The organism is Paenibacillus sp. SN-8-1, assembly GCF_050995535.1.
GTDB lineage: Bacteria > Bacillota > Bacilli > Paenibacillales > Paenibacillaceae > Fontibacillus.
On sequence record NZ_CP194782.1, the window covers coordinates 765,001 to 822,671 of the forward strand.

General features: G+C 47.9%; 53 protein-coding genes, 2 rRNA genes and 1 riboswitch (2 of these 56 only partly in view). Of the genes, 48 read left to right on the forward strand and 7 right to left on the reverse strand.

What is annotated here, in order from left to right; genetic code table 11:
- Together ACRRNK_RS03630 and rrf are read left to right on the forward strand one after the other, a co-directional pair.
- Positions 1–2,108: ribosomal RNA gene (locus ACRRNK_RS03630) — 23S ribosomal RNA — on the forward strand (it extends 824 nt beyond the left edge of the window).
- 159 nt (positions 2,109–2,267) lie between these two features.
- Positions 2,268–2,384 (forward strand): 5S ribosomal RNA (rrf, locus tag ACRRNK_RS03635).
- Between the two features lie 249 nt (positions 2,385–2,633).
- Here rrf and ACRRNK_RS03640 read toward each other — a convergent pair.
- Entirely contained in the window at positions 2,634–2,891 is a 258-nt protein-coding gene (locus ACRRNK_RS03640) for a GlsB/YeaQ/YmgE family stress response membrane protein (protein ID WP_433945453.1), read from the reverse strand.
- 390 nt (positions 2,892–3,281) lie between these two features.
- A complete protein-coding gene (locus tag ACRRNK_RS03645; protein ID WP_433945454.1) occupies positions 3,282–4,271 on the reverse strand; it encodes a ketoacyl-ACP synthase III in 990 nt (329 codons plus the stop codon).
- 217 nt (positions 4,272–4,488) lie between these two features.
- On the opposite strand from ACRRNK_RS03645, the gene ACRRNK_RS03650 reads away from it, so the two are divergent.
- From ACRRNK_RS03650 to ACRRNK_RS03745, 20 genes are all read left to right on the forward strand, one after another.
- Positions 4,489–6,621 (forward strand): DNA topoisomerase III, encoded by a 2,133-nt coding sequence (locus ACRRNK_RS03650; RefSeq protein WP_433945455.1) that lies wholly within the window; start codon positions 4,489–4,491, stop codon positions 6,619–6,621.
- An 82-nt stretch (positions 6,622–6,703) separates the two neighbouring features.
- Positions 6,704–6,835: a hypothetical protein gene (locus ACRRNK_RS03655; protein ID WP_433945456.1), complete on the forward strand. Its 132-nt coding sequence runs from the start codon at positions 6,704–6,706 to the stop codon at positions 6,833–6,835.
- A 260-nt stretch (positions 6,836–7,095) separates the two neighbouring features.
- The gene (locus tag ACRRNK_RS03660; protein WP_433945457.1) at positions 7,096–7,359 is read left to right on the forward strand and encodes a DUF1294 domain-containing protein; all 264 of its coding nucleotides are present in this window, start codon (positions 7,096–7,098) and stop codon (positions 7,357–7,359) included.
- Between the two features lie 104 nt (positions 7,360–7,463).
- The gene (locus tag ACRRNK_RS03665) at positions 7,464–7,901 is read left to right on the forward strand and encodes a universal stress protein (protein ID WP_433945458.1); all 438 of its coding nucleotides are present in this window, start codon (positions 7,464–7,466) and stop codon (positions 7,899–7,901) included.
- A gap of 180 nt (positions 7,902–8,081) precedes the next feature.
- A riboswitch (purine riboswitch) is annotated at positions 8,082–8,183 on the forward strand.
- Positions 8,184–8,380: 197 nt separating this feature from the next.
- The gene (purE, locus tag ACRRNK_RS03670) at positions 8,381–8,878 is read left to right on the forward strand and encodes a 5-(carboxyamino)imidazole ribonucleotide mutase (protein ID WP_433945459.1); all 498 of its coding nucleotides are present in this window, start codon (positions 8,381–8,383) and stop codon (positions 8,876–8,878) included.
- Positions 8,878–10,059 carry a 5-(carboxyamino)imidazole ribonucleotide synthase gene (gene purK, locus ACRRNK_RS03675; protein ID WP_433945460.1) on the forward strand — a complete coding sequence of 394 codons (1,182 nt, stop codon included), beginning with the start codon at positions 8,878–8,880 and terminating at the stop codon, positions 10,057–10,059. Before purE ends, purK begins: the two co-directional genes overlap by 1 nt.
- Complete coding sequence (gene purB / locus ACRRNK_RS03680) at positions 10,056–11,354, forward strand: adenylosuccinate lyase (protein ID WP_433945461.1); 1,299 nt, start codon at positions 10,056–10,058, stop codon at positions 11,352–11,354. The genes purK and purB overlap by 4 nt, the downstream gene beginning before the upstream one ends.
- A gap of 31 nt (positions 11,355–11,385) precedes the next feature.
- Positions 11,386–12,267, forward strand: coding sequence for a phosphoribosylaminoimidazolesuccinocarboxamide synthase (locus tag ACRRNK_RS03685; protein WP_433945462.1), 882 nt, complete (start codon positions 11,386–11,388; stop codon positions 12,265–12,267).
- 779 nt (positions 12,268–13,046) lie between these two features.
- Positions 13,047–13,289, forward strand: a complete 243-nt coding sequence (gene purS / locus ACRRNK_RS03690; protein WP_127199388.1) for a phosphoribosylformylglycinamidine synthase subunit PurS — start codon at positions 13,047–13,049, stop codon at positions 13,287–13,289.
- A gap of 5 nt (positions 13,290–13,294) precedes the next feature.
- The gene (gene purQ / locus ACRRNK_RS03695) at positions 13,295–13,984 is read left to right on the forward strand and encodes a phosphoribosylformylglycinamidine synthase subunit PurQ (protein WP_433945463.1); all 690 of its coding nucleotides are present in this window, start codon (positions 13,295–13,297) and stop codon (positions 13,982–13,984) included.
- Complete coding sequence (gene purL, locus ACRRNK_RS03700; RefSeq protein ID WP_433945464.1) at positions 13,962–16,205, forward strand: phosphoribosylformylglycinamidine synthase subunit PurL; 2,244 nt, start codon at positions 13,962–13,964, stop codon at positions 16,203–16,205. Before purQ ends, purL begins: the two co-directional genes overlap by 23 nt.
- The gene (gene purF, locus ACRRNK_RS03705; protein WP_433945465.1) at positions 16,190–17,668 is read left to right on the forward strand and encodes an amidophosphoribosyltransferase; all 1,479 of its coding nucleotides are present in this window, start codon (positions 16,190–16,192) and stop codon (positions 17,666–17,668) included. Before purL ends, purF begins: the two co-directional genes overlap by 16 nt.
- A gap of 258 nt (positions 17,669–17,926) precedes the next feature.
- Positions 17,927–18,097 carry a hypothetical protein gene (locus ACRRNK_RS03710; RefSeq protein ID WP_433945466.1) on the forward strand — a complete coding sequence of 57 codons (171 nt, stop codon included), beginning with the start codon at positions 17,927–17,929 and terminating at the stop codon, positions 18,095–18,097.
- A gap of 225 nt (positions 18,098–18,322) precedes the next feature.
- Positions 18,323–19,366: a phosphoribosylformylglycinamidine cyclo-ligase gene (gene purM, locus ACRRNK_RS03715; protein WP_433945467.1), complete on the forward strand. Its 1,044-nt coding sequence runs from the start codon at positions 18,323–18,325 to the stop codon at positions 19,364–19,366.
- Complete coding sequence (gene purN / locus ACRRNK_RS03720) at positions 19,366–19,977, forward strand: phosphoribosylglycinamide formyltransferase (protein WP_433945468.1); 612 nt, start codon at positions 19,366–19,368, stop codon at positions 19,975–19,977. The genes purM and purN overlap by 1 nt, the downstream gene beginning before the upstream one ends.
- A gap of 336 nt (positions 19,978–20,313) precedes the next feature.
- Positions 20,314–21,861, forward strand: coding sequence for a bifunctional phosphoribosylaminoimidazolecarboxamide formyltransferase/IMP cyclohydrolase (purH, locus tag ACRRNK_RS03725; protein WP_433945469.1), 1,548 nt, complete (start codon positions 20,314–20,316; stop codon positions 21,859–21,861).
- A gap of 255 nt (positions 21,862–22,116) precedes the next feature.
- Positions 22,117–23,382 (forward strand): phosphoribosylamine--glycine ligase, encoded by a 1,266-nt coding sequence (gene purD / locus ACRRNK_RS03730; protein ID WP_433945470.1) that lies wholly within the window; start codon positions 22,117–22,119, stop codon positions 23,380–23,382.
- 302 nt (positions 23,383–23,684) lie between these two features.
- Positions 23,685–24,611: a ring-cleaving dioxygenase gene (locus ACRRNK_RS03735; protein ID WP_433946794.1), complete on the forward strand. Its 927-nt coding sequence runs from the start codon at positions 23,685–23,687 to the stop codon at positions 24,609–24,611.
- Positions 24,612–24,930: 319 nt separating this feature from the next.
- Positions 24,931–26,193, forward strand: coding sequence for a threonine ammonia-lyase IlvA (gene ilvA / locus ACRRNK_RS03740; RefSeq protein WP_433945471.1), 1,263 nt, complete (start codon positions 24,931–24,933; stop codon positions 26,191–26,193).
- Between the two features lie 129 nt (positions 26,194–26,322).
- A complete protein-coding gene (locus ACRRNK_RS03745) occupies positions 26,323–26,490 on the forward strand; it encodes a hypothetical protein (RefSeq protein ID WP_433945472.1) in 168 nt (55 codons plus the stop codon).
- A gap of 217 nt (positions 26,491–26,707) precedes the next feature.
- On the opposite strand, the gene ACRRNK_RS03750 is transcribed toward ACRRNK_RS03745, so the two are convergent.
- Positions 26,708–27,409 carry a DUF1129 family protein gene (locus ACRRNK_RS03750; protein ID WP_433945473.1) on the reverse strand — a complete coding sequence of 234 codons (702 nt, stop codon included), beginning with the start codon at positions 27,407–27,409 and terminating at the stop codon, positions 26,708–26,710.
- Between the two features lie 294 nt (positions 27,410–27,703).
- Positions 27,704–28,195, reverse strand: coding sequence for a DinB family protein (locus tag ACRRNK_RS03755; protein ID WP_433945474.1), 492 nt, complete (start codon positions 28,193–28,195; stop codon positions 27,704–27,706).
- A gap of 325 nt (positions 28,196–28,520) precedes the next feature.
- On the opposite strand from ACRRNK_RS03755, the gene ACRRNK_RS03760 reads away from it, so the two are divergent.
- From ACRRNK_RS03760 to corA, 8 genes are all read left to right on the forward strand, one after another.
- On the forward strand, positions 28,521–28,844 hold the full coding sequence (locus tag ACRRNK_RS03760; protein ID WP_433945475.1) for a hypothetical protein: 324 nt from the start codon (positions 28,521–28,523) through the stop codon (positions 28,842–28,844).
- 112 nt (positions 28,845–28,956) lie between these two features.
- Positions 28,957–29,787 carry an alpha/beta hydrolase gene (locus ACRRNK_RS03765; protein ID WP_433945476.1) on the forward strand — a complete coding sequence of 277 codons (831 nt, stop codon included), beginning with the start codon at positions 28,957–28,959 and terminating at the stop codon, positions 29,785–29,787.
- A gap of 428 nt (positions 29,788–30,215) precedes the next feature.
- Entirely contained in the window at positions 30,216–30,881 is a 666-nt protein-coding gene (locus ACRRNK_RS03770; RefSeq protein WP_433945477.1) for a hypothetical protein, read from the forward strand.
- Between the two features lie 366 nt (positions 30,882–31,247).
- On the forward strand, positions 31,248–32,039 hold the full coding sequence (locus ACRRNK_RS03775) for a DODA-type extradiol aromatic ring-opening family dioxygenase (RefSeq protein WP_433945478.1): 792 nt from the start codon (positions 31,248–31,250) through the stop codon (positions 32,037–32,039).
- A gap of 177 nt (positions 32,040–32,216) precedes the next feature.
- The gene (locus ACRRNK_RS03780) at positions 32,217–33,314 is read left to right on the forward strand and encodes a DUF3048 domain-containing protein (RefSeq protein WP_433945479.1); all 1,098 of its coding nucleotides are present in this window, start codon (positions 32,217–32,219) and stop codon (positions 33,312–33,314) included.
- Positions 33,315–33,563: 249 nt separating this feature from the next.
- The gene (locus ACRRNK_RS03785; protein ID WP_433945480.1) at positions 33,564–34,178 is read left to right on the forward strand and encodes a DUF47 domain-containing protein; all 615 of its coding nucleotides are present in this window, start codon (positions 33,564–33,566) and stop codon (positions 34,176–34,178) included.
- A 121-nt stretch (positions 34,179–34,299) separates the two neighbouring features.
- A complete protein-coding gene (locus ACRRNK_RS03790) occupies positions 34,300–35,295 on the forward strand; it encodes an anion permease (protein ID WP_433945481.1) in 996 nt (331 codons plus the stop codon).
- Positions 35,296–35,447: 152 nt separating this feature from the next.
- Positions 35,448–36,407 carry a magnesium/cobalt transporter CorA gene (gene corA / locus ACRRNK_RS03795; RefSeq protein WP_433945482.1) on the forward strand — a complete coding sequence of 320 codons (960 nt, stop codon included), beginning with the start codon at positions 35,448–35,450 and terminating at the stop codon, positions 36,405–36,407.
- Between the two features lie 74 nt (positions 36,408–36,481).
- Here corA and ACRRNK_RS03800 read toward each other — a convergent pair whose 3' ends face one another.
- Positions 36,482–36,997 (reverse strand): hypothetical protein, encoded by a 516-nt coding sequence (locus tag ACRRNK_RS03800; RefSeq protein WP_433945483.1) that lies wholly within the window; start codon positions 36,995–36,997, stop codon positions 36,482–36,484.
- Between the two features lie 209 nt (positions 36,998–37,206).
- On the opposite strand from ACRRNK_RS03800, the gene ACRRNK_RS03805 reads away from it, so the two are divergent.
- The 14 genes from ACRRNK_RS03805 (at position 37,207) to ACRRNK_RS03870 (ending at position 51,697) form a co-directional block, all read left to right on the forward strand.
- Positions 37,207–37,497 carry a YerC/YecD family TrpR-related protein gene (locus ACRRNK_RS03805; RefSeq protein WP_127199410.1) on the forward strand — a complete coding sequence of 97 codons (291 nt, stop codon included), beginning with the start codon at positions 37,207–37,209 and terminating at the stop codon, positions 37,495–37,497.
- Between the two features lie 2 nt (positions 37,498–37,499).
- Positions 37,500–38,273: a sirohydrochlorin chelatase gene (locus ACRRNK_RS03810; RefSeq protein ID WP_433946795.1), complete on the forward strand. Its 774-nt coding sequence runs from the start codon at positions 37,500–37,502 to the stop codon at positions 38,271–38,273.
- A 19-nt stretch (positions 38,274–38,292) separates the two neighbouring features.
- Positions 38,293–39,177, forward strand: coding sequence for a diacylglycerol kinase (locus tag ACRRNK_RS03815; RefSeq protein WP_433945484.1), 885 nt, complete (start codon positions 38,293–38,295; stop codon positions 39,175–39,177).
- 118 nt (positions 39,178–39,295) lie between these two features.
- Positions 39,296–39,421 carry a hypothetical protein gene (locus ACRRNK_RS03820; RefSeq protein ID WP_433945485.1) on the forward strand — a complete coding sequence of 42 codons (126 nt, stop codon included), beginning with the start codon at positions 39,296–39,298 and terminating at the stop codon, positions 39,419–39,421.
- 143 nt (positions 39,422–39,564) lie between these two features.
- A complete protein-coding gene (locus tag ACRRNK_RS03825) occupies positions 39,565–39,702 on the forward strand; it encodes a hypothetical protein (RefSeq protein WP_433945486.1) in 138 nt (45 codons plus the stop codon).
- Positions 39,674–41,437 carry a 23S rRNA (uracil(1939)-C(5))-methyltransferase RlmD gene (rlmD, locus tag ACRRNK_RS03830; protein WP_433945487.1) on the forward strand — a complete coding sequence of 588 codons (1,764 nt, stop codon included), beginning with the start codon at positions 39,674–39,676 and terminating at the stop codon, positions 41,435–41,437. Before ACRRNK_RS03825 ends, rlmD begins: the two co-directional genes overlap by 29 nt.
- 90 nt (positions 41,438–41,527) lie before the next feature.
- Positions 41,528–42,793, forward strand: coding sequence for an AAA family ATPase (locus tag ACRRNK_RS03835; protein WP_433945488.1), 1,266 nt, complete (start codon positions 41,528–41,530; stop codon positions 42,791–42,793).
- Positions 42,794–42,795: 2 nt separating this feature from the next.
- The gene (locus ACRRNK_RS03840; RefSeq protein WP_433945489.1) at positions 42,796–43,284 is read left to right on the forward strand and encodes a hypothetical protein; all 489 of its coding nucleotides are present in this window, start codon (positions 42,796–42,798) and stop codon (positions 43,282–43,284) included.
- A 469-nt stretch (positions 43,285–43,753) separates the two neighbouring features.
- Positions 43,754–44,326 carry a restriction endonuclease subunit M gene (locus ACRRNK_RS03845; protein WP_433945490.1) on the forward strand — a complete coding sequence of 191 codons (573 nt, stop codon included), beginning with the start codon at positions 43,754–43,756 and terminating at the stop codon, positions 44,324–44,326.
- Positions 44,323–47,532, forward strand: a complete 3,210-nt coding sequence (locus ACRRNK_RS03850; RefSeq protein ID WP_433945491.1) for a type I restriction endonuclease subunit R — start codon at positions 44,323–44,325, stop codon at positions 47,530–47,532. Before ACRRNK_RS03845 ends, ACRRNK_RS03850 begins: the two co-directional genes overlap by 4 nt.
- Before the next feature lie 110 nt (positions 47,533–47,642).
- Entirely contained in the window at positions 47,643–48,884 is a 1,242-nt protein-coding gene (locus tag ACRRNK_RS03855; RefSeq protein ID WP_433945492.1) for a restriction endonuclease subunit S, read from the forward strand.
- Positions 48,885–48,899: 15 nt separating this feature from the next.
- Positions 48,900–49,517 (forward strand): protein adenylyltransferase Fic, encoded by a 618-nt coding sequence (fic, locus tag ACRRNK_RS03860; protein ID WP_433945493.1) that lies wholly within the window; start codon positions 48,900–48,902, stop codon positions 49,515–49,517.
- 37 nt (positions 49,518–49,554) lie between these two features.
- Entirely contained in the window at positions 49,555–51,153 is a 1,599-nt protein-coding gene (locus tag ACRRNK_RS03865) for a type I restriction-modification system subunit M (RefSeq protein WP_433945494.1), read from the forward strand.
- The gene (locus ACRRNK_RS03870) at positions 51,146–51,697 is read left to right on the forward strand and encodes a restriction endonuclease subunit S (protein ID WP_433945495.1); all 552 of its coding nucleotides are present in this window, start codon (positions 51,146–51,148) and stop codon (positions 51,695–51,697) included. Before ACRRNK_RS03865 ends, ACRRNK_RS03870 begins: the two co-directional genes overlap by 8 nt.
- 14 nt (positions 51,698–51,711) lie before the next feature.
- Here ACRRNK_RS03870 and ACRRNK_RS03875 read toward each other — a convergent pair whose 3' ends face one another.
- On the reverse strand, positions 51,712–52,644 hold the full coding sequence (locus ACRRNK_RS03875) for a site-specific integrase (protein WP_433945496.1): 933 nt from the start codon (positions 52,642–52,644) through the stop codon (positions 51,712–51,714).
- 416 nt (positions 52,645–53,060) lie between these two features.
- Between ACRRNK_RS03875 and ACRRNK_RS03880 the strand changes: the two genes are divergently transcribed.
- From ACRRNK_RS03880 to ACRRNK_RS03895, 4 genes are all read left to right on the forward strand, one after another.
- Positions 53,061–54,071, forward strand: a complete 1,011-nt coding sequence (locus tag ACRRNK_RS03880; RefSeq protein WP_433945497.1) for a macro domain-containing protein — start codon at positions 53,061–53,063, stop codon at positions 54,069–54,071.
- Between the two features lie 4 nt (positions 54,072–54,075).
- The gene (locus ACRRNK_RS03885; protein WP_433945498.1) at positions 54,076–54,354 is read left to right on the forward strand and encodes a hypothetical protein; all 279 of its coding nucleotides are present in this window, start codon (positions 54,076–54,078) and stop codon (positions 54,352–54,354) included.
- Between the two features lie 80 nt (positions 54,355–54,434).
- Positions 54,435–55,088 carry a vWA domain-containing protein gene (locus ACRRNK_RS03890; RefSeq protein ID WP_433945499.1) on the forward strand — a complete coding sequence of 218 codons (654 nt, stop codon included), beginning with the start codon at positions 54,435–54,437 and terminating at the stop codon, positions 55,086–55,088.
- A 432-nt stretch (positions 55,089–55,520) separates the two neighbouring features.
- Positions 55,521–55,880 carry a DUF6463 family protein gene (locus ACRRNK_RS03895; RefSeq protein WP_433945500.1) on the forward strand — a complete coding sequence of 120 codons (360 nt, stop codon included), beginning with the start codon at positions 55,521–55,523 and terminating at the stop codon, positions 55,878–55,880.
- A gap of 223 nt (positions 55,881–56,103) precedes the next feature.
- Here ACRRNK_RS03895 and hcp read toward each other — a convergent pair whose 3' ends face one another.
- Positions 56,104–57,671: the 3' portion of a hydroxylamine reductase gene (gene hcp / locus ACRRNK_RS03900; protein WP_433945501.1), read on the reverse strand. 121 nt of this gene lie beyond the right edge of the window; the window shows 1,568 of its 1,689 coding nt (coding positions 122–1,689); its start codon lies off the right edge, out of view; its stop codon occupies positions 56,104–56,106.

Below are 57,671 nucleotides of genomic sequence, written 5' to 3' on the forward strand. Positions count from 1 at the left end.
AGCGGAGAAATTCCAATCGAACTCGGAGATAGCTGGTTCTCCCCGAAATAGCTTTAGGGCTAGCCTCGGAATAACGAGTTGTGGAGGTAGAGCACTGATTGGGTGCGGGGCCCGCCAAGGGTTACCAAGCTCAGTCAAACTCCGAATGCCATAAACTTAGATCCGGGAGTCAGACAGTGAGTGCTAAGATCCATTGTCAAAAGGGAAACAGCCCAGACCATCAGCTAAGGTCCCCAAGTGTGTGTTAAGTGGGAAAGGATGTGGAGTTGCACAGACAACCAGGATGTTGGCTTAGAAGCAGCCACCATTTAAAGAGTGCGTAATAGCTCACTGGTCGAGTGACTCTGCGCCGAAAATGTAACGGGGCTAAACACACCACCGAAGCTATGGCTTGATGCTTTGCATCAGGGGTAGGGGAGCGTTGTGTATACATTGAAGGTGTACCGTAAGGAGCGCTGGAGCGTACACAAGTGAGAATGCCGGTATGAGTAACGAAAAGATCAGTGAGAATCTGATCCGCCGAAAGCCTAAGGGTTCCTGAGGAAGGTTCGTCCGCTCAGGGTAAGTCGGGACCTAAGGCGAGGCCGAAAGGCGTAGTCGAAGGACAACAGGCCCTAATTCCTGTACCACCGTAATCCGTTATGAGCGATGGGGTGACGCAGCAGGGTAGTGACGCAGACTGATGGATGTCTGTCCAAGCAGTGAGGCTGGTGTGTAGGCAAATCCGCACACCGTTAAGGCTGGGCTGTGATGGGGAGTGAAAATTACAGTAGCGAAGGTCATGATCTCACACTGCCAAGAAAAGCCTCTAGTCAGGAGAAGGTGCCCGTACCGCAAACCGACACAGGTAGGCGAGAAGAGAATTCTAAGGCGCGCGGAAGAACTCTCGTTAAGGAACTCGGCAAAATGACCCCGTAACTTCGGGAGAAGGGGTGCCCCGGTAGTGTGAATAGCACGAGGGGGCCGCAGTGAAAAGGCCCAAGCGACTGTTTAGCAAAAACACAGGTCTGTGCGAAGCCGCAAGGCGAAGTATACGGGCTGACGCCTGCCCGGTGCTGGAAGGTTAAGGGGAGTGGTTAGGGAGTAATCCCGAAGCTATGAACCGAAGCCCCAGTAAACGGCGGCCGTAACTATAACGGTCCTAAGGTAGCGAAATTCCTTGTCAGGTAAATTCTGACCCGCACGAATGGCGTAACGACTTGGGCGCTGTCTCAACGAGAGATCCGGTGAAATTTTAATACCTGTGAAGATGCAGGTTACCCGCGACAAGACGGAAAGACCCCATGGAGCTTTACTGCAGCTTGATATTGGACTTTGATACGATTTGTACAGGATAGGTGGGAGCCTAAGAAGCAGGAGCGCCAGCTTCTGTGGAGGCAACGTTGGGATACCACCCTGATCGTATCGGAGTTCTAACCTGGTACCGTGAACCGGTATGGGGACAGTGTCAGGTGGGCAGTTTGACTGGGGCGGTCGCCTCCTAAAGAGTAACGGAGGCGCCCCAAGGTTCCCTCAGAATGGTTGGAAATCATTCGAAGAGTGCAAAGGCATAAGGGAGCTTGACTGCGAGACTGACAAGTCGAGCAGGGACGAAAGTCGGGCTTAGTGATCCGGTGGTACCGCATGGAAGGGCCATCGCTCAACGGATAAAAGCTACCCTGGGGATAACAGGCTTATCTCCCCCAAGAGTCCACATCGACGGGGAGGTTTGGCACCTCGATGTCGGCTCATCGCATCCTGGGGCTGAAGTAGGTCCCAAGGGTTGGGCTGTTCGCCCATTAAAGCGGTACGCGAGCTGGGTTCAGAACGTCGTGAGACAGTTCGGTCCCTATCTGTCGTGGGCGTAGGAAATTTGAGAGGAGCTGTCCTTAGTACGAGAGGACCGGGATGGACGCACCGCTGGTGCACCAGTTGTTCCGCCAGGAGCACAGCTGGGTAGCTAAGTGCGGAAGGGATAAGCGCTGAAAGCATCTAAGCGTGAAGCCCCCCTCAAGATGAGATTTCCCAGTATGTAAGACCCCTTGAAGACGACGAGGTAGATAGGCTGGGGGTGGAAGTGCAGTAATGCATGGAGCTGACCAGTACTAATCGGTCGAGGGCTTATCCAACAAAGCTTGGAAGGACGCAGTCCAAGAAGAGCAATCGCAAGTTCGTTTCGTATCTAGTTTTCAGGTGATCAAGCCTGAACCGATTTTAAGCTGCATGACTTAATAAGGTCGGATATTTTCCTGAAGTGATTCAGGGAGTATTGACCCGGAAAAATCCCGTTTGGTGGCGATGGCGGAGGGGTTCCACACGTACCCATCCCGAACACGACCGTTAAGCCCTCCAGCGCCGATGGTACTTGGACCGCAGGGTCCTGGGAGAGTAGGACGCCGCCAAGCAATTAGAAAAAAGCACTGCCATAAAGGCAGTGCTTTTTTGTTACCCACAAGAGTACCCACAAGAGTACCCACAAGAGTACCCACAAGAGTACCCACAAGAGCGAAATATCAACAGAAAAGAGGGGGGGATTGTTAGCAACTGAATAAATAGTTTTTATTTCGTATGGAGAAATCCACAATTTATTAAGATATGAACAAAGAAACACGCCAGAGTAGATCTCTGACGTGCCTCCAAAGGTTAGTTATCAATTAAGAACGGCTGCGACCAAAAGAACGAAGCAGCAAGCTCACGATAAATACCAGGACTACTGCACCAATCAACGCTGGAATGATGTAGAAGTTACCAATTTCCGGTCCCCAGTTACCAAGAATAAGCGAACCGAGCCAAGCTCCGATAAAACCAGCGATAATGTTACCAATTACACCGCCTGGAATATCTCTGCCCATAATCAGACCTGCCAACCAACCGATGATACCACCAATAATCAATGACCATAAGAATCCCATGCTTGTCAACTCCTTAATATTGATTGTTTGTTGTTGTTGATTACTATTAACCGCTCTGACTCCGTTTAAACACCTTAAGTTACTTATTTACAAAAATTGTTGCCAGCTTGCTTAAGGTGAACAACCAACCAGAGAGCTGTGAGTAAGTCATCAACAATGAAGTGAACGCAGTCATTTATGCAAATTCATGCATTGAGAAATTTGAGTATGCCTTCGTTTAAATAGCAGACAAACTCAACACTGCTTTTATTAATACCCAAGAAATTAAGATTTGATGCACAACTAAAAAAGAAGTCACCAGCCCTTTTACTTTGGCTGGTGACCTCTTTAAATATTCAATAAAAAGCGGAATGCCCTGTGTAATTTTGTTCTTAGATAGTTGAGAGTTAGTTAATCCTTAACGCCCCATCTTAACATCAAGCCGGCATAAGTAAGCCCTGCCCCGAAGCCGAATATAATTAACCGATCCCCGAACTTCAATGTTCCATTGCGCTGAGCGAGTTGGAGAGAGAGTGGGATTGTGGCGCTTGATGTATTCCCATAATATTCAGCGCTTGTCAGTGTCTTCTGAACAGGGATGCTGCTCTTCTCACAGATGGATTCAATCATCTTAAGATTGGCACTGTGAGGAACGAACCAGTCGATCTCCTGGGCATTGACTTTTGAAGCCTCAAGCAAACGAGTGATGCCTTCGGGTACCGTACGAACAGCCCATTTGTACACCTCACGTCCATTCTGATAAATCTTGCCTTCCCCTTCAAGCTGCATACCATCAAGGGTGGCAGCAAGCCCAGAACGGTATACGTGCTTCCCGCCGGATCCTTCACTTCCAAGAACAGCACCTTCAAAGCTTGGGCTTTCAGGATCATATTCGACGATGGCTGCTCCGGCCCCATCTCCAAAAAGAATACAGGTATTGCGGTCCGCATAATTGGTGACCTTAGACATGGTCTCTCCAGCAATCACGAGTACCTTTTTGTGAAGTCCAGCTGTAATAAGACCGTTAGCAAGATGCAAGCCGTAAGCAAATCCCGCACAAGTTGCATTGACATCTAGAGCGCCGGCTCGTTCCAATCCAAAATGATTCTGAACAAGACAAGCTACACTAGGGTATGGGTAGTCTGGGGTTGTGGTAGCTACAATTACCATTTCAACATCATTCAGGGTTCCTTTATAAGAAGCTGCCAGATCCTCGACAGCACGAATACATAAATGGGAGGTGAACTCTTCCTCCGCAGCTATTCTACGTTCACGAATGCCCGTGCGTTGCACAATCCACTCATCATTGGTATCAACCAGCTTTTCCAAATCTTCATTTGTCAATATATGTTCAGGTACATAGGAGCCAATTCCAGAAATGCGAGCTGCAGAAGTATTCATTGTATCACTCCTTGAGTTAATATAACTGAATTATAGCATAAGGTACTAGTACCTGGTACTATTTTTTTGATTGACCGATTGATTTATTTCGATTCATGATCTTAACTTTACCTGTCCAAGGAATCTTAGTCGCTAGCGCAAAATGCAGACTCTGTTTCTGTGCCCAGTTAGCAGTGGTATAATTATGGAATAGAGGAAAGGGGAGCATTAAACTACAATGAAAACTCTGGTATTGGCTGAAAAACCATCGGTAGCAAGAGAAATTGCCCGGGTTATGGGAAGCCGTGAGAAGCATAAAAGCCATTTTGAAGGACCTAAATACGTAGTAACCTGGGCGCTGGGACATTTGGTGGGTCTGGCTGAACCTGAGGATTATGATCATAAATTTCAAACCTGGAATTTGGAGGATCTGCCGATTCTCCCTCAGCGTATGAAGCTAAAGGTTCTCCGCGAGACGAATCATCAATTCAAAGCTGTTCAGCACTTGATGAGACGATCCGATATCGGTGAGCTTATCATTGCAACGGATGCTGCACGTGAAGGTGAATTGTTGGCGAGATGGATCATTGATATGGTGAAGTGGAACAAGCCGTTCAAGCGGCTGTGGATATCTTCACAGACGGATAAGGCAATTAAAGAAGGGTTTGCCTCGCTGAAACCAGGCAGTCAGTTCGATCGCTTGTATCAGTCCGCACGCTGCCGCGCGGAGGCTGACTGGATGGTAGGACTTAACGTGACACGGGCATTGACCGTGAAATTTAATGCCCAGCTGTCAGCAGGGCGGGTTCAGACGCCTACACTGGGAATGATTATGCAGCGTGAGAATGAAATTCTTAATTTTCGGTCAGAGACGTATGGACAGCTGCGCTGTGACCTGGGGTCTTTTGAAGCGATGTGGAGGGCGCCAGGTGGGGACTCCAGGATTTTTGATGAAGAGAAGACGAACCGATTAAAGAGCAGACTTGAAGGGCGAACAGGTACAATCACAAAATTAACAAAAAGCGAGAAGGTTGTGCCACATCCTTTAGCTTACGATCTCACTGAATTACAGAGAGATGCTAACCGGAGATATGGCTTCTCGGCCAAACAAACCTCTAATGTACTCCAGCGTCTATATGAACAGCACAAGTTAGTAACTTATCCACGTACGGATTCAAGATATCTAACATCCGATATGACGGATACGCTTAAGGAGCGTCTGGAAAGTGTGGCCGTTGGGCCTTATGCGGCTATAGCGAGGCCTTTGCTTCGGAAAGCTCTGCCACTGAGCAAGCGTGTTGTTGATGATAGCAAGGTAACCGATCACCACGCCATTATCCCCACGGAACAGACAGTGATTCTTAATGCGCTGACAGCAGAAGAGCGGAAGCTGTACGATCTGATTGTGAGAAGATTTATAAGCCTCTTCTATCCAGCTGCCAGATATGATCATGTCAACGTTATTGTGGAAGTGGAGAATGAGCGGCTGCATGCCAAAGGCACGACCATTAAGGACAGCGGGTGGCATGCTGTCTATGATGGACAGGGGTTTGATGAGAGTGAATCGGATGAGGACACCACTGCTGATGAACCGGATAAGGTACTGCCTGAACTTCACGTGGGTCAGAGCGTAGAGGTGAAACGCTGTGTGATTCAAAATGGCCGTACACTTCCTCCCAAGCGCTATACCGAAGCGGCGCTCTTATCTCAAATGGAAAAGCATGGCTTAGGTACGCCAGCCACACGAGCGGATATTATTGAGAAGCTGGTGAACTCGGATACGATTGATCGCCAAGGGAACGCCCTGCATCCAACCGGGAAGGGGAAGCAGCTCATTGAGCTGGTGTCGGCTGACCTAAGAACCCCTGATCTGACCGCAAAGTGGGAAAGTGAGCTTGAGCGAATAGCGAAGGGACAAGGTCAACCTGAACCTTTTCTCAAGGGAATCCGGGAGATGGCTGAGCGATTGGTGCATGAAGTCAAGGCGAGCGGAGCTTCCTACAAACCACACAACGTTTCAAGCAGCCATTGTCCGGACTGTGGCACCCGTCTTCTGGAGAAGAAGAGTAAGCGTGGTCTGATGTTGATATGTCCTAGCGACGACTGTGGATATAAACGTTCCGGGGAGAAGCGGTTGTCTAACCGGCGTTGTCCGCAATGTCATAAGAAAATGGAGATGAAGGAAGGAAAGGCGGGTCTATTTGTTCAATGTCTGTCTTGCGGGATCACCGAGACGATGAACAAAGACAACAAGCATGTGAATAAGCGTGAGACTCAAAAGCTGGTTAAGCAGTACGCCAAACAGGAGTCTTTGGGCTCGAATCTGGGAGAACTGTTAAAAGCCGCATTGGAGCAGAAGGCAGATAAATAACAAGTTATCCCGATGCAGGTCGTGCTCACACCCCGTATAAAACGGATTCCTCACAGGAACATTAAAAGTGGAGGTGTTGAGAGTGCCGCATAATAAATCACGAAAGATCAACAATCAGAAGAACAACTCAAGTATCCTTGAGGAACCGACAGCGGTGAAGACGAAGAAGCAGGAACAACGTGCACCAAGTCTGAATGGCGTTCCAAAGCAATAATGCGATAAACGATGAATAGTTAGCGAAAGATAATAACCCAGTAAGCCGTGAGCAGCGAGCAATATGCTGTGGCAATCAGCATTGAGTGAGTATCGAGCAACAGGCAGAGTCCCCTTTAATAAGGGGGCTTTTTGCTGGGGCAGCTAAGTAGATGAGGGATGGACTATATAGGCCGTTTGTTTTTAAATGGGGATAAGTTCTATAATAGAAGAAGATACAGCGCTGATTGCTGCGCGTTAGATTGGGGGACTATGGGCCGTATGAGATTAGCTATAGGACTATGGTTCGTAATTATTAACTTGATAGGTTATATTGTGATGTCCGAAGACAAGAAGAAGGCAAGGCGAAGGCAGGAGCGGACACCGGAACGCACATTATTCCTGTTAGCTTTTATCGGGGGAGCTTTGGGTGTACTGATCGCCATGTACAAATGTCGGCATAAGACGAAGCATATCAGCTTTATAGTCGGGATTCCGGCGCTGTTGTTTCTCAATGCCATTCTGTATGGATACTTTCTCAAGTAGTTAGAAGCTCGATACTTGGGAAGCCCGGCAGTTTCGGGAGTATAGGATTGGGGTTATTAAGTTTTATTTGGAGTACATACATTCATAGGAGAGGTGTTCTTATTATGCTGTTCAACAAAATTCTCGTTGCGTATGATGGATCGAAATCATCTAATAAAGCTCTGGACAAAGCGATAGAGCTGGCGAAAATATCTGCGGATTCCGAGCTTGTTGTGCTGCACGTGTATGATTTTCCACGTTTCTATATAGCTGATGGCTTTGCCCCGGTCCCTGATTCGGTTAATTTGGAGTTCTATCAGTTGGCAGAGAAGACCTCGGATGAGGCTAGGAACCGTTTGTCTGCTGCAGGCATTAACAATGCGCGGGTTGAATTGGCTCAGGGGGCAGCAGCTGAAGTGATTTTGGAGTATGCGGCCAAGGAGAGCTGTGATGCTATTGTGATCGGCAGCCGAGGTATTGGCGGGATACGTGAATTCGTGCTTGGCAGTGTCAGCCATAATGTGGTGCAGCATGCAAGAATTCCGGTGTTGGTTGTTAAGTAAGTAGGATGGGGAATGCTGGAATAGCATTCTCTTTTTTTATATGTAGATAAGCAAAGCCTCATGAGAACTCCCCCATCATCTCGAAAAAGACGAACGTTCGTATTTTGAAGGTTTTAATTGTTCGTGTTTAGGTTGACAGGCCCGTGTGAGGGTTGTTAAACTAGGAGAGACGAAGACGCTTATAGCGTCATCAAAAGCACTCGTATATCGCCGGGAATAAGGCCCGGAAGTCTCTACCTGAAAACCGTAAATTTTCGGACTACGAGGGAACGTAATGGGGAAAGGTCAATTGAAGCAAAAGACCTTCTTTTGTTTTGTGGGTACCGTGTATGCCACAGGATGGAAGCTCCTCCTGTCACGTATCCTCAGTGGTCCGGTGTCCAGAGAAAATACTTGTATTTTCGCGGATAACCGGATTTTTGCTTAATTATAGATCAAAGTTCTTATTCTAAATACTATTTAAGAAAGCGGGTTGGAACATGACAGCGCAGGTGTCTGTAATAATGGGCAGTAAGTCAGACTGGGAGACGATGTCCCATGCATGCGAGGTGTTGGACGAGCTAGGAATTCCCTATGAGAAAAAAGTCATATCCGCTCACCGTACGCCAGATCTGATGTTTGAATTCGCAGAGAACGCCGCATCTCGCGGAGTGAAGGTGATCATTGCGGGGGCTGGCGGAGCAGCGCATCTGCCGGGTATGGTAGCCGCGAAGACGATTTTGCCGGTGATCGGCGTTCCCGTCAAGTCAGCTGCCTTGAATGGACTCGACTCGCTGCTGTCCATCGTGCAGATGCCAGGTGGGATCCCAGTGGCTACAGTAGCCATCGGCAAAGCTGGGGCAACTAATGCAGGCCTTCTTGCTGCACAAATCCTTGGAGCGTTCGATCAGGAGGTAGCCAGCCGGGTGCAGCAGCGAAGAGACCATATCCGCGAAGAGGTGCTTGAGAGCGGCAACCATCTGGGAGAGATCGAATAATGAGTGAAGTCAAGGTGATTGCGCCAGGTTCCACAATTGGGATTCTCGGAGGTGGACAGCTTGGTCGGATGATGGCCCTGGCAGGGACGAACTTGGGATACCGCTTCGTGACTTTGGAGCCGACGCCTGACTCGCCCTGCGGACAGGTAACCGATCAGATTACAGCCTCCTATAGTGATAAGCTTGCAGCGAGAGAACTGGCATCACGTTCGGATGTCATCACTTATGAATTTGAGAATGTAGATTCAGAGGTTGCAGCCCTGCTTGAGGATTTATCCTATGTACCCCAGGGAAGCCGCTTGTTATACACAACCCAGCACCGGATCCGGGAGAAGAAAGCGATCGAAGCGGCTGGAGTTCCAGTAGCTCCTTACCGGGAGATTCGAAGTGTAGAAGAATTGAGAGAAGCTGTAGAGAACTTGGGTATTCCTTCTGTACTGAAGACGGCTATGGGCGGGTACGACGGCAAGGGACAGTGGGTAATCCGTTCAGCCGAGGAAATTACAGAGGCTTACGAGACACTAAGTAAGGCCGGTACGGAGCTGGTGCTTGAGAAATTCATCCGTTTTGACAAAGAGCTGTCAGTTGTAGCTGCCCGGAGTCCACGCGGAGAAATCAAAACGTTTCCCGTTGCGGAAAATATCCATGTGGATAACATTCTGCACGCCTCTATCGTTCCAGCCCGGATCGATGACAGCATCCAGGAGGAGGCAGAGCGCCTTGCCGCCCGGATTGCAGAATCCCTTGAAGCTGTTGGATTGCTTGCAGTGGAGTTGTTCCTCACGGAGAACGGGGAGCTCTACGTGAATGAGCTTGCACCAAGACCGCACAATTCCGGCCACTATACAATGGAAGCCTGCAAGACTTCACAGTTCGAGCAGCATGTAAGAGCGATTTGTAATCTGCCGCTTGGGGATACATCCCTGCTGAGCCCAGTGGTTATGGTCAATGTCCTGGGTGAGCACTTGGATGAGGTCGTTCAGGGATTGCTAAGCGGAGCTTGGATACAAGGGAATGATCATGACCCGGCCCCGGCCGTGGTTCCCAAAGTTCATTTATACGGCAAGAGTGGATCAGCCGCCAAGCGGAAGATGGGACACATTAACCTCTTATGCGATAATGTACAAGAAGGTATGAATTTTATACAGCAAACCAAAATTTGGAGGAATCAACAAAAATGATCGAACGTTACAGCAGACCAGAAATGAGAGCCATTTGGACGGAAGAGAACAAATTCAAGGCATGGCTCGAGGTTGAAATTTGTGCAGCAGAGGCTTGGGCGGAATTGGGTGTAATCCCTAAGGAAGACGTAGCCCTGCTTCGTCAAAATGCTTCTTTTGATATTGACCGGATCTATGAAATTGAACAAGAGACACGCCATGATGTCATTGCCTTCACACGCGCGGTGTCCGAGAGCCTTGGGCAGGAGCGCAAATGGGTGCATTACGGGCTGACATCCACAGATGTTGTGGATACCGCACTTGGATATCTGCTCAAGCAGGCCAATGAGATTTTGGAGAAGGACATTATTAATTTCATTGCGATTCTGAAAGATAAAGCTGTAGCTTACAAGGATACGCCGATGATGGGACGTACGCACGGTGTGCATGCTGAACCGACAACTTTCGGACTGAAGATGGCACTGTGGTATGAGGAAATGAAGCGGAATCTGGAGCGTTTCCGTCATGCGGCTGATAATGTACAGTTCGGTAAAATCTCCGGCGCTGTCGGCACCTATGCCAACATTGATCCGTTCGTGGAGCAGTTCGTCTGCGATAAGCTTGGCACCTCTGCCGCGCCGATCTCAACACAAACACTGCAGCGTGACCGTCATGCTGAATATATGGCCACACTGGCGCTGGTTGCCACATCGCTTGATAAATTCGCAACTGAAATTCGCGCTTTGCAGAAGAGTGAGTTCCGTGAAGTGGAAGAAGCTTTTGCTAAAGGTCAAAAAGGTTCATCAGCCATGCCGCATAAGCGCAACCCGATCGGCTGCGAGAACATCTCCGGCTTGTCCCGCGTCATCCGCGGACATATGATCACGGCGTATGAGAACGTGACTCTGTGGCATGAACGTGATATTTCACACTCCGGTGCAGAGCGCGTGATTCTCCCGGATGCGACAATGCTGCTGAATTACATGCTTAATCGTCTCGGTAACATCATCAAGAACTTGACGGTATTCCCAGAGAATATGAAGCGTAACATGGGCCGTACATTCGGGGTTCCATTCTCCGGCCGCGTATTGACCAAGCTGATCGACAAAGGATTCAGCCGTGAAGAGGCATATGATACCGTACAGCCTCGCGCGATGCTGGCTTGGGAGACACAGCGCCAATTCCGCGACATTATCGAAGAGACACCTGAGATTACGGCAGTGCTGAGCAAAGAAGAGATTGAGGATGCCTTCAACCCGGCATGGCACCTGAAGCATGTGGATACGATTTTCAGAAAGCTTAGACTTATAGATTAATCAACGATCAGGGGAAGAGGAGGACGGCTTAATGTCATCACAAGCTGTGTCCACGGCAGTGGATTATGTTGATGCACCGCTGCTCTATAAAGGAAAGGTTCGCGAGCTGTATGATTTGGGGGAACATTATCTCATTGTAGTTACCGACCGCATCTCTGCGTTCGATTATGTCCTGGAGCCGCCGGTTCCGGAAAAGGGCAATGTGCTCAATCAGCTGAGCGCTTACTGGTTCAAGCTGACGACCGATCTGATCCAGAATCATGTGGTACACACGGATGTGGAGAAGCTTGGCTCGGTCATTAAGAACAAGGAGCTGCTCAAGGACCGAATTATGGTGACGCTCAAAGCGGAGCGCATTGATATTGAGTGTGTGGTTCGCGGATATATCACCGGTGGAGGATGGCGCCAGTACGAGCAGAACGGAGCTATCAACGGCATTTCACTGCAGGAGGGACTCCGCAAGAATGACAAGCTGCCGGAGCCGATCTTCACCCCGGCGGCGAAGAACGATGTGGGCCACGATGAGGACATCTCTTTCGAGCGTATGCAGGAGCTCGTGGGTGGTGAATTGGCCGAACTGCTGAAAGCTAAGAGCCTTGAGCTGTATGCCTTCGCCAGAGACTACTGCGATGAGCGCGGCATCATTCTAGCGGACTGCAAGTTGGAGTTCGGTCTGATCGACGGGGAACTCATCCTGATTGATGAGATCTTCACCCCGGATGCTTCCCGCTTCTGGGCCAAGGAGAATTACGCTCTCGATATCGAGATCGACAGCATGGACAAAGAGCCTGTCCGCTCTTACCTGGCTGGCACGGATTGGGACAAGAACAGCCAGCCCGCTCCGCTGCCAGGGCATGTGGTGGAGGAGACGACCCGTCGCTACCAAAACATTTATCACCGTCTCACGGATTAATCGGGCTTCGTAGGGGCCATAAATGCACTTGTAATTTCAACATAGGGGTCAGGCCGTAACTACGGAGAATGCTTGGGCTTCCGGCCGCTGTTGTCCCCAGATTTCTTGATCTATACCGCTCTTAGCGGTAGAAATCCGGAGACAAAGGCGGTCGCTGGCGCTCCTGCAGTTCCAAGCTTCCCCTTCGTTACTACATCCCTATGTCACTTGTTCAAGTGCAGATTATGTAGCCACCCTACGAAGCAAGCGAGTTCCTGCCGGAGAGCGGTTTCTCCGGCAGAGGTGAGGGTACGGGCAAGGTGAGCCGTACGAGGAAGGCTAGACTTCGGTACGAAATGGGTCACGAGTTGTGATTAAGTATAGTACGTCTCGTTATGACTTAGCAGGATGAATAAGAGGACATCGTAGTAAGGCAGCAGTCGTCTTTATACAAATCTTAATCGTCTTATTCAAAAGAGGTTTTGCAGGAGCACCAAACGTAAAGCGGGTCCCGAAGGGACGGCAAGCGCCTCCTTCACCATAGCAGCACAGGAACAGCCAAGCAGCAGTCCCCACCAAATTTTCGGGTGTCCAGAGGGCAAAGCCCTTGGGGCCCTCCCTTCTAGGGAGGGTTTGGGAGGGTAGAACTGCTGGTTTGGGAGGGTAGAATTGCTAGTTTGGAGTGGTAGAAATTAAAGGAGTACAGAGGACGAAGTCCTTTGTCAAAACCTTGGTTTTATTAAAATTTTCGGGTACCCATAGGGCAAAGCCCTTGGAAATACCCTTCCGGAGGGAATCAAGTGAAAGCAATCGTCTATGTTACCATCAAGCAAAGCGTACTCGATCCACAAGGTGTAGCCGTTCAAGGCGCACTGCATTCCGTAGGTTTTCAAGAGGTAGAAAGTCTGCGTATTGGAAAATATATCGAAATCGAGCTGAACACGGATGATCGTGCAGAAGCGGAGAAACGGGTGGCGGCCATGTGCGAGAAGCTGCTGGCGAACACCGTCGTGGAAGAATATCGTTTTGAATTGGAGGGGTAACCAACATGAGATTCGCAGTACTGGTATTTCCGGGCTCTAACTGTGATATTGACTGCTATAAGGCAGTAGAAGATACGATTGGCGAACCTGTTGATTATGTATGGCATACAGCAACGGATCTGTCGGCTTATGATTGCATCCTAGTTCCGGGCGGGTTCTCCTATGGGGACTACCTGCGCTGCGGCGCGATTTCAAGATTTGCTCCGGTCATGGCTGAAGTTGCCAAGGCTGCTGAGCAGGGCAAATACATCTTGGGAATCTGCAATGGATTCCAGATTCTTACCGAAGCCGGACTGCTGCCAGGCACACTGCGCCGGAATATGTCGCTTAAGTTCCTCTGTCATGATACCGTGCTTCGCGTGGAGAACAACGAGACTCCTTTTACAAGTGATTATGCAAAAGGTGAGGAAATTGTCGTTCCGATTGCACACGGAGAGGGCAATTATTACTGTGACGAAGAGACGATGGCGAGGCTGAAGGCAAATAATCAGATTATTTTCACATATGCAAGCAACCCGAACGGGTCGCTGAATGATATTGCAGGCATTTCCAACGAGCAGGGCAACGTGGTAGGTATGATGCCTCACCCAGAGCGTGCTGTGGATAGTCTGCTTGGATCAGAAGATGGCAAAAGAATGTTTACATCCATTTTGAAGGCATGGAGGGATCGACATGACGCAGCAGTTGTCCGCTAAAGAACCGACGGCGGAGCAAATCGCCGAACAGCAAATTTACAAACAAATGGGTGTATCCGACAGCGAGTATGAGCTGATCTGCGGTTTTCTCGGCCGTAAACCGAATTATACGGAAATTGGCGTGTTCAGCGTAATGTGGTCCGAGCACTGTGCCTACAAGAATTCCAAACCGCTGCTTCGCCGCTTCCCGGTAACTGGTCCTCGCGTCCTGATGGGACCGGGTGAAGGCGCGGGGATTGTGGATATCGGCGACAATCAAGCCGTTGTATTTAAGATTGAAAGCCATAATCACCCATCTGCCGTTGAGCCCTACCAAGGTGCGGCTACAGGCGTGGGCGGGATTATCCGTGATATTTTCTCCATGGGTGCGAGACCCGTGGCTGTATTGAATTCCCTGCGGTTCGGTAAGCTTGAGAGTGACCGTGTAAAATATTTGTTCGAGCATGTAGTATCCGGTATTGCGGGATACGGTAACTGTATCGGAATTCCAACCGTCGGCGGCGAAGTAATGTTCGACGACAGTTATGATGGCAATCCGCTGGTTAACGCGATGTGTGTCGGTCTGATCGACCATGACAAAATCCAGCGCGGTGTCGCCAAGGGTGTAGGTAACCCGGTGTTCTACGTAGGTCCTCCGACAGGACGTGACGGAATCCACGGGGCGACGTTTGCATCCGAGGAGCTTACCGAAGAGTCTGAAGCGAAGCGTACAGCCGTACAGGTGGGCGATCCATTCATGGAGAAGCTCGTTATGGAATCTTGTCTGGAATTGATTGATTCCGGTATTGTACTTGGAATTCAGGACATGGGCGCAGCGGGCCTTACCTGCTCCAGTGCGGAAATGGCAAGTAAAGCCGGCAATGGACTTGAGCTGTACTTGGATCAGGTGCCGCAGCGCGAAGAAGGCATGACGCCTTACGAGATGATGCTGTCCGAGTCCCAAGAGCGTATGCTGTTCGTGGTAGAGCCTAAGGATGAGGCGCAAGCTCAGGAGATTTTTGACCGCTGGGGTGTAATCTGTGCCAAAGTCGGTAAAGTGACGGACGACGGACGTCTGAAACTGTTCCATCACGGCGAAGTGGTTGGCGATATGCCGGTAACTGCGCTCGTGGATGAGTGCCCGATCTACGACAAGCCGTCTGCAGTTCCAGCTTATTATGAAGAGAATGCGAATGTAGATACCCTGCGTTACCCTGAAGTTACAGATCTTGGCGGAGCCCTGGAAACGGTTCTTGCTTCCCCAACTGTAGCCAGCAAAGCATGGATCTATGAGCAGTATGACTATATGGTTCGGACAAGCACTGCTGTACGTCCGGGATCCGATGCGGCCGTGGTTACGATTCGCGGTACGCGCAAAGGTCTTGCGATGACAACGGACTGTAACGGACGTTATGTATATTTGGATCCGGAAGTTGGCGGACGGATCGCGGTAAGTGAGGCAGCACGTAATATCGTATGTTCCGGTGCTGAGCCGCTGGCGATTACGGATAACCTGAACTTCGGAAGCCCGGAGAAGCCGGATATTTTCTGGCAGATGGAAAAAGCCGTTGACGGTATGGCCGAAGCCTGCCGCGTCCTGGATGCGCCGGTTATCGGCGGTAATGTCAGCTTGTATAACGAGAATGCCAAAGGTGCCATTTACCCGACTCCTGTCGTAGGTATGGTGGGTCTCGTTCATGATGTGGACCACATCACAACACAAGGATTCAAGAAAGAGGGAGATGTGATTCTTCTTCTGGGTAACACCAAGGCTGAGCTCGGCGGAAGTGAGTTCCAAAGCGCCGTTCATGGTGTGACAGAAGGGCGTCCGCCTGAATTGGATCTGACTGTGGAGCGTACCTTGCTGGATACGGTTCTTGCCGCGATTCAACAAGGACTAGTTCAGTCCGCGCATGACTTGTCTGAGGGCGGCCTTGCCGTGGCTCTTGCAGAATCCTGCATTAGCGGTGGAATCGGTGCCCAAGTGAATATTGATACTGAGCTTCGTCACGATGTGGCCCTGTTCAGTGAATCCCAATCTCGTATTCTGCTGTCGGCAACGCCTGAGAAGGCAGCCGAGCTTGAGAAATTTATATCGGAACGCAGTGTTCCTGTTAACGTGATCGGCCGTGTGGAAGGAACAAGTCTAGTAATTGACATCAACCGCGCTTCGGCCTTGAACAAACCGGTGGAGGGCTTGAAGCAGGTCTGGGAGGAAGCTATTCCATGTCTGATGAAGTAATACCGCAAGGGTTATGGACAGGAGACTATTTTAACGAAGGCTCAGGACGGGATGGGATCTTTGATAAGTTAAAAGAGGAGTGCGGCGTATTCGGGGTCTTTGGACACCCGGATGCCGCAAGTATGTCTTATTACGGACTTCACGCGCTTCAGCACCGCGGAGAGGAAAGTGCCGGACTCTGTGTAACGAATGGCGGTGACTTCAACTACCACCGCGGTATGGGTCTGGTCAAGGAAGTATTTGATAAGGACCGCCTGGCTTCACTGATCGGTGATCGTTCAATTGGACACGTCCGGTATTCCACCAGCGGAGACAGTAAGCTGACCAATGCTCAGCCGCTGGTATTTAAATACCGTGATGGGGACTTGGCTGTGGCTACGAACGGAAATATCGTCAATGCGCCGAAGATCCGCCGAGAGCTGGAGCAGAGCGGATCGATCTTTCAAACGACCAGCGACACTGAGGTTATCGCGCATCTGATTGCTCGTTCATCCAAAGATTTTGTCGAAGCGGCCAAAGATGCGCTTCAGCAGATCGTTGGCGGATATGCCTTCTTGCTGATGACTAATGATCTGATGCTTGTCGCTTCCGATCCGAACGGGCTGCGTCCAATTTCTATGGCGCGCCTCGGAGATGCGTATTTGTTCTCTTCCGAGACTTGCGCATTTGAGACGATCGGAGCGGAGATTATCCGTGATATCGAGCCTGGGGAACTGCTCGTGCTGGACAAGAATGGACTGCATGAGGATCGTTTTGCAGAACCGCAGCGTAAGGCGCTGTGCGCGATGGAATATATTTATTTTGCGAGACCCGACAGTGAACTGAATGGCTCTAACCTGCACTCTTCCCGCAAAAGAATGGGCCGCCGTATGGCCCAGGAATCCTTCGTGGATGCGGACGTCGTTACCGGCGTACCCGATTCAAGTATCTCTGCGGCGATCGGTTATGCGGAGCAGACAGGTATTCCTTATGAGCTTGGGCTCATTAAGAACAAGTACACCGGGCGCACGTTCATCCAGCCGAGCCAAGAGCTGCGCGAGCAGGGCGTGAAGATGAAGCTTAGCGCCGTACGCCGTGTGGTTGAAGGCATGAGAGTGGTCATGATCGATGACTCCATCGTTCGCGGGACAACGTCGCGCCGGATCGTCAACCTGCTGCGTGAAGCAGGGGCAACCGAGGTGCATGTGCGGATTACCTCACCGCCTTTTAAGAACCCGTGCTTCTACGGGATTGATACTCCGGACAGCCGCGAGCTGATTGCTTCATCGAAGTCGATCGAAGAAATCCGCAAGGAGATCAACGCAGACTCGCTTGAATTCATCAGCCCGGAAGGCTTGATTGAAGCCGTGGCCGGCAACAACGTGAATGATTACAAAGGCGGCCTGTGCATGGCCTGCTTCGATAATGACTACCCAACCCGTACGGATTTCAATGGTGAGGAGCAGTTTGGGTGCAGCTGCTAGAAGGCATTTGAGAGCTGAAAGTTTGTAGCATTAATGCATTTATGCAACTGTTTTGCATCTGAATAATTGAGATATTAGAAAAAGTCTGGAAATTATTAATAGGGTTAGTGATGGAGCTGTTTAATAGGAGGACAGAGTATTGCTCTTGCTCTTATTTTAAGTGGTTTCGGGTAACCTCCTTGAACTCCCCAGCGGAGAGGACGGAATCGTCCTGAAGAAGCGAAGCGGTCGCCTTTGCCTTCGGATTTCTACCACTAAGTGGTTCAAATCAAGAAATCTGAAGGCAACAGCGATCGCAAGGATGATCTGTCTGCGGAGCGGGCTAAGCTCTATAGTCTGAAGTGGGATCCTGCACACTCCCAGCGGAGAGGACGGAATCGTCCTGAAGAAGCGAAGCGGTCGCCTTTGCCTTCGGATTTCTACCACTAAGTGGTTCAAAATCAAGAAATCTGAAGGCAACAGCGATCGCAAGGATGATCCGTCCGCGGAGCGGGCTTTAGATCTAAGGTAAGTACGATCCATCCACACAGCAGGGCCTTAAAGCTTTTTCCGCGTTAATACTTCACCCGCTTAACTATTAACACAAATATCATTAATCATATAGCGAGTAGTTCTATTTAGAACCTCAATAAACCATAAGGAGCGTGTCCTTACGTGTCTGAAGCATACAAAAGCGCCGGCGTCGATATCGCGGCAGGCAATGAAGCAGTAGAACGGATGAAGAAACACGTCAAGCGGACTTTCCGTCCGGAAGTCATGACGGACCTTGGAGGCTTCGGCGCCTTGTTCGGTCTGAACAAGGATAAATATGAGGAGCCTGTGCTGGTATCCGGTACCGATGGGGTGGGAACCAAGCTTAAGCTTGCTTTTGCGATGGATAAGCACGATACGATCGGCATCGATGCCGTGGCGATGTGCGTGAACGACATCATTGTTCAAGGTGCGGAGCCGCTCTTTTTCCTCGATTATCTTGCATGCGACAAAGTCATTCCTGAGAAGATCGAAGCTATTGTAGCCGGTATTGCTGAAGGCTGCGCGCAATCGGGATGTGCCCTCATCGGCGGCGAGACAGCTGAAATGCCGGGCATGTACAGTGAAGGAGAATATGACATCGCCGGGTTCACCGTGGGTGTTGTCGATAAAAGCAAGATTATTAACGGAAGATCCATTCAAGCTGGAGACACTGTGATTGGCCTCGCATCCAGTGGCGTACATAGCAATGGCTTCTCTCTTGTACGTAAAGTGCTGCTTGAGCAAGCCGGATACAGCTTGCAGGACAAGCTGGCTGAATTGAACGGGGCTGTACTCGGAGATGTGCTGCTTGAGCCAACCAAGCTGTATGTGAAGCCGGTTCTTGAACTGATTAAGCAGGTTGAAGTTAAAGGTATGGCTCATATTACGGGCGGCGGTTTTATCGAGAATATCCCTCGGGTGCTTCCGGAAGGCGTAAATGTCGATATCGAGTTCGGTTCATGGCCGATCCTGCCGATCTTTAACCTTTTGCAGGAGAAGGGCAATGTCAGCAACCGAGACATGTTCACGACCTTTAATATGGGTATTGGTCTAGTCATTGTGGTTGGAGAAGAGCAGGCAGAACAGGCTGTTAAGGTCCTTCAGGAGCAAGGAGAAACTCCTTATATCATCGGAAAAGTTACCGAAGGTGAGAAGATCGTCACTTTTACAGGGGCTGAAGTGTAATGGGTTCCTACCGTATAGCGGTTTTTGCTTCCGGCCAGGGTACGAACTTTCAGTCCTTGGTGGATGCGGCGAGCCGTGGAGAACTGGGCGGTGCGGAGATCGCGCTGCTCGTCTGCGACAAGCCTCAGGCTCCGGTGGTGAAGCGGGCAGAACAGGCAGGTGTCGAGCACTTCCTGTTCCAGCCCAAACAATATGCGAGCCGGGAAGATTACGAGCGTGAGATCGCTGCTGAACTGGACAAGCGAAGCATAGATCTCATCGTACTTGCCGGTTATATGCGTCTGCTTACAGCGGTGCTTGTCGAACCGTATGCAGGCCGTATGATCAACATTCATCCATCGCTGCTGCCTGCTTTTCCAGGGGTGAACGCTATTGGACAGGCTTACGATTACGGCGTTAAGGTCACCGGGGCAACAGTTCACTTCGTGGATGGGGGAATGGATTCAGGGGCTGTAATTGCCCAGCGTACCGTGGACATTCGCGAAGGAGAGACCATAGAGTCGGTTGAAGAGCGGATTCATGCTGTGGAGAAGGAAATATATCCGCAGGTGGTTCGTTTGCTCGCTGAGGGCAGGGTTAAGCTGGATGGCCGAAAAGTGATTTTAACCTAAATCCAGACACGATACCTAAGTCATAACGTATAGATTTTGTTCAAATTGTATATTCAGCAAGAACGATGATCCTTGATGTGACGAGGAGTCGACGCTTTTATCGTTTTCGATATTTCCCGAGAAATATTGCCGCATATTGGAAATGAAGTACACTTGTAGATCAAGTATTCATACATGCTGTTGAAATGTGTTATATGGAATGAACTAAAGATTTGAGCGCTGGATCAAGGCTAATACTTGTTGTGCAAAGGAATTGATCACGCAGTTTTTAGTTCAATCCATATAATTTGCTAATTTTCAGACAAAAAGTGCTGTCAAACTAAGGAGGAGCCAATCGTGAGTATCAAAAGAGCGCTAGTCAGCGTATCGGACAAAACAGGGATCGTGGAATTTTGCCGCGAGCTATCTAAGCTAGGTGTAGAGATTATTTCAACCGGAGGAACGAAGAATCTTTTGGCCCTAGAAGGGGTTCCGGTTATCGGGATTTCTGATGTGACAGGATTCCCCGAGATTCTGGATGGCCGTGTAAAGACGCTTCATCCTGCTGTGCACAGCGGTCTGTTGGCTGTACGTGATAGCGAGGAGCATCAGGCTCAAATGAAGGAACTTGGTCTTGACTACATCGACATGGTTGTCGTAAATCTGTATCCATTCCAAGAGACGATTGCGAAGCCGAATGTGGAGTACGAAGATGCAATCGAGAATATTGATATCGGTGGACCAACCATGCTTCGTTCTGCTGCCAAGAACCACGCTTTCGTCAGCGTTGTTGTAGATTCCTCGGATTATGCTGGCCTGCTCGAGGAAATTCGTGCGCAAGGTGATACCACTCTCGAGACACGCAAGCGGCTTGCGGCAAAAGTATTCCGTCACACAGCAGCTTATGACGCGCTGATCTCTGATTATTTGTCGAACGTAACAGGCGATCCGCTTCCTGAGCGTTTCACGGTAACTTACGAGAAGATCCAGGATCTTCGTTATGGCGAGAATCCTCACCAGAAGGCTGCATTCTACCGCAAGCCTCTTGCTGCTGCAGATACATTGACTAGTGCTGAGCAGCTGCATGGCAAGGAGCTTTCTTATAACAACATTAACGATGCGAACGCTGCCCTTCAGATTGTAAAAGAGTTTGAAGAGCCTGCTGTTGTCGCAGTCAAGCATATGAACCCATGCGGTGTAGGAATTGGACGCAGTGTGCTTGAAGCTTTCCAAAAGGCGCATGCAGCAGATCCGACCTCCATCTTCGGCGGGATCGTTGCAGCTAACCGTATCATTGATGAGGATACCGCTCTCCTGCTGAAGGAGATCTTCCTTGAGATTATCCTCGCACCAGGCTTCACCAAGGAAGCACTTGAAGTACTCACGAAGAAGAAGAACATCCGTCTTCTTAAAGTGGGAGAACTTCAATCCGGTCAGAACAGAAAGAGCCAATTCGTGGTCACTTCGATTGACGGCGGGATGGTTGTTCAAGAGAGTGATGTTCATTCCGTAGATGCAGCTGATCTGAAAGTCGTTACGGATCGTCAGCCTACAGAAGAAGAACTGAAGCAGCTTCTGTTCGGATGGAAAGTAGTTAAGCATGTGAAATCTAATGCGATTCTGCTTGCGAAAGACAGCATGACAATTGGGGTAGGTGCAGGTCAAATGAACCGCGTCGGCGCAGCCAAGATTGCGATTGAACAAGCGGGAGAGAAAGCCAAAGGCAGCGTACTGGCTTCGGATGCCTTCTTCCCGATGGGAGATACCGTTGAAGAGGCAGCTAAAGCTGGCATTACAGCGATCATCCAGCCTGGTGGATCGGTTAAGGACGAAGAGTCGATCAAGGCCGCGAATGAGCATGGGATTGCAATGGTATTCACGGGTGTACGTCATTTCAAACACTAGAAAACCCATAGGCAAGAGTGAGTGTGGAAATCGTCCGTAGAAGTGAAGCGTTCGTTTTTGTGAATGGATTTCTACCTGGATGGAGCGAAATTGAAAAATGAACGTTTAATCCATATAAATCGAGCTATTAAAGAGATCCGGGAGCAAGAGCACCCTTAAGAACATCTCACACAGCTTGATAATGTGGAGGTCAATAGTTCAACTTATATAATCATAATTACAACTCTATTAACAATTCGGAGAGGGGGACTATCCATGGATATATTGGTGATTGGCGGAGGCGGGCGCGAGCATGCGATCTGCTGGACGCTTGCAAAGAGCCCGAAGGCAGGTAAGATCTACTGTGCGCCGGGAAATGCAGGAATCGGTGAAATAGCCGAGATCGTGCCAATTCAGGTCAGCGAATTCGATCGTCTGACAGATCTTGCACTGGAGAAGCAAGTAGGTCTTGTTGTGGTTGGACCGGATGACCCGCTTGCGGATGGAATTGTGGATGCTTTCGAAGCGAAGAATATTCCGGTATTCGGCCCTCGCAAGAATGCGGCCCATATTGAGGGAAGCAAGACCTTCATGAAGGATCTGCTGCGCAAATATAACATCCCGACTGCCGCTTATGAGAAGTTCGATGACTACGAAGCAGCTCTGGAGTATCTACGCAGCCAGCCTGTCCCTATCGTTATTAAGGCGGACGGACTGGCCGCAGGTAAAGGCGTTACGGTAGCATTTACCCGTGAAGAAGCGGAACAGGCTCTTGCTGATATCATGGTAAGCAAAGTATTCGGATCCGCCGGAAGCCAGGTGGTTATTGAAGAATTCATGACCGGTCAGGAAATGTCTATTCTAGCTTTTGTCGATGGTGAGACGGTACGTCCGATGTCAGCTGCGCAGGACCATAAGCAGGTCTATGACGGAGATAAGGGCCCGAATACGGGTGGAATGGGAACGTATTCCCCGCTGCCGCATATCGCGGATTCCATCATTGAAGAGGCCGTTGAGACGATTATCAAGCCAACGGCCAAAGCTATGGTATCCGAAGGACGTTCATTCCGCGGCGTATTGTTCGCAGGCCTCATGATCACCCCGGATGGCAAGCCGAAGACGATCGAGTTCAACGCCCGCTTCGGTGATCCGGAGACTCAGGTTGTGCTGCCGAGACTGAAGAGCGATCTGCTGGAGATTTTCCTGGCTGCGGTGAACGGGACTTTGGATCAAGTAGAGATTGAATGGAGCGATGAGGCCGCGGTATGCGTGGTGCTCGCTTCTCCGGGATATCCGGCTTCCTATCCGAAGGGACTTGTGATCAGTGGTCTGGAGCAAGTGCAAGATGCGCTTGTATTCCATGCTGGAACCGCCAAGAACGCGGATGGGGAATGGGTAACAAATGGTGGACGTGTTCTAGGTGTCGTTGGCCTTGGTCGCGATATTGCGGAAGCAAGAAGCAAGGCCTATGCAGAGGCGGAGCGAATTGCTTTTGAAGGCAAGCATAACCGTACGGATATTGCTGCCAAAGCACTGGTGTAAGTTAGGAATTATGGGGGAACAAGTTGGTGTGAATGTATACTGTTGTAATTCATACCATGCGGAACATGAATAGAATTAGAGAACTAGGGAACTTCTCTAGTGGATAGAAGAGGATTGCTAACGAGCGCCAGTCACCGGTTATACGGGGATTGGCGCTCTTGTATTTGTAGTCCTGTAGGGTGGGCCAGGGTTAATCTGGTGACAGTCATTAGTGATCAGGGACGGATGAATCGGGCTGCCTAGTCTTTTATAATAAATGTAGACTCATACCCGAACTAGGAGGAAGCGCTGTGCCGATTACGATGGGAATTCATCATATCACGGCTTTTGTTAGCGATGTGCAGGAAAATGTAGATTTTTACACGGGCGTATTGGGGTTAAGGCTCGTGAAGAAGACAATTAATTACGATGTACCTGACGTATATCATTTGTATTTCGGCAATGAGAAGGGCAGTCCCGGAACAGTTATGACATTCTTCCCTCAAGAAGACGCCCAATGGGGAACGATCGGCGGAGGACAAGTGGGGGTCACCGTATTCGCGGTGCCACCCCGGAGTCTGCTGTACTGGCGAGATAGACTCAGTAAGTATGGGATTCAGACGATGGAGAACACGAGGTTTGGTGAAGAATATATCCGTTTCACAGACAACTCGGGTCTCTTGATCGATCTCGTGGAACGAATTGAAGGCAGACCGAGCGGCTGGACTGATGGAGGGGTACCGATCCCCTATGCGATCAAGGGCTTTGGCGGCGCGATGCTGTTCAGTGCGTCGGCTAACAAAACGCAGTCCGTGCTGGAGGATGTGCTTGGCTTAACTCCGTTTGGAGAAGAAGAAGGGCTGAGGCGGTTCAAGGCGTCTGGCGATGTGGGCAATTGGATCGATATAAGTACATCAAACATTCCACGGGGAGAAATGGGAGCAGGAACCGTGCATCATATAGCTTGGCGCGCGAAGGATGAGCAAGAGCAGCAGCAGTGGCGCGAGGTGATCGAGCTATATGGAATGCATCCTACGAATGTGATAGACAGGCAGTATTTCAAAGCGGTGTATTTCCGTGAGCCGGGCGGGATTCTGTTCGAGATTGCGACAGATGCGCCTGGATTCGACGTAGACGAGCCCGAAGCGCTGCTGGGCACTTCGCTGAAGCTTCCGGAGGAGTTCGAGCCGCAGCGGGAGCAGATTGAGAAGCAGCTGAAGCCTTTTGAAGTGAGATCAATTGAAAATTAGCGGGTGACGTAAAGCACCCTACGCTCATCAAGGCCCAAATACATGATTCGTGACAAACGACACGAAATGCGGCAGCACACAGCTCAACACACAGCACACAACACACAACACACAACACACAACACACAACACACAACACATAACTCAATACTCAATACTCAGCACATGTAAATTATGCATTCAGTGCTACCGCCATAACTTTCAATGACGCAGGACTTGAACAAAGCTGAATATAGGTGTATTTTAGACAACAAAGTAACCGGTATGGCTTGGACGAAAGACACTCAGGCCATAGCCATGGAGAAACGAGGAGAGATTAATGCCCCAGGGAGAGAACCCTACTGTAGGGATGGAAGATATTATACGTGCGCACCATGTACTCAAGGAGGTCATAGTCCGTACACCGCTTCAGCTGGACCCGGCGTTATCTGCAAGATATGACTGCCAGGTCTATTTGAAAAGAGAGGATCTGCAGGTAGTCCGCTCCTTCAAAATCCGCGGTTCTTACAATATGATCCGTAATCTGACAGAAGAGCAGCGTGAACGGGGCATCGTGTGTGCTAGCGCGGGCAATCATGCTCAGGGCTTCGCCCTATCCTGCCATGCCTTAGGAATTCGTGGGCATATCTATATGCCAAGTACAACGCCGAATCAGAAGGTAAGACAGGTGAAGCGTTTTGGCGGATCCGATGTCGAAGTCATCTTGACGGGAGATACGTATGATGATGCTTTTGCAGAAGCGATGAAAGCTTGTCATGAGCACGGTATGACCTTTGTTCATCCGTTCGACGATCCGAAGATCGTTGCTGGTAACGGCACTATCGGAATGGAGATTATGGAAGGCCTGAGCACTCCGGCTGACTATGTCTTTGTGACTATTGGTGGTGGGGGCCTTGCTGCGGGAGTAGGTTCATATGTCAAAATGGTCAGTCCGCAGACTAAAGTTATCGGGGTTGAACCGCTTGGCGCGGCTTCCATGAGTGAAGCCCTTAGGGAGAAGCAGGTCGTCACGCTGGAGACAATCGACAAATTCGTAGACGGTGCCGCAGTGAAGCGTGTAGGTGATTTGACCTACCAGATTTGCTCCGCAGTATTAGATGATGTGCTGATGGTTCCTGAGGGTAAGGCTTGTACATCCATTCTTGAGCTGTATAACGATAATGCCATTGTGGTGGAACCGGCGGGAGCGCTGCCTGTAGCAGCACTGGATTTGTACCGTGAAGAGCTGAGAGGGAAGACGGTGGTGTGCGTCATTAGCGGAGGCAATAATGATATCGACCGGATGCAGGAGATCAAGGAGCGTTCGTTGATCTACGAAGGTCTGAAGCATTATTTCCTGATTAACTTCCCGCAACGCGCAGGGGCTTTACGTGAATTTCTGCAGGATGTGCTGGGACCGAATGATGACATTGCCCGCTTCGAATACACGAAGAAGCATAACAAAGAGAACGGTCCTGCTCTGGTGGGAATTGAACTGTCCTATCAAGAGGACTATATGCCGCTAATTGAACGGATGAGAGCAAAGGGAATTGCCTTTACGGAACTGAACCGGGATTTGAACTTGTTCAATTTGCTGATCTAATAATCATTTTGGCTGAATAAATTACATTTTTTTATATTATGTATTTTGTGAGAAACTTTTCTCGCTGATTTTTGTTTATATTTAAAGGAGGTTTGAATATATTTCAATAATAAATTAAGGAGCGGGTTTATGAATAAATTAAGATTAATTTCTATCGCAGGTCTTATTCTTCTTCTGCTCGGTTTCTTTGGCTCTTACGTAGGCATAGACTTAGACAAGATTGCTGCAAATATAATTATGGTGCTTGGAGTGTTACTGCTGCTAGTGACTGAATACTCCGTGCGGCGAAGTAAATAAGTGTTGGTTCGGCGATCATTCTCTTGAAATTAGCAGGAGGATGGTCGTCTTTTTGTTGTGAGAAACCTTAAAGGGTGGGGTCGGTAAAACTAGGGAATTAGAAATTGCTAAAAGGGGGGGCCATGCCGAGAGAGTACTATTACCCCCAGCAGTCCATACTGAGGATCTTCTTCCTCAATATGAACTGCCGGGGAGCTATTAGGATGAGTTAGGAGGATTAGTTATGAGCAACCTGCTCTGGTTGTCTCGGTTTGCGAAGGAAGTAAAACCTCTGGCCTGCAAGACCGACGATAAAGATGATCAGGCTGTCCCAGGGCGAGACAACAAAGGCTGGAAGGAAAATAACAAGCAGCACTCCAACGACAACGATAGCGGCCATAATGCCGATGTATATCCCCATTTCTTTCGTGGTGGTTTTGACAGGTTCTGCGGGTCTTCCCTTCTTGGACTCCGGCTTGAGGAACCGCGTCATTAGTTCAATGAGCAGGATCGAGCCCAAGGAGATGATCAGCAGGGTGGCCGTACTGATGCGGGTGTAGGTCAGGTCTCCGCCAAACCATTTGCTGAAGAATCCGGTAAGCATCATGATGAAGAATACCCATGTTAACGCTACCCAGGGAATCATAGCATAGTACTTGATTTTATCCTTCATACTGCGGGGCTGTCTGATGGACATATCAGCTACGAGCTGTGCACAATAGGCCTTCGGGCTGTCTCCAAATAGGTCCTGGATAGGACGGTTATTGTTCTGGGCGGTCAGGATCTCCTGAGCCAGTCCGAGAAGAACTTCTTCGCCTTTCGCTTCACCTAGTGAGCTTGACCGCAAGCTACGGACCATCTCGCCGAAATAAGCATCATTCTCGGGAGTCATATAGTCTCTTAGTCGATTGGTTTCTTTGATCATTTCATGGATGTACATGGCTTTTTATTCTCCTCTTCGTGTAAGCATACAGCAATATACAATAGGCTTCTAGGGTGACTCATTATGAAATCCTATTTTTCCCATTCACAATACAACATAAAAAAAGGACAGGACTAGACTAGACCCGGTCAGCTAACTTGCCCCGGAATCCAGTATTATTCTTGCCCAAAGTATACTTAAGCTTATGCAACTACACAAGGGACCATGGAAGTGTTCTGTATCCGGCAAACTGGGATATCAGTAACGGTCTTCTTGAGAAAATGTAAAAAAAGCTACCTCAGTAGAGATAGCTTAGGGCCAAATCGTTGCCGGCCAGCTGCCTTGTAATTTGCGGATTAGGACAATCTGTCCTGTATGAAAGCCATCATGCATCACCCACGAGGAAAGCGTGTGTCCAAGCGTAGTCTCATTTACCTGTGTATCCAGATCACTATCCGATAAGGATTCCATAGCTTTACGAATTTCAGCTGTTATGGAAAATGCACGTTCCTTAACTTCCTGCCATCCGTCTTCATTACCTGCCTCCCCTGGACTGCCGAAGGTGCTGGTATTATTAATTGCCTGGTGTGGGGGCTGATTCGTGAGCTGCTGAAGAATCTGTTCATTATAAAAATTCATGTGATTAACGAGCTGCCATATTGTATTGGAGTCCCCGGCAGGCTTCCAGGCCGCCTCCACAGAAGTAACTCCATCCAGTGCCCGGGTCACCGTAGTGAACCATTCATCATGGTACCAGATCGCATCCAGTTGAGACAGCAAAGTTTGAATCCGGCTTGGGCTCATCCTGATCATCCTTTCTCGTTCATCTAATATTTTTTCTACTATAGCTGATCTCTTAGTTCACTCTATATAGTTCGTCTCTTAGTTCAATCACTATAATTCATCCCATTTAGGTTAACTCTTTTTTTAGCTTATGTATGTCGGTCTTAGGAATTGTTTTGAGTTTTGAACTTGTAATGCATTTGAAGTAACAATCTTCAGATTGTCATTTACATCGGCAGATCATTCCGGGTCAGACAGCTTACTGGAAGCAGAATAAAATGTCCTCTTCTCTCCCACACTATCCCAAGCATGGTGATATCATTTCAAGGGACAAGGAGAGATTGACATGAGCAAATTCAAATCGGAATTAACCCGGCGCTACCTGCTGAACAGCAATTCCCGCGAAGTTAAGGATGAGGTAGTTCAGGACAATCAAGATGTGGAGTTCGGCCAGGATACAGAAGCAGTAAGTGATGTTCGTGCTGTTAGGGGATCGCACCATGATCGCAATCTTGTCATTGGGGCAAATGTGGAGTTCGCTTCGGAAGCCGAAGCCGCAGGCGATTTGGAGAACAGGGCGTTGCGTGGAGATCTCCATAATGAAGTCTTTCTAGGTAATTGGGATGGCAAAGAGAAGACCCATGAGTTCTACCGGCGTTCCTATGAATAATTCGTAAGGATTGACACTCCCTACCCGTGATGTTAAGATAAGTTTATCTAATTCATATTAAACTTATCGGATTTATATAATATAAACTCACGGATCAGGGAGATGGAGATTCATGGAGAGACAAATCGTTATCCAGCACCAAAATGAAGAGATCACAGCCAGTGTCCATTACCCGGCAGCGACAGCCAAGAAGAGCGGTCGCTGCAAGGACCGGGTTCCGCTTGTCATCATCTGCCACGGGTTCGTAGGAAGCCGCATTGGCGTTGACCGCTTGTTCGTGAAGACAGCCAGGGACCTTGCTGAAGAAGGATATCTTGTCATCCGGTTCGATTATATCGGTTGTGGTGAAAGCACAGGTTCATACGGGAAGGAAGGCCTTGATTCCATGGTCGCCCAGACCCGGACTGTACTGGATTATGGCGAGACCATAGGCGATGTTGATCCTACCCGGATTACCCTCATCGGCCACAGCCTTGGCGGGGCTGTAGCCCTGCTGACTGCGGTCCGAGACCGCCGGGTGAAGAATCTGGTCATGTGGTCCTCCGTTGGTTATCCTTTCAGTGATATTGTAAAGATTACCGACCGCAAAGTGTACGACGATGCGATGAAGTATGGGCATTCGGATTACCTCGGATATGAATTCACGCCAGTATTCTTTGAATCCCTAGGTACGTCACAGCCTTTCCAGGAAGCCATCAAATTTACGGGAAATGTGCTTGTTATCCATGGAACCTCGGATGATGAGATTCCGGTTGATTATGCTTTCCTCTTCCAGAAGGTATTCTGGATGCGTCCTGAAGGCCGCTGCGACAAGGAAATTATTTTCCAGGGAGATCATACCTTCTCAGTTGGAGAGCATCGTCATCAGCTGATCAAGCGAACGAAGGACTGGCTGAATGAGCAGGAAGCGATCCAGACTGATTGGCAGCATTGGATGATATAATATAAGGCTCTTGAATAAGCCGCAGTTAAAATGTTCACATCTGTGTGTACAGTCGTAACTACAGGGAATGCTTGGACTTTCGGCCGCTGCCCGCCTCCAGATTTCTTGATTTATACCGCAGGGCGGATGAAATCCGGAGACAAAGGCGATCGCTTTCGCTCCTACAGTTCCAAGCTTCCCCTCCGTTACGCCTTACCCTCAGGTCAATTTTTAACTGAGTCTTATATAGATAGGAATAATAAGCGTGTAACGGTGGAATACCGGTACACGCTTATTTGTCTTTGGAGGGATTATATAAGTTCAAAAATTAAGAGAAGATAGCCGAAATTTATTTTCTTGAAATCGCGATTTTCTCAGCTGAATTTCAGATTGCTAAGGTATGCTCACATTATCATGAATTCTATAAGCGAAGGAGCCACAATCCAGTTATGAATAAGAGCCGAAAAGTATTCATTCCAGCTATCCTGCTCACCTTAGCCGCACTTGCCCTTATACTGTATGGCCAGTTCGGTATTCAGGAGCAAATGCAACCGGGTATGGACAGGAACCAGCCGGGACAGGGCACTGTAACCGGGCAGGGTCCTGGATCTGGCTTGCGCCCGGAACGGGGAGAACGTGAAGAGGGACCGGAGGGGATCTTCAAGACACTTGGGACCATTGCGGTATTCTCAGCTGCCGCAAGTTATGCCTGGGTCATCTTGAAGAATAAGCGAAGATCTGCGTCCATGTTAGTCCGTAAAGGGGTGAAACTGTTCTATGCAGTTCATACCTATACAGGATATCTGGCAATGGTCCTGATTGCTGTACATGGGGTGTACTACCTAATTAAAGGCATGCATCAGGATTCGATTCTTACAGGAATCGCTGCATTTACGCTGCTCATAGCAACAGGTGTCTACGGCTTTCTGATTAAACGGGTGCGTAACAAATATATGCGGGCTGTACATTTAGGTCTGGGGTCCGCATTTCTGGCTGCTGGACTGGTACATGCCGGGGGCTCGGCTATTCTTGCTGTCCTGTGTGTGATTGGTCTGTGGATACTGATCCGAATCCTTGAACGATTGGCTCCCGGAGCATCCACGAAGACGGCTTAAATTCACCTGCCTGTTGTTGGTATCAAGGAACAGAGAGCGGATAGGGCTTGGACTTTTTGGACTTGGAGCTTCGACTTTAAGCTATAAGACGCAGTTAGAAAAAGACATGCAGGGAAGGTGTAACGTAGGGGAAGCTTGGAACGGTAGGAGCGACAGCGAATCGCTACAAGCTTTCTGAAAGAAAGCTACATCGGAAGCATATGCTTTGTCTCCGGATTTCATCCGCCTGTGGGATGTAGGGGGGAATCTGGAGCAATGGAGCCGAAGACCCGTAAGCGCTGACCTTACAGGATATATGGTATTCTGCTGCAGGAAGCGATACAATAAATATGTACCTATTATGTGGCGCATGGAGGTGGCTTTCTCGTGACTTTACCCGCATTTTTTGTTGCACACGGTTCGCCTACACTGGCCTTGGAAGACAATGAATACACCAGGTTTCTGCAGAATTTAGGACAATCCCTGCCTGCGCCGAAAGCCATTGTCGTCTTCTCAGCCCACTTTGATTCACCGGATCAGTTAGTTACGGGTGACGAAGTCCTGGATACGATGCATGACTTCTACGGTTTCCCGGATGAGATGTATGAACTTACTTATCCGGCCGCGGGTCACCCGGAGCTCACCGAGGAGATCAGCTCCCTGTTCAGATCGGGGAATCTCCCATTCAGAGTGATTACAGGGAGAGGCCTGGACCATGGCGCTTGGGTGATTCTTAAGCTGATGTATCCTGAAGCGAGTGTGCCTGTAATCAGTCTGTCGGTGGATTCCAAGCGCTCCCCTCAGGAGCAGTATGATATTGGCCGAATGCTGCAGAGTCTGCGTGAACAGGACGTTTTAATCATAGGCAGCGGGGGGACGGTTCACAATCTACGTCTTCTAGGCCCGGGTAAGCCCGCTGACTGGGCGGCTGAATTCGATCATTGGATCGCATCCCGTCTGGAGGATTGGAATCTTAGAGACCTGTTCGATTATGAGAAGAGAGCCCCGCACGCACGGGAAGCTGTGCCAGAGTATGGAACGGAGCACTTCATTCCTCTCTTCTATGCTATGGGTGCTGCGGATAACGACCGCCGTGCCCGGAAGCTGTTCCAGGATTATCAATATGGAACGCTTAGCCTGAACTGCTGGCAATTCGGAGGTTCAGATACGGACAAGTAACTGCGGATAATTAAAAGCGGACAAATAACATGAGTAACTTTCATCTAACCATGAGTGACTTACTTCAATAATTCCTCAGGCGCAGCCCCAAGTAATGGGACTGTGCCTTATTTCTTATGGCTATCAACAGGGTCGGGAGGAGTTTATTTCTTCCACAGGGGCAACATTACAATTATAATGGTGAAAAAACGAATTCACGGAGGGACTATGATGACCATTCGTTCCCTGAATAAATTGCTCCTAACCGTAGCCACAGCCTCTATGCTAATGGCCGGATGCCAGTCTGGTGATACGGCTGCTCCGACAGCTCCTGTACAGAAGGGGGAGACTCCGGCGCCAGTGGATCAGCCAGTGACTGCCCAGCCAGCTTCGTATATCTCCCCGCTGACCGGGGAGTCGCTGGACGCCCCGATGCAGAACAGGCCTCTGGCCGTGATGATCAACAACGCCCCAGCGGCACGCCCGCAGTCCGGGCTACTGAGCGCGGACATCGTGTATGAGGTGCTGGCCGAAGGCGGGATTACCCGCCTTGTCGCCATCTATCAAAGCGCCGAGAATGCCGCGAAGATCGGCCCGGTGCGCAGTATCCGGCCATATCTGATCGACCTCGGCGAGAGCTATCATGGCGTGCTGGTGCATGCCGGAGGCAGCACCGATGCCTATGCGCTGATCCAGAGCCTTCACAAGGAGGATCTGGATGAGATCTCGAATGCGGGCGCCTACTTCTGGCGGGACAAGTCCCGCAAAGCCCCGCATAATCTATACTCCAGCGGGGACAAGCTTATAGCGGGCGCCAAGAAGCGGGGGTACACGCTTCAGGACAGCGAAGTGCCTGCGTACACTTTTCGCAAGGAAGATGAACCGGCTGTAGGGGAACCGGCCTCCAAGGTGGAGATCAAGTTCTTGCTGGACAGCTACCATGTCTCTTATATTTACAATGCCAAGACCAAATTGTATGAACGGTTCATTGGTAAGAAGGCACATACGGACAAGGATTCAGGGACCCAGCTGACGGCAGAGAATGTCGTGATTCTGGGAGCGGACCATCAAATTCTGGATAAGGTCGGACGGCTCAGTGTAGACCTGAGTTCAGGCGGCAAGGCCATCATGCTCCAGCGGGGCAAAGTGATTCAAGGGCAGTGGGTGCGGAAGAAGAATGATGTCATCCGGTTCGTGAAGGATGGAGCCGAGGTCCCTTTTTACCCGGGCAAGACCTATTTCAGCATCGTGCCGAACAGCCCAAGCTTTGACAGCCACGTTACAATTACAAAGTAATTCAGGCGTAGGGTTAAACTATTCTGTAAGATACAGGATAAGTAAGGATAACCGTGGAAATATTGGGGAAAAACATAGAAATGATATACAAAAAATTGTTTGCTGTAAATATTACATTTACTTTACAATCGGATATATAGATATGGTAAGATAACAAAGGTTATCTTATGGTGACATACAGTGGGACTTTGGACAGGTTGTTCAGGTTCGCTCTGTGGTCCGGCAGACTTTTTGAAAAGGGGACTTCACATGCGGGTGAAAAAGAAAGATATCTTTTTCCAGACTTTAGAGAATATGGCGGAGGCGGTCGTACAAGCGGCTGATTATTTTGCCGAGAAAGTGTCTAACTTTAATGATGTAGAAGCTTTTGCCAAAGAAATGAAGGCGTTCGAGAACCAGTGTGACAATTACACCCACACCATTATCATCGAACTAAACAAGACGTTCATTACGCCGATCGAACGGGACGACATTATGAACCTGACGACAACGCTGGATGATGTACTGGATGGCCTTGAAGCTACGGCTTCACGCTTCTATATGTACAATTTGGGTGAGCCGGATGAGCATATTGTGAAATTTGCCGAAATTCTCCGCAACTCCGCTTACGAGATTCAGAAGGCGATCCGCCTGCTATCCCAGAAGAAGCTGCTGGCGATCCGTGAACACACGATTCGTCTGAACGACCTGGAGAACCAAGGGGACGAGCTGCTCCGCATTGCGATCAAGGAGCTGTTCGTGAAGGTAACTGACCCTATTGAGCTGATCAAGAAAAAAGAAATATATGAACGCCTGGAGACGACCACAGATGCCTGCGAGCATGTAGCCAATATGCTGGAATCGATCATCATGCGCAATTCTTAATTCAACAGGTGGAGGAGGTTGGAATTGCGCGGAACATATTGTCTATCCGGGTGGACTTAAGACAACAGGGATTGTCCTGATTCCAGCTGGATAATAGCAGCCTCTGTGCAATGATATAACCATGGATACAATGTTTATTGTAATGCTAATTGTCATCATCTTGGCACTCGCTTTCGACTTCATTAACGGCTTCCATGATACGGCGAATGCGATAGCTACCTCTGTGTCCACACGTGCACTCAAGCCAAGAACCGCGATTTTGATGGCGGCTATGATGAACTTCGTCGGAGCTCTGGTCTTTACGGGCGTAGCCAAGACTATCGGGGGTAAGGTTGCCAATCCCGCGGAACTCAGCAATGGTCTTGAGATTCTGATTGCAACACTGCTTGCAGCGATTATCTGGAATCTAGTTACCTGGTGGTTCGGGATTCCGTCCTCTTCATCCCACGCACTGATTGGAGCCCTGGCAGGGGCCGTATACGTTGGTGCCGGACATGACAAGGTCAACTGGAGCGGATTCAGCACAATTATTGAAGGACTTATCTTATCACCGCTGATCGCTTTTGCCCTCGGATTTGTGGTGATGACCATACTGAAATGGATCTTCGCCAAACGGAGCCCGCATACGGTGAATCAAGGCTTCCGGACGATGCAGATCATCACGGCTGCCCTGCAGTCCTTCACACACGGAACGAATGATGCACAGAAGGCGATGGGGATCATTACCTTTGCGCTCGTAACAGCCAAGTATCAAAGTACGATGGATGTGCCGCTGTGGGTTAAGGTTGCTGCAGCTACGGCGATGGCGCTGGGTACTTCTATTGGCGGCTGGAAGATTATCAAGACGATGGGCACGAAGATCTTCAAGATCGAGCCGATTAACGGCTTCGCCGCAGATATGTCTGCAGCAACGGTTATCTTCGGCGCAACCTTGACGAATCTGCCGGCAAGTACGACGCATGCGATTACTTCCGCCATTCTAGGTGTTGGCTCTGCCAAGCGGTTCTCCGCGGTGAAGTGGAGTGTTGCGGGCACGATCGTCATCTCCTGGGTAATTACGATTCCGATCTCTGCCGTGCTGGCTGGATTAATTGTAAAGTTAATTGTCTGGCATTAAATTGGATTGAACAAAGGTTCAGTCCAGATTACATCATGAATGTACAAAGAGAGCCAACTGATGAGGTTGGCTTTTTGCGTGCCTGAGAGTCTCTCTGAAGTCAGGCCGCGGAAGTAGCGGACTTAAGCACACTAAGTAAGGGGAGCCGTGCAATGATACGTACACTGGGCATTACGCATGAACATGAGATCGAGGAGGATATCCCGCTGGAGCAGCTGGATAATCCGAAATATGCCTGGGTGTGGACCGACTTTAATGAGCCGACCCCAGAGGAATCCACCCTGCTGGATTCCTTCTTCCATTTTCACCCGCTGGCGATTGAAGATTGTCTTCATGTGCTGCAGAGGCCGAAGATGGACTACTACGAGGATTTGGAATTCCTGGTTGTTCATGCCCTGGACGCAGATACGCTGGATACGACCGAACTGGACCTGTTCATTGGCCGCAGGAGCCTGGTGACCTATCACCATAAGGATCTTCAAGAGGTGAACGGGGCCTGGACCAAGGTCAAACAGCGGGCGCATAACCGGAAAATATGGGCCAGGGGCCCGATGGCCGCAGCGTATCTGGTTATCGACGAGCTGGTCGATCTCTATTTCCCTTGCGTCTTCGCGATCGAGGATGAACTGGACGAGCTGGAGAGCAAAGGCGGCCGCGAATCGGTCGAAGACCTGATGAACCAGGTCTTCGACCTGCGCGGCCGGCTGCTTAAGCTTAGACGGACCATAGTCCCGATGAGGGACCTTATGTACCGGATGGTTAATTCAGAGCACATTCAGGGGGAGAGGGAGCCGAAAGCTTATTTTACCGATATCTATGATCATCTGCTTAAGCTGACGGACATGCTTGAAGCCGACCGTGAGATGACAGCCGATCTTAGGGACTCGTATATTTCTCTTAACTCGAACCGGATGAACAGCATTATGAAGACCCTGACAGTCATCACTACGGTCTTCATGCCGCTGACGCTGATTGTCGGTATTTATGGAATGAACTTTATCAACATGCCTGAACTGAATACAAAATACGGTTATTTCGTTGTGCTTGGTCTGATGCTGGCTTTGAGCATCGGCATGATTCTCTGGTTCCAGAAGCGCGGCTGGTTCAAGTAAATAAGAAAGCCGAGTACACATTGCAGCCTCTATGCTGCAGATTTCAGAAAGGCAGGAAGCCCGCCGATACTTGCTTATCGGCGGGTCTTCTTCTTGAGAGTCTGCTTCTTGGAGGATGAACGTGAGCCCGAAGAGGACTTTTTCTTCCTGGAGCGTGGCTTCGAGGTCTTGGAGCGGCGTTTCTTCGGCCTGAACTCGTCGAGCTTGCTGGCAGAGTTCGTCTTGCCTTTGCCGCCAGGGAGCAGGCCTCCCATCACCAGCTTCGCCATCGGGGCGAACTGCTGGATGCCCTGCATCACCTTCTGAACCTGGCCCATCGTTGCCACAACCCCATCGATTCCGCCCATGCGGTCGATGATGCCCTTGAGGTCGCCGAGCTTCGGGATCGAGAGTCCGCCGCTCTTCGCGGCTGAGGCAACCGGAGTCACAACAGCAGCAGCAGGTGCACTCTGTACCGGAGGGTTATACGGAACGAGGGCCGAGGTTTCGAACGGGATGGATGGATCAAAAGGGCTAATGCCCGGATAGTGGGGGCCGTAAGGGTAGCCCGGAGGGGTAACACTCCTCTGTGAATATTGATAATGTGGCATGAAGATCACATTCCTTTGTTGTTTTTTCACAATTCTTACTAACAATGTATGTACTGGGCGAACATAAGGTATAGACGAATGTCCCGGCTATAGGGGGCAAATGCGGATTTGGGCGGCAGTCTCTGCAGTGCGATAAACCGTTAATGCTTGAAAAGGTTACGTTCGCAAAGTACAATGAGGTTACAGTAACAGTAGGGGATGATAAATCAGTGCAGCTTAAGAAGTTGAATGATAAAAGTATCGATCAATTATTCGAAGCAATACTTACACTCAAGAATATCGAGGAATGCTATGTCTTCTTCGATGACCTATGTACGGTTAACGAGATTCAGTCGCTGTCGCAGCGCCTGGAAGTAGCCCGTATGCTGGGTAAAGGGTGCACTTATAACCAGATTGAAGCGGAGACCGGTGCAAGTACGGCGACCATTTCCCGTGTGAAGAGATGCCTGAACTACGGAAATGATGGTTATAAAATGTCGCTGGAACGCTTGGGACGTTAAGTCTGATGAAACTTGGAGTACTAGTAATAAGTCATGGCTCTCCCGATGCTGCCTGGATGCGGCTCGTGGACGAATCTGTAGCGAAGCTTGAACTGCCGGCAGAAATGCCGGTTGTGGCTTCGTTTCTTGAGGTTGTAGAAGGTAGATTAATCCAAGATGGCATTGATCTTCTGGAAGAGGCAGGAGTGACGGACATGATCGTTATTCCGTTATTTGTCTCGTCTGGAAGTACACATATAGATGAAATAGCTTATGCGCTGGGAGTCAAGGCGGCGCCAGATAAGGAGACAGATCTAGAGCCTTTCCGGGTTCAGAGCCGTGTCCACTTTGGCGAGCCGATCGATGATGATCCGCTGATTGCTCGTATGGTCTGGGACAAGATCAAGTCTCAGTCCGCCGAGCCGGAGAACGAAGTAGTGCTCCTGGTTGGCCATGGGAGTATGCATGACGGGTTCCGTCAGCGCTGGGAACGCGGAATTCGTGCGCTTGCTGAGCATGTAGGCGAGATCGGCGGGGTGAAGCATGCGGATTATGCGCTGCTGAATCCGGACAGCGTTGCGGACAAGGTAAGGTACTGGCATGAGGAGCGTGGCATGGATGTGCTTGTCGCGCCATTGTTCCTTAGCGAGGGATATTTCACGAAGAAGACAATTCCTTCTAGACTCGAAGGGCTGGAATGCCGCTATTCCGGTGAAACGCTGCTGCCGCATCCGCTCCTCACTGACTGGATTAAGAGGCAGATATTGACTATAATGAATTCATTGACATTATCATAAACGGGTGGCGTTACGATATATGAAGAGAGCAAGGCTGATCTATAACCCGTCCTCGGGACGGGAAGAAATGCGTCGCCTGTTACCGGATGTGCTGCATCGTCTGGACCGTGCAGGAATTGAGACTTCCTGCTTCGCCACGGAAGGCGAAGGGGATGCGACCCGCGAGGCTGGGGAAGCCGTGGAGCGCGGGTACGATATTATTATCGCTGCCGGCGGAGACGGCACGCTGAATGAGGTCGTGAACGGCATGGCCGACAGGGAGAACCTGCCGCCGCTTGGCGTGTTCCCGCTGGGGACGACCAACGACTTCGCCCGCGCGATGGGTATCTCGAAGCGCTGGGAGGAGTACTGCGATCTGGTCATCGAGAACAAGACTAGATACATCGATATCGGCCGGGTGAACGGCCGCCACTTCGTGAACATTGCGGGCGGAGGCTCCCTGACGGAGCTGACTTACGAGGTGCCGAGCCGTCTGAAGACGCGCATCGGCCAGCTGGCCTATTACATGAAGGGCATCGAGAAGGTGGCCAGTCTGTCACCGACCGAGCTCGTCATCAAGGCTGACGGCCAGCCGCAGATGCACGGCGAGTTCATGCTCTTCCTGATCGCCAACAGCAACTCGGTTGGCGGGTTCGAGAAGCTCGCGCCGGGCGCGGTCATTGATGACGGCTTGTTCGACGTCATTGCCGTCAAGAAGTGCAACCTTGGCGAGTTCCTGCGCCTTCTAACGCTCGCGCTGCGCGGCGAGCACTTCAATGACCCGCACGTCGTCTACTTCAAGACGAACCGGATGGAAGTGACCTCACCGGCCAGCCTCGTGCAGCTGAACCTAGACGGCGAGCTCGGTGGCGAGCTGCCGGGCGTGTTCGAAATGCTGCCACGGCATATGCGGATTTTTGCTTGAGATAGTGGTTGCTTCCGTAAGAGAGATCTGAGTAATTGGCAGGATCTTAGAAGATATTTATGGTAGGCTTCTGCTTCTTCCCGGCTCCTGCTGGGGCTGGACGTTGGGAGTATATCGGGTGGATCGTACCGAAACGTATCGGTTAGCTGAGTTCGTGCATGGTGGGCTTGGGTTGGGCAATAGTTTGGCAGAGATCAGGGCTGATTGGGAGCGTAGATTTGCGGAACCAGAGCAGATTCACTAGTCTAAGTACGAGCAATAGCCTTGATAGTTAGGGAAATTGCAATTCTTTTAAAAGGCACGCAATCATACATGCATAAGGCTTGTTGTGGTAAAATAAAGGAAGTCACAGATGAATGAAATGACCGGGATGGAGGAGAACGCCTCTTGGCTGGCCTTGACGGCAGCGGGATGGTTGTTCTTTCTTTTGTTTTGGCGGTCTGCTATAGATGGCAAGCAGAGTTCAATTATATTGAGAAAGAAGTGAAGCAGCAGGATGAGCAAGCAGCGGGGCGGACGGACTGAGAGTGGAAGAGGAAGCGGGCGCGGCCCGTCGGGAGTGAAGGGCAGTGAGCGTGGGAGTGGGAATTCAAGGTCCCAGAGCGCGAGCTTTCCGGGTTCGGAGGCAGGGCTGAGAGGCGACCGTCATGCAGGCGTAGAGCGCAGAGCTCATGCAGGTGTAGAGCGCAAAGCTCATGCAAGCGTAGCAAGCAAAGCTTCTGGGCCAGCACTCCGAAACGGTAGCTGGCGTAAGGATGTGCCAGTGTGGGAGACAGGCCGGCGAGGCGGCTCGGCTGGTCGTAGGGGAGAGCAGGAATCGGCTGCAATTGCCGGCCTGCCGGTAGCGAAGAACGATGAGCTTGAAATCGAGGTCATCGGGATGAACCATGACGGTGAAGGCGTAGGCCGTGCCGACGGCTACACCTTGTTCGTCCCTGGAGCCTTGCCCGGCGAGAAAGCGCGGGTCAAGGTGCTCAAGACGAAGAAGCAGTATGGCTATGCCAAGCTGCTTGATGTCGTACGGGCCAGCGCGGACCGCGTGGCCGCGCCGTGCGCGATCTACGACAAGTGCGGCGGCTGTCAGCTGCAGCACCTGAGCTACGAAGGCCAGCTGGCCTGGAAGCGCCAGCATGTGGTCGATGCGCTGGAGCGGATCGGGAAGCTGCGGGTGAGCGGGAGTGGAACAGGAGATGGACAAGCTGGTCATATGGATTCCGATGGTGACTCTGGCGAGGGGATTATCGTTCTGCCTACGCTAGGCATGTCTGACCCATGGCGTTACCGCAATAAGGCACAGGTTCCTGTTGGTGTGCTGGATGGTGCTCTAGTGGGGGGCTTTTATTCCAAGGGCAGTCACCGCATCGTCGATATGGAGACCTGCCTGATCCAGCATGAGCACAACGATGAAGTGGTGAACCGTGTCAAAGAGATCGGCAGCAGCCTGGGTATCAGCGCCTATAACGAAGAGACAGGCCGTGGCCTGCTCCGCCATGTCGTGGTTAAGAAGGCATTTCACACAGGCGAAATGATGCTGGTCCTCGTTACTAATGGACGAGATATTCCACACGCCGATGCCTGGATCGGCAGTATTCGGGAACAGATTCCTCATGTTGCAAGCATCTGCCAGAATGTGAACACGAAGCAGACTAACGTTATTTTTGGTGATGAGACCCGTACCCTTTGGGGACGCGATGTAATCTACGATTACATTGGAGACGTGCAGTTCGCTATCTCGGCTAGATCGTTCTACCAGGTGAACCCGGTACAGACCGAAGTGCTGTATGGCAAGACTGTGGAGTACGCCGGACTCACAGGCAAAGAGACTGTAATCGATGCCTACTGCGGCATCGGGACCATTTCACTGTTCCTTGCTCAGCATGCGGATCAGGTGTATGGGGTCGAGATCGTGAAGGAAGCTATTGAAGATGCGCGCATTAATGCGGAGCTTAACGATATGCGCAATGTGAAGTTTGAAGTAGGGGCATCTGAGGTAGTGATTCCCCGCTGGAAAGAGCAGGGGATTGAGGCGGATGTAATCGTGGTTGACCCGCCGCGTAAAGGCTGCGATCCGCAGCTGCTGGACACGATTCTGGCGATGAAGCCGGATAGAGTGGTATATGTGAGCTGTAACCCGTCGACCCTGGCAAGGGATTTGAGGGTGCTGGAGGACGGCGGGTACCGGACGGTTGAGGTGCAGCCGGTGGATATGTTTCCGCATACCGTTCATGTGGAGTGTACAGTATTGATGGTTCGGAAATGATGAACTAGATTTTGGTGTATTTCCCTAAAAGTAATTAGTTATAATGTAGGGAGTAAGGTTACAACTCCATTAAATAGAGGAGGGATTCAAATGCTAAAGAGTTTTTGGTTCGAAAGTTTTAAGAGTTTTGGGCAATCAAAATTAGAAATTGAGAAGTTAACTAGTATAATTGGCACCAATGCTGGCGGTAAAACTAATGCTATTGAGGGTATAAAAATTCTTTCCGAAATATCAACGGGGAGAGAATTGGCAGTTATACTTGACGGATCTAAAAATGTAGATAGCGATGTTAGAGGTGGAAGCATAGGGTGCCCAAGAATCGGCGCTAATACTTTTACATTAGGGTGTATTGTCGATATCGACGAGGATTATGATTTGGAATATTCTATTACAATAAAAGTAAGTAATCGGGTATTTGTTCTCGCAGAGCATCTTTACAAACTCTCTTCACAGGTTAAACCAGTAATTGTCTTTCAGACTAAAGACACACCTGATGACTTTGGTGACATTAATGTTGAATACAATAACGGACGCAAAGGAAGGAATCCTGAAGTTACATGTATCCGTTCGGTTTCAGTGCTAGCTCAACTTTCTTCCAAAATGCCCACAACCTCCGAAAAAAATAAAGAAAACGTAGGGTACATTAATTTAGTTTTAGAGCGATTGGGGAAAATATTATTCTTAGATCCACTGCCTAGTAGGATGAGAGATTACTCTAGAATGAGTGATCATGAATTAAGACCGACAGCGGATAACATTTCTTCAGTACTCTATGAATTATGCAAAAATAAGAACTACAAAAAAGAATTGTTAAAGGCACTAAAGGAACTACCAGAAAATGAAATCTTGGATATTGGGTTTATAGAAACTTCAATTGGAGATGTTATGTTTCGTCTGAAAGAAAGATATGGTGAACGATCCGAGTTTGTTGAAGCAAAGCGACTTTCGGATGGTACACTCAGATACTTAGCTATTTTATCATCGCTTATTAGTGAAGAATCAGGAAGCATGATCGTAATAGAAGAAGTTGACAACGGTATTCACCCAAGCAGAATAAAAAGTTTGATACAAACTATATCGCGATTAAATAGAGAGAGAAATATAGATGTCATTATTACAACTCACAATCCAACCCTACTTAACGCATTGACAAAAGAGGAATTGTTAGGTGTCGTTTTATGTTACAGAGATCAGATTGATGGTTCAAGTAAGTTTTACTCTTTACCAGATATGGAGTCTTTACCAACGCTACTGTCTAAAGGTAATTTAGGTGATCTGACAGTCAGAGATGAATTGGTAAAGGCTATAAAGAATCCTGTTCAAAGCAACAATGATCTTGGATGGCTGGGGGTGTAAAGATGCATGTGAGTATTATTGACACTTCTATATTATGCAATATTATTAATATTCCATTTAGGAATCAAAACTACAAAGTAGTTATTGATGAGCTAGCTGCACTACAAAAAGATAAACAACATACACTAATTTTACCATTAGCGACTATTATAGAGACTGGTAATCATATTGCACATATTGGCGATGGCAATATAAGAAGAGAAAAAGCACAAATTATGGCTGATTTAATAAAAAGGACTGTGAATGACACGGCCCCATGGACTTATTATGGTAAAGAATTTGAACGAGAAGAATTGTTAGATATCTCGAATTCAGTTGTTGATCATGCATTACGTGAGATAGGAATTGGAGATTTATCCATAATTCAAGTGTTCAAAAAGTACAAGGAAACTGTTCCGGCTATAGGAACTATAAGAATTTGGAGTTTAGACAATCACTTAAAATCTTATTACGAAGAAATGCCCACTGTTAAAAGACGAAGAGATAGGTAGTTTGCTATTTGGAATAATCCAGATATATGAGGGTCCTATGGGAAGTTGTTTATAGGCCTGTCATGTAGTTGCAAAAATGAATCCATTACTAAGCGGCGATCTTTTCCTGGAATACCATTTGGGGAGGATTCGCCGATTTCAATTTGATGACTTTTCAATTTTCAAAATACATATTCCCTTATTGAGAGTTAATTCTCACCCCCTCAATTCCCTCAATTTCTTGTCCGCTTCTTCTGTTTTGTCCTCAGCCCCCACCATATTCTTCTCTCATTTCCTTTCCATTCAGCAAAGACTAGTTTTTCTTGTATGTCTTATTTTGTTATATAATCTGGTCATTTCGTGACTTCAGTAGTAAATTAATTAAAAATGTAATTTTTAAAAATTAAAAATGAAACTTGCATTATCGCTAAATTTTATTTAAGATACAAGTAACATCGATAATTTTAATTTACGAAAGGCACGAAATTTAATGAGAAAATTAGCGCGTGTAGTAGAGTTTGTGAGCGGTTCACCCCAATTCAGGATCCAAGAAGTATCAGATAATACTGCGCCTTTGTACATCTATTACGGACAACCTGATCTTGAAGCGGATTTGGCTGGTATTGATTCTAATAGTGAAGGCAAACAAGTAAGGACTTTTGATAAAGTCAATACGTTATGCCAAGGTGATGTTGTATTCAGTTTGATATCAGGGAAATCCACTATCGTTAGTGAGAAGCATCGAGGGTATCTCTATACGCAAAACTACGTCAAGTTAGTAACGGGTAACAAGATTGATCCAAAGTATCTTGTATTCTTGCTTAATGAAGAGCAATCCATCAAGAGACAGTTTCAAATGGGATTGCAGGGTTCTCAAGTCCTAAAATACACGTTGAAACAAGTGAAAGAACTTGAATTGCCGAGCCTGCCCACAATGGACAGACAGCGGATGATCGGTAAACTGTACTTCAATCAATTACGACTGGAAGCACTAAGGATTAGAGCGGCAAGATTAGAGAATACGATCATTACAGAGAAGCTGAGGAGGGCAATCCACAAATGACAGAGAATCAATTTGAGACCGAACTAATTCAGTATCTTACCAGCGGCACAATTACAAACCAAGATCACCTTAAAGGCTTGGGTGGGCTTGTAGCCAAAGAATCGAACCTTGACTATGTAGTAAAAACCAAGCTATGGAAATACGAGCCGCAGATTAAGACGACAGAACAACTCTGGGATAACTTCAAGGCGATTCTGGAGCAACACAATCAGAATACGCTTGAACATCCTTTAAGTGTCGTCGAATTTAATCAGGTTAAGAAAATGATCTCCGATATTCAGACACCTTACGAAGCGGGGCAGTTCTTGTATGGTCTAAATGGCGTGTCGCAAATCGAGATTGATCTGGACGACGGACGGCATGTATTCCTTACCGTATTTGACCAAAAACAAATAGGGGCCGGAGATACCGTGTATCAAGTGGTCAATCAAATTGAGCGACCCGCGGTGATCACAGGCAAAGAAAATCGCCGTTTTGACACGACGCTTCTGATTAACGGTCTCCCTATCATTCAAATTGAGGAGAAGATTGACACGCGTGATGTTAATGAAGCTCTCAATCAAATGAAACAATATGCCGATGAACACCAGTATCGTGATATTTTCTCGACTTTGCAGATTCTGGTGGCTATCACACCCAACAATGTGAAGTACATGGCTAATTCGACGTCGGATAAGTTCAACAAGGACTTTGCGTTTAACTGGCAGCGTAAGAGTGACAATACTATCGTGCGTAATTGGAAGGAGTTTGCGGACTCCATGCTTTCCATTCCTATGGCGCATCAGATGGCTACCAACTACATGATTCTGGACGGAACCAGGAATAAACAAACCTTGAAAGTGATGCGTCCTTATCAGGTGTATGCGACACAGAATGTGATCGAGAGGTTAAAGCGAGCAGATTTTGAACTCGGCATGAACAAGATTGGCTATATATGGCACACCACCGGATCGGGTAAAACCATCACAAGCTTCAAGACGGCCTGGCTTGCAAGCCGCATGCCTAAAGTGGATAAGGTTGTCTTTGTTGTGGATCGAATTGCCTTAACCAAGCAAACCAATGAGAACTATAGAGCCTACGATCCGGATGCGACAGAAGACACATTTGGCAGCGTTCAGGATACAAATAACACCACAGATTTAAGTCGCAAGCTAAAAAGTAAAGACAACGGCATTATTGTGACTTCCGTCCAAAAATTGGATACGCTGGTGAAACGCAAATCGTTCATAGCTCCAGACAAGAATATCGTGTTCATTGTGGATGAAGCACACCGCTCAACAGGTGGCGACTCCTTCAAGAATATCCAGAAAGCCTTTAAGAAATCTGCTTGGGTTGGTTATAGCGGGACGCCGATGTTCGATGAGACTACTACCGGGCTTCGAACAGAGGATATCTTTGGTCCACTATTACACGCTTATACCATTCGCGAGGCGATTGCTGACCGTAATGTATTGGGTTTTAAGGTCGATTTTGAGACAACGATTGATGAGAAGCAGATGAAGGAAGTATATCTTCCTGCGTTCTACCGCGAACGTTATCCGAAATGGACGGATGAACAAATTCAAGAGAAAATTAACAATCTCTCTCAGGAAGATATGGATGATGCGGTTGAACCCAGTTTCTATGATGAGAATCCAGATCACGTCAAGTTGGTAGTAGAAGACATTTTCAAAAATTGGCGCAATCGTTCCAATGAAGGCAAGTACAATGCTCTATTCACAACTCATGTAGGCGGCGGTAAAGCAAGCACGCCGATGGCGATGATGTATTTCAATGAATTCCAACGTGTCAATGAAGAGCATAAGAGTAACGGTGTACAGACATTGAAAGTTGCTGTTACATTCAGTCAAAATACTTCGAATAATGATACCATGCTTGCCACCAATCAAGGTTTGTACACGGCCATGCAGGCTTATAATGCTGAGTTTGGCACATCATTCGGGATGGATGATGTCTCTGGCTATACTCAAGACGTAACTTCGCGATTGAATAAATCTGCGATAGACGGTAAATTTCTGGATCTGGTGATCGTGGTAGATCAATTATTGACAGGATTTGATGCGCCTGAGCTTAACACGCTTTATGTGGACAGAACCTTGAAAGGTGCCGGGTTAATACAAGCTTATTCACGAACCAACCGGATTGCCGATATGCAAGAGAAACCATGGGGACGTGTGGTCAATTACCGATGGCCTGCGCAGAACGAGAAGTTGATGAATAAAGCGCTTGCTGTATATGCAAATAAGAACTCAGCCACTTTGTCCGATGAGGAACAACGCGAGTCTAATCAGAAAGACGGGATCATTGCTGAACCATTTGAAAATGTATTCGCAGAAGTGAAAGAAGTTGTGGGCCAATTAAGCAGCCTAACTTCTGAATTTCAACAGCTGCCACCTTCCGAGAAGAAAAAGGACGAGATGCTCGAGTTGCTCCGTGAATACAACCGAGGAATGGCCAAATTAAAGCAATATGATCCAGTCGAGGTGGATGGCGAGAAGGTCGGATTTAACTATGACAATCCGGATGAATTAGTAGAGAAGCTAGGGATGACCTCAGAGCAAGAAGTCATGCTGACCACGGTCTTAACCAATGAACTTAAGTCGCATATTGCCAAGGAGAAGAAAATCCCTCTGTATCAAATTGAGCTGCGGATGACACACGTGAAGGATGTTAAAGTTGACTACGATTACCTAACCGAGCTAGTAGAACAGTTATTGAACCAGGTGCACGAAGGTAAGAATGAAGAGGCCAAAGAAACGCAGGAGAAAATCAATCAATTCGCCAATGGACTCGATGATCGCAGTTATGCGACCAAGATTATGAATGCGGCTGCCGCCATTGTCAATGGCCATTTCCCTCCTGCAGGCTCTGACTTTAAGTACCCAGTGAAGCTAAGTGACAGTGAACAAATCATCCAGCAAGCGAACAATGTTAGCCTTGATCGTATGTTTCTTGACTTCCGCGTGAAGTGGGGGATTGCGGATATTATCACCAGTGCCGGGATGCGCGAGTTGTTCAGCCGCCATCGCTATGGCCTGCAGGATCTGGATGATACCGGTCAAATCCGGGACATTATCGCTCAAGCAAGTTCTAATTATGGGACGTTGGCCCTTGATGCAGAAGTGCAGTCATTGTCTAAAATCAAATACCGCAATGGTTTGCGTGATGCGATTTACGCACTGGCGGATAAATTGGTAGAGAGTTAAACGGGGCGTAGCTACCATTTCAACTATTGCAAAGTGGATAGCGCAGAAAATGCACAAGCCACAAGAATACATCGAAAGTTTTAAATTAAGAACATACAAGGAGAGAAGCAATGAGCAAAAACAAAGAAAATGTACCTAAATTAAGATTTCCTGGATTCACTGAAGCTTGGCAACAGCGTAGGCTTTCAGATGGAACCTCAAAAATAGGTGATGGGTTGCATGGAACACCGAAATATACTGATGATGGAAATGTGTATTTTATCAATGGTAATAATCTTGTAAATGGGCAGATTGTAATTACCGATGAAACTAAATGTGTAACAGAAATAGAACAATCCAAGGATGATAAGGCTTTGGATGACAATACATTGCTAATGTCAATTAACGGTACAATAGGTAATCTTGCTTGGTATAACGGTGAAAAACTAATGTTGGGCAAGAGTGCAGCATACATTACCGTGTCGGATTTTGATAAAAGATTCATTTATGCTTATCTTCAAACACCAAATATTTATAGTTATTTTATGAACAATTTAACTGGATCTACAATAAAAAATTTAGGGCTCAAAACTATTAGAGAAACCAAATTGTTAGTTCCTTCAAAGGAAGAACAAGTGAAGATAGGACATCTATTTTACAACCTCGACCACCTCATCACCCTTCATCAGCGTAATTTAAATAACGTGAAAAATTTGAAGGCTGGGCTGCTTCAAAAGATGTTTCCGAAAGATGGCGAAGCTTTTCCAGAAGTTCGTTTCCCTGGGTTTACTGACGCTTGGGAACAGCGTGAGTTGGGGGAGATTTCGGATTTTATTACAAAAGGGGCAACCCCCACAACTTATGGTTTTAAATGGGAGGAGAGTGGAATCCCGTTTTTTAGAAACGACTCCATAAAAGATAATAGATTTGTATTTGGGGAGTATTCATATATTTCAGAGGAAGCATGTGCAGCATTAATTCGCTCCGAAATACGTTGTAATGATATTCTGATTGCAATTACTGGTGATATTGGAAAGGTAGGAATAGTACCTAAATGCATTGAAAAAGCTAACATTAATCAGCATATGGCGAAAGTTAGAATATTAAAAGATGCTCATCCATATTTTGTGTATCAATACTTATCGATTGACGAAATGCAGAAGAAATATCAAAAAATAAAAACAGGTTTATCAATGCCACAGTTAAGCTTAGAACAAATAAGGGAAACAATTGTTAAATTACCTTCAAGAGAAGAACAGAAAAAAATAGGAGCCTTTTTTAAGAAACTCGACCACCTTATCACCCTTCATCAGCGTAAGCTGGGACACTTGCAAGAACAGAAGAAAGCACTGTTACAACAAATGTTTGTTTGACGGGAGGATCTAGTTATGGTTTTGGAAAACAAATTAGGGATTAACGATTCTTCGGAACTTGCTCGTATTGAGGAGAAAATCAGCAAGAAGAAATCCCTTGAAATGTTCGAATGGGGTCTGTTAAATACATTCGAAGTCGGTACATTCAAGGCATTATCCGAAATTCATAAGTGCCTGTTCGAAGATATTTATGACTTTGCCGGAAAAATCCGTGACGTAAACATTGCAAAGGGCAATTTTCGTTTCGTACCCGTTATGTACCTTGAGGCTGCACTTGCTAATATTGCAAATATGCCGCAATCGACCTTTGACGAAATCATACAAAAGTATGTTGAGATGAATGTGGCTCATCCCTTCAGGGAAGGCAACGGAAGAAGCATGAGAATATGGCTTGACATCATATTGAAAAAAGAACTGAAGCAAGTTGTCGATTGGAGCAAGGTCGATAAAGATGATTATATGCTTGCCATGGAAAGAAGCCCCGTTAAGGACGTCGAAATCAAGCTTCTTCTTAGAACGGCGCTTACAGATAAGATCTATGACCGGGAAGTCTATATGAAAGGCATCGACGCAAGCTACCATTACGAAGGTTACCACGTATATAAGACGGCAAATCTCAATAGTGAGCAGTAAACTTTGGGCATTGTATATCTAGGAGGAAAGAATCAAGATGAGCAATAACTTACAAACGATTACAACAAAACTTTGGGCAATCGCAAATGAACTTCGTGGAAGCATGGATGCCGCAGAATACAAGAACTACATTTTAGCTTTTATGTTTTATCGTTATCTGTCAGAACATCAAGAACAGTATTTAGTTAAGAACAACGTAATTGATGTTGTAGATGGTGAGTCGATCAATCAAGCTTATTTGGAACAAGCTAAGGGTGATGATTTGAACGATTACCTTGAAGATATCTCTTCAAGCTTAGGCTATGCCATTGCGCCGCTTGATACTTGGGAGTCTTTAGTCGACAAGATTGATAATAGCATGGTGATTCCAAGTGATTACCAGACTCTTTTTGATAACTTCAATAAGAACGCTGAATTAAATAAAGAAGCTGCAAAGGACTTCCGTGGCGTATTCAACGACATCAATCTGGGGGATTCGCGTCTGGGTTCATCTACCAATGAACGTGCGAGGTCACTTAACCGAATTGTAAAGCTCGTTAATGGCATTGATTACAAAGGTGAAGATGGCCAAGATATTCTTGGCGCAATCTATGAATACCTAATTGGTCAATTTGCTGCTAGTGCTGGTAAAAAAGGTGGCGAGTTCTATACACCTCATGAAGTTTCTAAAATTTTGGCTAAAATTGTAACGGATGGCATAACAGAATCGGACAAGACTTTTGCAGTGTATGACCCGACTTGTGGATCTGGTTCCTTGCTGTTAACCGTTAAAGGGGAGTTGCCTGGCGGCGATAAGCCGGGGGCGATTAAGTTCTTCGGTCAGGAAAAGAACACGACAACCTACAACTTGGCTCGTATGAACCTGATGATGCATGGGGTTTCATTTAACAACATGACGCTGTCTAATGCGGATACGCTTGAAAGCGATTGGCCAGATGGACCGGATGCCAAAGGTATTGACCACCCGCGCTCATTTGATGCCGTGGTTGCAAATCCTCCTTATTCCGCTCACTGGGACAATAACGAAACGAAGCTGAAAGATCCACGTTTTAGTGAATATGGCAAACTTGCTCCCAGAACTAAGGCGGATTACGCATTCATTTTACACAGCTTGTATCATCTGAATGATACGGGAACCATGGCAATTGTATTACCGCACGGTGTCTTGTTCCGCGGTGCAGCAGAAGGTGCAATTCGCCAAACTATCATTGAGAAGAACTACCTGGATACAGTTATTGGGCTGCCTGCTAATTTGTTCTACGGAGTAAGTATCCCGACTACGATCTTGGTATTTAAGAAAAACCGTAAAACAAAAGACATTTTGTTCATTGATGCAAGCAATGAATTCGAAAAAGGCAAGAACCAAAATAAACTTACTGATAACAACATCAATAAGATTATTGAGACCTACCGAAATCGTGTGGATGTTGATAAATACGCTCATGTGGCATCACTTGAAGAGATTAAAGAAAACGAGTTTAACTTAAATATCCCTCGCTATGTGAATACGTCAGCAGAAGAAGTAACCATTGACCTGGACGAAGTGATTAAGCAATTAGAGCAGGACAAACAAGAAATCGCTGAACTTGAAGCTAAAATCAATGAACAATTGAGAATCTTAGGGATTAATGTGTAAGAATTGGTGGGGAAGAGCCAAGAGCTTAGTTCTTGGCTCTTTTTTAGTTGTAGAAACTTTCGCTTGGGAACAGCGTGAGTTGGGAGATATTGTTCAAATCACAATGGGACAGTCGCCAAATTCTGATAATTATACAGATAATCCAGATGATTATATTCTTGTTCAAGGCAACGCTGATATGAAAAATGGGCGTGTTGTTCCGAGAGTTTGGACAACTCAAGTAACTAAACAAGCAGAAAAAGGCGACTTGATTTTGAGCGTTCGAGCACCTGTTGGTGATGTTGGTAAAACTGACTATGACGTGGTTTTGGGTCGTGGAGTGGCTTCTATAAAGGGAAACGAGTTCATTTTCCAATCACTTAGACGAATGAAACAAAACGGATACTGGACTAAGTTAAGTACAGGTTCAACATTTGAAAGTATTAACTCAAACGATATAAAAGAAGCTTTAATTATGACTCCGAGTGAAGAGGAACAAAAGATAATCGGAGCCTTTTTTAAGAAACTCGACCACCTTATCACCCTTCATCAGCGTGAGCCGTAAGCCGATGGCCGTGACTAGCTTAAGCTAGATAATGAACGCATTACTAGATCAATATCCTTATTTTCAAGTTCCTGAATGATGTGGAGGTACGTTTTCTGAGTCGTGGTCATACTCGCATGACCAAGTCGTCGTGCCACACTAGCAATGGAGACACCTGCAAACAACAAGAGTGATGCGTGTGTATGCCGCAATCCGTGAATTGAAATATTAGGAACATTCGCTTTCTTGCATAAGCGAGTCAACACGGAATTTACAGTTGAATTGTAGATTTTTCCTTTTGTGCGAACAAAGATCGGCTTATCTTCCGGCAGCCCTTTAAGCAATTGAGAGAATCGAATAATGGTCTGCCAGTCAAGCGGGATTTTGCGTACCGATGATTGATTCTTTGTTGGCAAGAATCCGCCATGACCTTTGTAATTCCAAGTTTTATTGATAGACAAGGTTTGATGTGTAAAGTCGAAATCTTTAGGGGTTACCGCCAACGCTTCTGAAAAGCGTATGCCTGTTTTTGCAAGTAGGAGTATGAACCAGTCCCAGTTGATTTCTTGCTTTAAGTCCAAATTAGCTAACATGGTATGAAGCTCGAACTGATTCAAGTATTGTGGTTTCTTGTCACGAGGCGTTTTGCCTTTGATGATTGCTTTACGTGTTGGATCGCGTTCTATCAAGCCTTCATCAACGGCATCAAGGACTGCACCTTTAAGCTGATGGTGGAAATCCATAGTTGTCTGGCGTTCGTGTTCTGCCGCATACTCATTTAGTAACTGCTGATACGAAATGCGTGTCATCTCACATACTTTCAAGTTGGGGACTAATTTGACCAGCCATTGATGCGTCATCAAATATTTTGCCATTGTAACTGACCGGATAGCCCCTTCTTTGTAGACAGTAATCCAGCGTTTATAGTATGCGTGAAAAAGTTCATTTTTGATTTTGTCCTCTAACATAATTGTGTCCTCCCAGTGATTTATTAAATTACGGCCCACGCTGGTGAGGGGGGATTTGGTTAATGAATTTCGACGTCAAGTTCTATTAGAAGTGTATAGGAAAATTGTAACAGAGGTGGCGCCTATTCCACCAATATCACTAGAAGTAACCTATTGAGCATTCTCGCTTCGCTAGAAGCGGTTTTTTGCTGAGAACATCCATTTGCTGACATACAGGGACCTAAGGGATAGTTTAAAATATAGAAGAACAACAAACTTGATTTGAAGTAACATTTAACTATTCATGGTGTAAGTCGTTTTTTTCGGCTGGGGGAGCAGAGCAAGTCTATCTCCTCTTGATTTATATTACAATTCGCCAAAAGTTGTTGCCCGCTCTCGCAAGCGGGAAGATTGGTCACAACTTAGGAGGTGTCTCGATGCCATTTACCATAGTCAGACAAGACATTACGAAAGTAAAAGTTGATGCTGTTGTCAATGCGGCTAATACCAGGCTTCAGATGGGAGGCGGCGTCTGCGGAGCCATATTCAAGGCCGCGGGAGCCTCCGAACTTCAAGCTGCTTGTGATAAACTCGCTCCAATTCAGATTGGTGAAGCTGTTATTACACCTGGGTTTCGGCTTTCGGCGAAGTATGTTATCCATACGGCGGGACCCGTTTACATTGATGGTAAGCACGGTGAAGAAGGACTACTCCGTTCTTGTTATATCAATTCCCTGCAACGCGCCGTGGAAAAAAGTTGTGAGAGCATTGCCTTCCCGCTCATTTCAAGTGGAATCTATGGCTACCCCAAAGCGGAAGCCCTCCGTGTCGCTACTTCTGCAATTCAGGACTTTCTTTCTGAACACGATATTGAGGTATCGCTTGTGGTATTCGACAAGGCTGCTTTTGATGTGAGCGAGAAATTATTCAGTGAGGTCAAGGCATTCATTGACGAAAACTACATAGATGACTATGGTGATTCGCGCCGCCGCAATCAGTTTTTACCGGTTGAGATAGATGCGATTCAGACGGCGGAAGCCGCTGTTCCAAAATCCATAATTTCCGAGGAGTTAAACTTCGGCGGAATTGAGGATTGGGTTAGCGTTCTTGACGAACCCTTTTCACAAACGCTTCTGAGACTCATTGACTCCAAGGGTAAGACGGATGTTGAGGTTTATAAAAATGCTAACCTCGACCGAAAGCTATTCTCGAAAATCCGAAGCAACAAGAGTTATATGCCGAGCAAGCGTACCGCCATCGCCCTTGCCGTGGCCTTGGAGTTATCACTTGAAGAAACTGACGACCTTCTGGAACGAGCGGGTTTCGCACTATCCCGTAGCCAGAAGTTTGATGTGATAGTCGAATATTTCATTGTTAATGGTAAATATAATATTTTTGAGATTAACGAAGTGCTGTTTAAGTATGACCAGCCATTGTTGGGAGGGTGAATTGATGGAATATGTTCATGAGATAGACACTTTAATTCAAGAAGTTTCATTGGCAATTGGCAAGCCGATTTCGAGGGGTAATGCAAAATCCATACTTTCGGATAGCGGGATGAGTGGCTTAAACATTGATCCTTCGAACATAAAAGATTGGATTAAAACTAACTGCAGACGAATTGATGTAATTATTAATGCAGATATAGGTGTGTTCGCTTTGGACTTGATTGAGGGAATAATGCACTATAAATATGAACCCAAATATGAAGGGTTTGCCTCTCAAAGGTAATTTGTCGCTCTTCAAGCGACCTTACATCCTGCAGGAATTGTTATTCTTAAGTCATAACAAGACTTGAGGAGGATAATTCAATGAAAATAGGATTAACTGAACTGGTGTTCATATTGGACAAAAGCGGCTCTATGGGTGGCTTGGAAACCGACACTATCGGTGGTTACAACTCAATGCTTGCCAAACAACAGATGGTCAAGGGCGAATGTCATATCACAACGGTGCTTTTTAGTAACAACTACGAGCTACTCCACGACCGTTTCGATATTAAGGCAGTTAACCCGATCACAGAAAAGGAGTATCAAGTCGGCGGTTCAACCGCGCTCCTTGATGCCATCGGTAGGACAATCTATAAAATTGGTAATGCACAAAAGCATACTGCCGACGATTACCGCGCCGAAAAGGTGATGTTTGTCATCATCACAGACGGTGAGGAAAACTCCAGCCGTGAATACTCAGCAGAAAAGATTAAGGCTCAAATTGAGCGTCAGAAGACAAAATACGGATGGGAGTTTATCTTCCTCGGTGCAAACATCGACGCTGTGGAGACGGCAGAACGGTTCGGCATCTCCTCAGACCGCGCACAAAATTATCACGCAGACAGTGATGGCGTTGAACTGAATTTTCGTGTGATGAGCGAAGCGGTTGCAACATTCCGCGAATGCTCCGCCATGCCTGAAGGCTGGAACGAAGAAATCCAAAAGGACTATAAGACGCGTGGGGGGCGGAAGTGAATCTTAGAATTGTTTCCGCGAACGGTAAATACCATGATCGTGTCGAGGTGATTCCCATTTTACACTCAACCAATGTGGAGTCGGTGGCGTTGTTAGTGTGGATTGGTTGTGAATAGCACTCAAAGTTCACCCAAAGCTTAAACAGTTTGTTTAAAGCATAAAAAGTTTGCCTAAGAGCCGAGCGATCAGGTATCCACTCCTGGTTCTCCTTGGCTTTTTCTAGATCTATTCAACCATCATTCACTTCACCTGAAACCCCGCGTCCCTCCTTTTCCTCGTGCACTGGGCAAACTTTATTTACTGATGACAGTCCTAATTTTTTCTTGACTAGATACTACGAAATCGTAATAATGTAGAAGGGTAACATTTCAACAAAGAAAAATGATAAATCGTGAAAAATCAAAAAAACATATAGGTAAAAGGAGTGTTAGTATGGTAGCAGCCGCGTGGATATTGTTGGCGCTAGGGATTGGTCATACTCTCTACGGATTAGTCTGGTTTAGAGTGCCTTTCTCGGAGGTATTTAGGGAAGGGTTTGTTAATAAATTTAAGTCCAATGAGTCACGGCGATCAGCATTTTGGTTCACTATATTTGGACCATTGCTTATGATGTCTGGACATATCTCATTTTATTTGGCGAATACAGCGAATAGGGAGTTGTTTCTGATAATTGGTTTTTATATGCTTATTATTTCGCTTATCGGAATCTTAGCGCTACCCAAATCGCCATTCTGGTTAGCTCTAATTGGTTCTCTTGTCTTTATTGCAGCAGGCTATGGATGGATTAATTAATTATGATGAGTAAAGTGATTGTGATTAGCGTAGGTCAAACGGTTTAGCGATGGCGGCTCTGTCGGCTAAGAGTACACTTTTCGAAATGGCTTCTACCTAAACATGAATTTTCTTTAGTAACAGGGTATATCTCTGAAGTCCCTTAAGAATAAGCAGAGCTCAGGAAGGTTCAAGCAATCTAAAAAAAAAGGAATGCCCCAACCCCTGGGCACCCCTTCCCTCATCAAGCCCCCAAGAACATCTTCATGTCATCTTCCACATTGGTAATGCCGCCGATCCCGAAGTTCTCAACGAGAACTTTGACAACGTTAGGCGACAAGAATGCTGGAAGCGTAGGGCCTAGATGAATGTTTTTGACGCCGAGATAGAGCAGGGCGAGCAGCACGATCACGGCTTTTTGCTCGTACCAGGCAATGTTGTAGGAAATCGGCAGTTCGTTGATGTCTTCAAGGCCGAATACTTCCTTCAGCTTCATGGCAATGACGACCAGGGAGTAGGAATCGTTGCACTGTCCGGCGTCCAGCACCCGGGGGATTCCGCCGATGTCGCCGAGGTCCAGCTTGTTGTATTTGTATTTGGCACAGCCTGCGGTCATAATGACGGTGTCTTGTGGAAGCTGGGCGGCAAAATCGGTGTAGTAATTGCGGGATTTCATCCGCCCGTCGCAGCCGGCCATGACGAAGAAGCGGCGGATGGCACCGGACTTGACGGCATCGACGACTTGATCGGCTACGTTCATCACCGCGGCATGAGCGAAGCCGCCGATGATCTCGCCGGTCTCAAGCTCCGTAGGAGCTGGGCACCCTAGTGCCTGCTCGATCAGTGCGGAGAAGTCCTTGGCAGCGCCGTTCTCTCCTTCAGGGATATGGCGGACGCCCGGGAAGCCCGTGTTACCTGTCGTATAAATGCGGTCCTTATAGCTGTCCTTCGGCGGCACGATACAGTTGGTCGTCATCAGAATCGGTCCGTTAAAGGCTTCGAATTCACTATTCTGCTTCCACCAGGCGTTGCCGTAATTGCCTACAAAGTGTTTATATTTCTTAAAAGCCGGATAGTAGTGGGCAGGCAGCATCTCGCTGTGTGTATACACGTCCACGCCGGTTCCTTCCGTCTGCTTCAGCAGCTCCTCCATATCCTTCAGATCGTGGCCGCTGATGAGAATGCCTGGCCGGTCGCCAACCCCGATATTCACCTTCGTAATTTCCGGATTTCCGTAAGCGGAAGTGTTCGCATTGTCGAGCATCGCCATGGCGTCTACGCCGTACTTGCCGGTCTCCATCGTCAGCGCGATCAGATCCTGGATTTCAAGACTGTCATCCAGCGTAGCCGCAAGCGCGCGGCGCATGAACCGGTTCAATTCGTTATCGTCCTTCTCCAGATGAAGCGCATGGTACGTATAAGCGGCCATCCCCTTGAGGCCGTAAATGATCAATTCGCGGAGCGAGCGGACGTCTTCGTTACGGGTGGAGAGGACGCCCACGGTACGTGCTTTTACGTCAAAATCGGCTTCATCATCCGCTTCCCAGACTGCGGCATCAGGAAGATTGGCTATTCCTTCGGGATATTGCTCGTCATAACAGGTGCGCACCTCTCCGCGGAGCGCCATGGCCTCCCGAATCTTGCTCACAAACACCCCGCGGTCAAAGTTGGCATTCGTAATGGTTGCGAACAAGGAGTCCATGGTGAACAGCGATACGCGCTGTTCAAGCTCTTCGGGCAGCCGGACATCCAGACTAAGGAAAGCGATCCCTTTCAACAGGTAAATGAGCAAATCCTGCAGGTTCGCCACGT

Excerpts from the sequence above, each read along its gene's own strand:
- ACRRNK_RS03640 (WP_433945453.1), bottom strand. The coding sequence starts at position 2,891 with ATGGGATTCTTATGGTCATTGATTATTGGTGGTATCATCGGTTGGTTG.
- ACRRNK_RS03645 (WP_433945454.1), bottom strand. The coding sequence starts at position 4,271 with ATGAATACTTCTGCAGCTCGCATTTCTGGAATTGGCTCCTATGTACCT.
- ACRRNK_RS03650 (WP_433945455.1), top strand. The coding sequence starts at position 4,489 with ATGAAAACTCTGGTATTGGCTGAAAAACCATCGGTAGCAAGAGAAATT.
- ACRRNK_RS03660 (WP_433945457.1), top strand. The coding sequence starts at position 7,096 with ATGAGATTAGCTATAGGACTATGGTTCGTAATTATTAACTTGATAGGT.
- ACRRNK_RS03665 (WP_433945458.1), top strand. The coding sequence starts at position 7,464 with ATGCTGTTCAACAAAATTCTCGTTGCGTATGATGGATCGAAATCATCT.
- purE (WP_433945459.1), top strand. The coding sequence starts at position 8,381 with ATGACAGCGCAGGTGTCTGTAATAATGGGCAGTAAGTCAGACTGGGAG.
- purK (WP_433945460.1), top strand. The coding sequence starts at position 8,878 with ATGAGTGAAGTCAAGGTGATTGCGCCAGGTTCCACAATTGGGATTCTC.
- purB (WP_433945461.1), top strand. The coding sequence starts at position 10,056 with ATGATCGAACGTTACAGCAGACCAGAAATGAGAGCCATTTGGACGGAA.
- ACRRNK_RS03685 (WP_433945462.1), top strand. The coding sequence starts at position 11,386 with ATGTCATCACAAGCTGTGTCCACGGCAGTGGATTATGTTGATGCACCG.
- purQ (WP_433945463.1), top strand. The coding sequence starts at position 13,295 with ATGAGATTCGCAGTACTGGTATTTCCGGGCTCTAACTGTGATATTGAC.
- purL (WP_433945464.1), top strand. The coding sequence starts at position 13,962 with ATGACGCAGCAGTTGTCCGCTAAAGAACCGACGGCGGAGCAAATCGCC.
- purF (WP_433945465.1), top strand. The coding sequence starts at position 16,190 with ATGTCTGATGAAGTAATACCGCAAGGGTTATGGACAGGAGACTATTTT.
- purN (WP_433945468.1), top strand. The coding sequence starts at position 19,366 with ATGGGTTCCTACCGTATAGCGGTTTTTGCTTCCGGCCAGGGTACGAAC.
- purD (WP_433945470.1), top strand. The coding sequence starts at position 22,117 with ATGGATATATTGGTGATTGGCGGAGGCGGGCGCGAGCATGCGATCTGC.
- ACRRNK_RS03735 (WP_433946794.1), top strand. The coding sequence starts at position 23,685 with ATGGGAATTCATCATATCACGGCTTTTGTTAGCGATGTGCAGGAAAAT.
- ilvA (WP_433945471.1), top strand. The coding sequence starts at position 24,931 with ATGCCCCAGGGAGAGAACCCTACTGTAGGGATGGAAGATATTATACGT.
- ACRRNK_RS03745 (WP_433945472.1), top strand. The coding sequence starts at position 26,323 with ATGAATAAATTAAGATTAATTTCTATCGCAGGTCTTATTCTTCTTCTG.
- ACRRNK_RS03750 (WP_433945473.1), bottom strand. The coding sequence starts at position 27,409 with ATGTACATCCATGAAATGATCAAAGAAACCAATCGACTAAGAGACTAT.
- ACRRNK_RS03755 (WP_433945474.1), bottom strand. The coding sequence starts at position 28,195 with ATGAGCCCAAGCCGGATTCAAACTTTGCTGTCTCAACTGGATGCGATC.
- ACRRNK_RS03760 (WP_433945475.1), top strand. The coding sequence starts at position 28,521 with ATGAGCAAATTCAAATCGGAATTAACCCGGCGCTACCTGCTGAACAGC.
- ACRRNK_RS03765 (WP_433945476.1), top strand. The coding sequence starts at position 28,957 with ATGGAGAGACAAATCGTTATCCAGCACCAAAATGAAGAGATCACAGCC.
- ACRRNK_RS03770 (WP_433945477.1), top strand. The coding sequence starts at position 30,216 with ATGAATAAGAGCCGAAAAGTATTCATTCCAGCTATCCTGCTCACCTTA.
- ACRRNK_RS03780 (WP_433945479.1), top strand. The coding sequence starts at position 32,217 with ATGGTGAAAAAACGAATTCACGGAGGGACTATGATGACCATTCGTTCC.
- ACRRNK_RS03785 (WP_433945480.1), top strand. The coding sequence starts at position 33,564 with ATGCGGGTGAAAAAGAAAGATATCTTTTTCCAGACTTTAGAGAATATG.
- ACRRNK_RS03790 (WP_433945481.1), top strand. The coding sequence starts at position 34,300 with ATGGATACAATGTTTATTGTAATGCTAATTGTCATCATCTTGGCACTC.
- corA (WP_433945482.1), top strand. The coding sequence starts at position 35,448 with ATGATACGTACACTGGGCATTACGCATGAACATGAGATCGAGGAGGAT.
- ACRRNK_RS03800 (WP_433945483.1), bottom strand. The coding sequence starts at position 36,997 with ATGCCACATTATCAATATTCACAGAGGAGTGTTACCCCTCCGGGCTAC.
- ACRRNK_RS03815 (WP_433945484.1), top strand. The coding sequence starts at position 38,293 with ATGAAGAGAGCAAGGCTGATCTATAACCCGTCCTCGGGACGGGAAGAA.
- rlmD (WP_433945487.1), top strand. The coding sequence starts at position 39,674 with ATGAGCAAGCAGCGGGGCGGACGGACTGAGAGTGGAAGAGGAAGCGGG.
- ACRRNK_RS03835 (WP_433945488.1), top strand. The coding sequence starts at position 41,528 with ATGCTAAAGAGTTTTTGGTTCGAAAGTTTTAAGAGTTTTGGGCAATCA.
- ACRRNK_RS03840 (WP_433945489.1), top strand. The coding sequence starts at position 42,796 with ATGCATGTGAGTATTATTGACACTTCTATATTATGCAATATTATTAAT.
- ACRRNK_RS03845 (WP_433945490.1), top strand. The coding sequence starts at position 43,754 with ATGAGAAAATTAGCGCGTGTAGTAGAGTTTGTGAGCGGTTCACCCCAA.
- ACRRNK_RS03850 (WP_433945491.1), top strand. The coding sequence starts at position 44,323 with ATGACAGAGAATCAATTTGAGACCGAACTAATTCAGTATCTTACCAGC.
- ACRRNK_RS03855 (WP_433945492.1), top strand. The coding sequence starts at position 47,643 with ATGAGCAAAAACAAAGAAAATGTACCTAAATTAAGATTTCCTGGATTC.
- fic (WP_433945493.1), top strand. The coding sequence starts at position 48,900 with ATGGTTTTGGAAAACAAATTAGGGATTAACGATTCTTCGGAACTTGCT.
- ACRRNK_RS03865 (WP_433945494.1), top strand. The coding sequence starts at position 49,555 with ATGAGCAATAACTTACAAACGATTACAACAAAACTTTGGGCAATCGCA.
- ACRRNK_RS03870 (WP_433945495.1), top strand. The coding sequence starts at position 51,146 with ATGTGTAAGAATTGGTGGGGAAGAGCCAAGAGCTTAGTTCTTGGCTCT.
- ACRRNK_RS03875 (WP_433945496.1), bottom strand. The coding sequence starts at position 52,644 with ATGTTAGAGGACAAAATCAAAAATGAACTTTTTCACGCATACTATAAA.
- ACRRNK_RS03880 (WP_433945497.1), top strand. The coding sequence starts at position 53,061 with ATGCCATTTACCATAGTCAGACAAGACATTACGAAAGTAAAAGTTGAT.
- ACRRNK_RS03885 (WP_433945498.1), top strand. The coding sequence starts at position 54,076 with ATGGAATATGTTCATGAGATAGACACTTTAATTCAAGAAGTTTCATTG.
- ACRRNK_RS03890 (WP_433945499.1), top strand. The coding sequence starts at position 54,435 with ATGAAAATAGGATTAACTGAACTGGTGTTCATATTGGACAAAAGCGGC.
- ACRRNK_RS03895 (WP_433945500.1), top strand. The coding sequence starts at position 55,521 with ATGGTAGCAGCCGCGTGGATATTGTTGGCGCTAGGGATTGGTCATACT.